The organism is Massilia sp. MS-15 (assembly GCF_020176695.1).
Taxonomy (GTDB): domain Bacteria; phylum Pseudomonadota; class Gammaproteobacteria; order Burkholderiales; family Burkholderiaceae_D; genus Telluria; species Telluria hydrophila.
The window spans coordinates 1-47,783 of the sequence record NZ_JAIWIA010000050.1; the positions used below are offsets into that span (position 1 = coordinate 1).

Annotated in this window: 44 protein-coding genes and 1 pseudogene; 14 read left to right on the forward strand and 31 right to left on the reverse strand. The window is 66.7% G+C overall.

Annotated elements, in window-relative coordinates; all coding sequences use genetic code 11:
* From LCI23_RS17900 to LCI23_RS17960, 13 genes are all read right to left on the reverse strand, one after another.
* On the reverse strand, positions 1-976 hold a 976-nt coding region (locus LCI23_RS17900; protein ID WP_374041189.1), incomplete at its 3' end, for a sensor histidine kinase.
* The gene (locus LCI23_RS17905; protein ID WP_224947810.1) at positions 969-1,628 is read right to left on the reverse strand and encodes a response regulator; all 660 of its coding nucleotides are present in this window, start codon (positions 1,626-1,628) and stop codon (positions 969-971) included. The genes LCI23_RS17905 and LCI23_RS17900, both read right to left, overlap by 8 nt.
* Positions 1,629-1,634: 6 nt before the next feature.
* Positions 1,635-2,402, reverse strand: a complete 768-nt coding sequence (locus LCI23_RS17910) for a type II secretion system protein (protein ID WP_224947811.1) — start codon at positions 2,400-2,402, stop codon at positions 1,635-1,637.
* Positions 2,403-2,411: 9 nt separating this feature from the next.
* Positions 2,412-3,461, reverse strand: coding sequence for a hypothetical protein (locus LCI23_RS17915; protein ID WP_224947812.1), 1,050 nt, complete (start codon positions 3,459-3,461; stop codon positions 2,412-2,414).
* 7 nt (positions 3,462-3,468) lie between these two features.
* On the reverse strand, positions 3,469-3,894 hold the full coding sequence (locus tag LCI23_RS17920; protein ID WP_224947813.1) for a hypothetical protein: 426 nt from the start codon (positions 3,892-3,894) through the stop codon (positions 3,469-3,471).
* 3 nt (positions 3,895-3,897) lie between these two features.
* Positions 3,898-4,599 (reverse strand): hypothetical protein, encoded by a 702-nt coding sequence (locus LCI23_RS17925; RefSeq protein ID WP_224947814.1) that lies wholly within the window; start codon positions 4,597-4,599, stop codon positions 3,898-3,900.
* Positions 4,596-6,140: a hypothetical protein gene (locus LCI23_RS17930; protein ID WP_224947815.1), complete on the reverse strand. Its 1,545-nt coding sequence runs from the start codon at positions 6,138-6,140 to the stop codon at positions 4,596-4,598. The genes LCI23_RS17925 and LCI23_RS17930 overlap by 4 nt, the downstream gene beginning before the upstream one ends.
* A 19-nt stretch (positions 6,141-6,159) precedes the next feature.
* Positions 6,160-7,365, reverse strand: coding sequence for a type II secretion system F family protein (locus LCI23_RS17935; protein WP_224947816.1), 1,206 nt, complete (start codon positions 7,363-7,365; stop codon positions 6,160-6,162).
* On the reverse strand, positions 7,365-9,068 hold the full coding sequence (locus LCI23_RS17940) for a GspE/PulE family protein (protein WP_224947817.1): 1,704 nt from the start codon (positions 9,066-9,068) through the stop codon (positions 7,365-7,367). Before LCI23_RS17940 ends, LCI23_RS17935 begins: the two co-directional genes overlap by 1 nt.
* A 35-nt stretch (positions 9,069-9,103) precedes the next feature.
* Positions 9,104-10,696 (reverse strand): lipopolysaccharide assembly protein LapB, encoded by a 1,593-nt coding sequence (locus LCI23_RS17945; protein WP_224947818.1) that lies wholly within the window; start codon positions 10,694-10,696, stop codon positions 9,104-9,106.
* Positions 10,693-12,489, reverse strand: coding sequence for a pilus (MSHA type) biogenesis protein MshL (gene mshL / locus LCI23_RS17950; protein ID WP_224947819.1), 1,797 nt, complete (start codon positions 12,487-12,489; stop codon positions 10,693-10,695). Before mshL ends, LCI23_RS17945 begins: the two co-directional genes overlap by 4 nt.
* Positions 12,490-12,753: 264 nt before the next feature.
* Positions 12,754-13,857: an alanine racemase gene (alr, locus tag LCI23_RS17955; RefSeq protein WP_224947820.1), complete on the reverse strand. Its 1,104-nt coding sequence runs from the start codon at positions 13,855-13,857 to the stop codon at positions 12,754-12,756.
* A gap of 14 nt (positions 13,858-13,871) precedes the next feature.
* On the reverse strand, positions 13,872-15,161 hold the full coding sequence (locus LCI23_RS17960) for a D-amino acid dehydrogenase (RefSeq protein ID WP_224947821.1): 1,290 nt from the start codon (positions 15,159-15,161) through the stop codon (positions 13,872-13,874).
* A 115-nt stretch (positions 15,162-15,276) separates the two neighbouring features.
* Here LCI23_RS17960 and LCI23_RS17965 point away from each other — a divergent pair, with 115 nt between their 5' ends.
* From LCI23_RS17965 to LCI23_RS17980, 4 genes are all read left to right on the forward strand, one after another.
* The gene (locus LCI23_RS17965) at positions 15,277-15,762 is read left to right on the forward strand and encodes a winged helix-turn-helix transcriptional regulator (RefSeq protein ID WP_224947822.1); all 486 of its coding nucleotides are present in this window, start codon (positions 15,277-15,279) and stop codon (positions 15,760-15,762) included.
* Positions 15,763-15,831: 69 nt separating this feature from the next.
* On the forward strand, positions 15,832-17,070 hold the full coding sequence (gene argJ, locus LCI23_RS17970) for a bifunctional glutamate N-acetyltransferase/amino-acid acetyltransferase ArgJ (protein ID WP_224947823.1): 1,239 nt from the start codon (positions 15,832-15,834) through the stop codon (positions 17,068-17,070).
* 17 nt (positions 17,071-17,087) lie between these two features.
* Entirely contained in the window at positions 17,088-17,984 is an 897-nt protein-coding gene (locus LCI23_RS17975) for an ATP-binding protein (protein ID WP_224947824.1), read from the forward strand.
* The gene (locus tag LCI23_RS17980; protein ID WP_224947825.1) at positions 17,977-18,390 is read left to right on the forward strand and encodes an NUDIX domain-containing protein; all 414 of its coding nucleotides are present in this window, start codon (positions 17,977-17,979) and stop codon (positions 18,388-18,390) included. Before LCI23_RS17975 ends, LCI23_RS17980 begins: the two co-directional genes overlap by 8 nt.
* A gap of 251 nt (positions 18,391-18,641) precedes the next feature.
* On the opposite strand, the pseudogene yidD reads toward LCI23_RS17980, so the two are convergent.
* The 5 genes and pseudogenes from yidD to LCI23_RS18005 form a co-directional block, all read right to left on the reverse strand.
* A pseudogene (yidD, locus tag LCI23_RS20715) lies at positions 18,642-18,845 on the reverse strand (membrane protein insertion efficiency factor YidD); the annotation flags it as partial.
* Between the two features lie 4 nt (positions 18,846-18,849).
* Entirely contained in the window at positions 18,850-19,032 is a 183-nt protein-coding gene (yacG, locus tag LCI23_RS17990; RefSeq protein ID WP_224947827.1) for a DNA gyrase inhibitor YacG, read from the reverse strand.
* Positions 19,033-19,043: 11 nt separating this feature from the next.
* On the reverse strand, positions 19,044-19,799 hold the full coding sequence (zapD, locus tag LCI23_RS17995; protein WP_224947828.1) for a cell division protein ZapD: 756 nt from the start codon (positions 19,797-19,799) through the stop codon (positions 19,044-19,046).
* Positions 19,800-19,898: 99 nt separating this feature from the next.
* Positions 19,899-20,522, reverse strand: a complete 624-nt coding sequence (coaE, locus tag LCI23_RS18000; protein ID WP_224947829.1) for a dephospho-CoA kinase — start codon at positions 20,520-20,522, stop codon at positions 19,899-19,901.
* Between the two features lies 1 nt (position 20,523).
* On the reverse strand, positions 20,524-21,396 hold the full coding sequence (locus LCI23_RS18005) for an A24 family peptidase (RefSeq protein ID WP_224947830.1): 873 nt from the start codon (positions 21,394-21,396) through the stop codon (positions 20,524-20,526).
* A gap of 199 nt (positions 21,397-21,595) precedes the next feature.
* On the opposite strand from LCI23_RS18005, the gene LCI23_RS18010 reads away from it, so the two are divergent.
* Positions 21,596-22,975 carry an MBL fold metallo-hydrolase gene (locus LCI23_RS18010; protein ID WP_224947831.1) on the forward strand — a complete coding sequence of 460 codons (1,380 nt, stop codon included), beginning with the start codon at positions 21,596-21,598 and terminating at the stop codon, positions 22,973-22,975.
* A gap of 29 nt (positions 22,976-23,004) precedes the next feature.
* Here LCI23_RS18010 and LCI23_RS18015 read toward each other — a convergent pair whose 3' ends face one another.
* Positions 23,005-23,991 (reverse strand): TerC family protein, encoded by a 987-nt coding sequence (locus LCI23_RS18015; RefSeq protein ID WP_224947832.1) that lies wholly within the window; start codon positions 23,989-23,991, stop codon positions 23,005-23,007.
* 77 nt (positions 23,992-24,068) lie between these two features.
* Positions 24,069-24,497, reverse strand: a complete 429-nt coding sequence (locus LCI23_RS18020) for a TerB family tellurite resistance protein (RefSeq protein ID WP_224947833.1) — start codon at positions 24,495-24,497, stop codon at positions 24,069-24,071.
* 100 nt (positions 24,498-24,597) lie between these two features.
* Between LCI23_RS18020 and LCI23_RS18025 the strand changes: the two genes are divergently transcribed.
* The 3 genes from LCI23_RS18025 to LCI23_RS18035 all read left to right on the forward strand — a co-directional run bounded on the left by LCI23_RS18025 (position 24,598) and on the right by LCI23_RS18035 (position 27,641).
* On the forward strand, positions 24,598-25,497 hold the full coding sequence (locus LCI23_RS18025; protein ID WP_224947834.1) for a LysR family transcriptional regulator: 900 nt from the start codon (positions 24,598-24,600) through the stop codon (positions 25,495-25,497).
* A gap of 71 nt (positions 25,498-25,568) precedes the next feature.
* Entirely contained in the window at positions 25,569-25,901 is a 333-nt protein-coding gene (locus LCI23_RS18030) for a hypothetical protein (RefSeq protein WP_224947835.1), read from the forward strand.
* Between the two features lie 171 nt (positions 25,902-26,072).
* Positions 26,073-27,641, forward strand: coding sequence for a TerC family protein (locus LCI23_RS18035; RefSeq protein ID WP_224947836.1), 1,569 nt, complete (start codon positions 26,073-26,075; stop codon positions 27,639-27,641).
* Between the two features lie 99 nt (positions 27,642-27,740).
* On the opposite strand, the gene LCI23_RS18040 is transcribed toward LCI23_RS18035, so the two are convergent.
* The 10 genes from LCI23_RS18040 to uraH form a co-directional block, all read right to left on the reverse strand.
* Positions 27,741-28,976: a type II secretion system F family protein gene (locus LCI23_RS18040; protein WP_224947837.1), complete on the reverse strand. Its 1,236-nt coding sequence runs from the start codon at positions 28,974-28,976 to the stop codon at positions 27,741-27,743.
* Between the two features lie 14 nt (positions 28,977-28,990).
* Entirely contained in the window at positions 28,991-30,718 is a 1,728-nt protein-coding gene (gene pilB, locus LCI23_RS18045; RefSeq protein WP_224947838.1) for a type IV-A pilus assembly ATPase PilB, read from the reverse strand.
* Between the two features lie 293 nt (positions 30,719-31,011).
* Entirely contained in the window at positions 31,012-31,530 is a 519-nt protein-coding gene (locus tag LCI23_RS18050) for a hypothetical protein (protein ID WP_224947839.1), read from the reverse strand.
* Positions 31,531-31,532: 2 nt separating this feature from the next.
* On the reverse strand, positions 31,533-31,778 hold the full coding sequence (locus tag LCI23_RS18055; RefSeq protein ID WP_224947840.1) for a helix-turn-helix transcriptional regulator: 246 nt from the start codon (positions 31,776-31,778) through the stop codon (positions 31,533-31,535).
* Positions 31,779-32,005: 227 nt separating this feature from the next.
* A complete protein-coding gene (locus tag LCI23_RS18060; protein WP_224947841.1) occupies positions 32,006-33,565 on the reverse strand; it encodes a methyl-accepting chemotaxis protein in 1,560 nt (519 codons plus the stop codon).
* A gap of 74 nt (positions 33,566-33,639) precedes the next feature.
* The gene (locus LCI23_RS18065) at positions 33,640-34,047 is read right to left on the reverse strand and encodes a hypothetical protein (RefSeq protein WP_224947842.1); all 408 of its coding nucleotides are present in this window, start codon (positions 34,045-34,047) and stop codon (positions 33,640-33,642) included.
* Positions 34,048-34,057: 10 nt separating this feature from the next.
* Complete coding sequence (locus tag LCI23_RS18070) at positions 34,058-35,302, reverse strand: hypothetical protein (RefSeq protein WP_374041190.1); 1,245 nt, start codon at positions 35,300-35,302, stop codon at positions 34,058-34,060.
* A 202-nt stretch (positions 35,303-35,504) separates the two neighbouring features.
* The gene (locus LCI23_RS18075) at positions 35,505-36,062 is read right to left on the reverse strand and encodes an ATP-dependent Clp protease proteolytic subunit (protein ID WP_224947843.1); all 558 of its coding nucleotides are present in this window, start codon (positions 36,060-36,062) and stop codon (positions 35,505-35,507) included.
* 38 nt (positions 36,063-36,100) lie between these two features.
* The gene (locus LCI23_RS18080) at positions 36,101-37,942 is read right to left on the reverse strand and encodes a DUF4153 domain-containing protein (RefSeq protein WP_224947844.1); all 1,842 of its coding nucleotides are present in this window, start codon (positions 37,940-37,942) and stop codon (positions 36,101-36,103) included.
* A gap of 1 nt (position 37,943) precedes the next feature.
* Entirely contained in the window at positions 37,944-38,297 is a 354-nt protein-coding gene (uraH, locus tag LCI23_RS18085) for a hydroxyisourate hydrolase (RefSeq protein WP_224947845.1), read from the reverse strand.
* A 103-nt stretch (positions 38,298-38,400) separates the two neighbouring features.
* Between uraH and puuE the strand changes: the two genes are divergently transcribed.
* From puuE to LCI23_RS18115, 6 genes are all read left to right on the forward strand, one after another.
* Positions 38,401-39,339, forward strand: a complete 939-nt coding sequence (puuE, locus tag LCI23_RS18090) for an allantoinase PuuE (protein ID WP_224947846.1) — start codon at positions 38,401-38,403, stop codon at positions 39,337-39,339.
* 129 nt (positions 39,340-39,468) lie between these two features.
* Complete coding sequence (gene xdhA / locus LCI23_RS18095; protein WP_224947847.1) at positions 39,469-40,932, forward strand: xanthine dehydrogenase small subunit; 1,464 nt, start codon at positions 39,469-39,471, stop codon at positions 40,930-40,932.
* An 11-nt stretch (positions 40,933-40,943) separates the two neighbouring features.
* A complete protein-coding gene (gene xdhB / locus LCI23_RS18100) occupies positions 40,944-43,295 on the forward strand; it encodes a xanthine dehydrogenase molybdopterin binding subunit (protein ID WP_224947848.1) in 2,352 nt (783 codons plus the stop codon).
* Positions 43,295-44,383 carry a xanthine dehydrogenase accessory protein XdhC gene (xdhC, locus tag LCI23_RS18105; RefSeq protein ID WP_224947849.1) on the forward strand — a complete coding sequence of 363 codons (1,089 nt, stop codon included), beginning with the start codon at positions 43,295-43,297 and terminating at the stop codon, positions 44,381-44,383. The genes xdhB and xdhC overlap by 1 nt, the downstream gene beginning before the upstream one ends.
* Positions 44,383-45,693, forward strand: coding sequence for a guanine deaminase (gene guaD / locus LCI23_RS18110; protein ID WP_224947850.1), 1,311 nt, complete (start codon positions 44,383-44,385; stop codon positions 45,691-45,693). Before xdhC ends, guaD begins: the two co-directional genes overlap by 1 nt.
* A 197-nt stretch (positions 45,694-45,890) precedes the next feature.
* On the forward strand, positions 45,891-47,396 hold the full coding sequence (locus tag LCI23_RS18115) for an adenosine deaminase (RefSeq protein WP_224947851.1): 1,506 nt from the start codon (positions 45,891-45,893) through the stop codon (positions 47,394-47,396).
* A gap of 188 nt (positions 47,397-47,584) precedes the next feature.
* Here LCI23_RS18115 and LCI23_RS18120 read toward each other — a convergent pair.
* A partial coding sequence (locus tag LCI23_RS18120; protein WP_224947852.1) for a hypothetical protein occupies positions 47,585-47,783 on the reverse strand: 199 nt, incomplete at its 5' end.

The following is a 47,783-nucleotide window of genomic DNA, read 5'->3' on the forward strand; positions in this document are numbered from 1 at the left end:
CTATACGCTCGAGCAACTGCTTGGACTGATAAAGCCCAATACCAAGTCCATTTGGATCGGTACTCCAGAAGGGCTCGAACAAGCGTTCCAGTTTGATCGCTGCCAACGTTTGATTAGAAGCAATTGTTACCGTCGCCATCCGTTCGTCCTTCGCGATGCGCACCTCGAGTGGTGGTCTTGTCGTATGGTCGCGGTAGTTCTTCAGGATGTTGTCGAGCGCCGTGATCAGGTCCTGGCTGGGGGATCGCAAGACTGCGTCGCCCGCGACCGTACAGGGAAGCCGGTGCAGCTGGCACAAGGCCAGGATTTCGTCACGGATGCTGCAGGTCGAGGCTGAATCGCGTCCTGCGGAGTGTGTAAGGAGGTGAACAATGCGATCGGCCCGCCTGCGAATGAGCGGCACCGTCGCACACAGATAGTCGAGCACCTGCTGTTCCTGGCCGGTACGTACGTGCTCCAGCTGGTCTCCCATCAGCTGGATGAACTGTGCGATGTTCTTCATGTCGTGCTGGAGGAACAGGGTCAGCTTCGCCATCTGGCTGAACGCTTTATCCGTAGCCCCGGCCTTGATCCACATGTCGGCGCGCAACATCAACAGGAAAGTCTCTGTTACGCACCGATCAAAGTAGCGTCCTTCACCCCAGTTATGCCGGCTGTACACGCTGACGTCGAGCCGCATCTCGCCGATGCTTAACACCCGCGTGACGCAATGCTTGCTGGTCCTGCCGTGCCGTTCGGAGACAGCGACGCCGAACCAGTCCAGCTGCCACGCCAGCCCGGCCAGACCGGCATTGCGCAGCAGGGGCCAGGCCTTGCGCAGGAAGTCGGGGGTGTCGAAGCCGAGCTCTTCATTCAAGCGTATCAACGCCAGGCTGCTGCGGTTGACGCCCACTGCGCGGCGCCATAGGTAAAACAGCACCATGGCAATGGTCGTGCCAGCCACGATCAGGTAGGCGGGATAGCTCGGCTCAATCATCACGCGCGAGACCGTATTTCTTCATCAAGTAATAAACGTTCTCGCGCTTCACGCCGAGCCGTTTCGCGCTCTGATAGACGTTGAAGCCGGTTTCGCGGAGCACTTGCCGGACCAGCCGTCCTTCGGCACTGTCGCGCACGCCCTTGAGACCCTCGCCCAGCTGCGCGTTGATCGCAATCCGCGTGACGCCCTGCTGTTCGAGCCTTTGCTCCTTGCGCAGGAACAGTAGGCAGCGATCGATGGCATCGAGGATCTTCCCCGCGGGAGCCGGCTTGGCCAGGAAATCGAACGCTCCCTCGCGGATCGCTTCCAGGGCGGCTTCTTCTTCGTTCTGGCCGGTTAGCACGATCACCTTGACTGGCAGGGTTTCGGAATGAATCGTCTTGAGCGTGCCGATCCCTTCCGAGATCTGGTAAGGAAATGGCGGCAGCCCGAGGTCGAGCAGAACGACTTCGATTGCCGGGTTCGCGTGCAGGAGATTGAGGCTGTCGGCGCCATTGTAGGCATGCATCACGGTGAGGCCGTGCAATGCGAGCACGCCACGGAGCAAGCCGGCCAGGGCAGGATCATCCTCGACCAGCAGGATCGAGGCCGGCCGGTCCGCAGCGCTCGCGCACGCGGTCGAGTCAGGCTTGGCGGCGCAAGGTATCATGGGATATCAGGGCAGGTTGCCTGCGGCCAGCATGCGGCTGAACAGCGTGTGGGGGGATTCCCAGGCAAGCTGATCGTCAAACACATTGCCCTGGGTACGGTTCACAGGGGCGGCCACGAATACGTGGTCGCTGTTCAGGTTCGAGCCTTCAGCAGCGCTGGCACCGCCCGGGTTGGAACTCGCATTCCCCCCGAGGGAAAACACGACGAACGGCGCCATATCGGTGAGACTGCTGCCGGTGCAGCTGGAGGCACCGCTCGCGCTGACGGCGGCGCATACCACCAGCAGGCGCGTTGCCGATGCCACACTGGCCATGGTGGCGCTCCTCAGGCCATCGGTCCTGGTGAAGGGATTGGACACCCCGTTGATCGTCCCGCCGTAGACGGCGTACCTGATGCGGTTATGCGTCGTTCCCCACGCGTCCAGCGCAAACCCGGCCGCATCGGCCGGCATCACACCGAGCGTTGCCGCCGGCAGGAAACCCGCGAAGCTGTTGCAGTTGCCATTGACGGCCGAGCCACCGCTGGCAAAACTTTCCTTTCCAGCAGAAGTCGCGCTGGCCGGGCAGGGCAGGCGCCGGTTGGCTGCCACGTAGCCGAGCAGCGCTTCCTTGATCTGCTTTAGCTGCTTGTCTGTTTCGACGATGTTGTAGCGCTCGATCTCGCTCGACAGCGGGCGCAGCATGCCACCGATCGCAAGTGTCATGAGGATGAATACGATGGCCAGCTCGATCAATGAAAAGCCCTGTTGTTTTCTCATGTCGCGCTCGTCCATTGTCTATGGTTATTGCAGGGTATAAGGAAGGCGATTGGGGGTTGCGATACTTGCCTTGACTGCTGCATTGCTTCCCACGGTAAGCCGGCCAGTGCCACCGCAGTCCGCCACGCCATCCGTCCCCGCCGTGCCCGGTGTGGATTGCACGCAGCCGGCAGCAACCTGGTAGCTGATGTGGGCGGTCCAGTTGTTGGCGCCAAACCAGAGGGGGAAGGCAGGAAGCGCAGCGGGCAGGGTGGCGGGAAACGCCGGATGGGTACAGTTGCCGGCATCGAGGGGCAGCCGGCCGCTGGCCAGGCGGTCCTTGCATGCGCCGTCGTCCGCAGCCGCGGCATACGGGAAATAGAAATTCTGCTGGAAGTAGGCCCGCAAGCGCAGTCCAATTTCGTTATGCACCCTTGCCTCGACGGTTCGCATGAGGTCCCGTCCTGTCAGCAGCAACAGGATGTCGTTGAACGAACCGGTTGCGCGCGTAGTGAAGGCGTCGGTGCCCGAGCTGTTCAGCGCTTCCAGGTAATTGGCAATCATCGGGATGCCGCCAGGGCGTGCCTGTCCGGGCAGCGCTGCACCAGGAGAAAGCACGATGGCCACCGCGCTGTTCGGGACGCCGTCCACGGACAGCCGGGCCTGGGTTGCGCTATTGATGGGCGCACTGCGAAAGCCGGGCGACAGCGCGTACCAGAGTTTGTCCCGGTTGGCGTCGCGCAAGTCCGGCAAGCCCAGGGTGCGCCACGGCAGCCTGCCGATCGCTGGCAGCGTGCACGTGTCCATCGCCGTTCCTTCCTCGGCCGTGCCAATCAGCGACAGGTCTTCCGGGCAAGGCAATTGTCCTGGCAAAGTGTCGTTGCTGACCGCCCAGTCGAGCAGCGCTTGCTTCGCCTGGGCCAGGACGCGCATGGTCTCGTCGCTGCGCGCGGCTGCAGGATGGGCGCCATGCAACATACTGATCAGCACCGTCATCGCGGCAAGGGAGACCAATGCCAGCAGTGTCAGGAACGCGGCGCCGCGCTCGCGTTTGACGCGTGATCGAGAGAATGCTGGGCGCGGCACCATGTTCATGGTTGGCTCAACGGTTACTTACAGCGTGCTGGGGCACTGCCTGGTAGCTTTCACGAACGGTATTGCTGGTGAGGTCATAGATCTGCCCGACCTTGAGGTGGATGCGATGCCCGTCGCGCAGGAAAGGCACGTGCACAGGCTCGCGCTGGCCTTGGTGAAGGCCCTGCAATGGCGCGGGAACATGGCGTGCGCCGCTGCGCTCCTGGTTGAACCAGGCGGTGGCCTTGCCGCGGCTGTTGCGCACATAGCCGTCGAGCGTAATCTGCTCCAGGGTCTCGGTCTCGGGGCGCTCGATGCTCGCGCCGACTCCCTGTTGCCGGATCCGCTCCAGGTCGTAGCGTTCGGCCGGCGTCAGAAACAGGCGGTCCAGCCCGGTTTGGGCACTGGCCGGGGCAGCGCAGAAGAGCGCGAAGATGAATGGCAGGGTACGCATGGTCTAGCCCCCAATCAGTGGCGTTGAAACGGGGCTGGCGCCGACGCGCCGGCCAATGGTGAGCAGGAAGACCGAACAGTCGGCCTGCAGCCGGGCGGCCATCGGTTCCGAGCGTGCGATCTCACGCCGCGTGAGCCTGCAGGACTCGGGCGCGAAGATGCCGTTTCCTTTCAGTTCACCCAGCAGGCTGAGCAGGTCCCGTTCATGCAGCAGTGGCATTTTCAGGTCCAGCTGGCTCCCGCGCAGCTCCATCGATCCGGTCAAGACAGAGGGGGCGACGGCCAGCGACTTCTGGGGCGACACGGTATAGGTCAGGGACAGCAGTTTTTTCTGGTCCCGGGTCTGCCGTAGTCCTTCCACCAGGTCGAGCCGGGTTTCCTCGCCGATCAGTCCATCGTGTTTCATCTGCTCGAACAGCGGCTGGTAGGTGAGGATTTCGCGCCGTTCCACGATGGCCTCGTCGAGCCTGGCCTGCGCCTCGCGCCGCTCGGATTCTCTGAGTTCTTCCATTTGCTGCCACCGGTTGCACAGCTCCAGGCTCCCATAGACGGCGCCGCCGCCGAGAACAAGGCCGAGCATCAGGGTGATCGTCGCATCCTGGATGATGGGAAAGTCATTGCGGAAAAACGAGCGGGACGAGCGCAGCTTGGCAGCTGGCTTCGGCGCCTCGGGCTTCCTGAGTGTTTGTTTGGCCTCCATGCTCATGGCTTCCAGACAAGTTCGATGGCAAACACTGCCGGTTGATCGGTTGGCGTTGCGCTGGCCTGACCTGCCAGCGTGGCCATTGGCGAGATGTCGATTGGCAGGCGCGTTACCTTGATGTCGTGCCGCGGGTGCTGCTCGAGCAGGTCCACCAGGCGGTCGACTTCCGCCAGCGCGGCGCGGTAGTCGCCTGCGAAGGGCAGGACCTTGCCCTCGATCGTGACTACCTGGTCTGACGGATGCGGCACGCCGAGGGTGGCGGCATTCACCTGCGGCTGGCCGGAAGGGTCAGTGGCGGCAGTCGCATGTGGCGCGCGCAGCTTCCAGTGGAGCTGGTCGATCGTCAAACCGGGGATGGCCGCCAATGCCCGGCTCAGGTGCGTCAGCGCCGGTTCCATCGACGTCACGTTCTGCCTGAGCATTTTGCCGATCTCGACCGCCGCCTTCATGTCGCGTGCGCTCACTTCGGTCCTGGGCATGCTGCGCAGGACGGCGTTGTAGTCCAGGGTGATGCGTGTGGTCTCGGCATTCAGCGCCTCGATCCGGCGGTAATGGTGCCAGCTCGCGTCCGCATTCAGTCCGGCCCAGGCCAGCCCGACCGCGACGGTTCCGCCGGCCAGCGCCTGCAACGCCAGGCGCCAGCGCAGCATGTCGTAGATGCGGTTCTGTTCGAATGTCTCGTAATGCCGGGCAGGAGGCTGACCGGCCAACAGCGCGACAAACAGGGTGTCGCAGACAGTGGGCAGCACCGACTTGCCCAGTCCCAGCGTACCGGCGGCTTCGGCAATGTCGATCAGGCGGTACTGGGCTTCCGTCGTATCCTTGCACCGGGCCTGCAGCGGCGCCAGGCAGGCGCGGGCGGCGACGACGGCCACGTCCAGCCGCTCTTCGCGCGCCAGCAGACGCGCGGTGGCGAGGTATTCGCGGGTCTGCTCGACGTCGTGCAACACGGTGTCGGCAAAGCCCTCCAGGCCGTTGTCGTACCAGGGCGCGAGGCGGCTGAACACCAGGTGGCCGTGCTCGAAGTAGCTCTGGCGGATGCCGCTCGACTGGTGGGTGATCAAGAGCAGCGGGGTCGCAGGCAGGCGCAGTCCCTTGCGCAGCAGCTTGCCCATCAGCGCCAGCGAATACATGCCGGCCAGCGGCACCCGCTTGTCCTGCAGCACGCGCAGCCAGCCGGAGGTGGCGGCCGGATTGGTCAGGGCACTGAACAGGATGTAGTCGTCCTTGCGCCCGTCGGCCTGGCGGCCGGTGACTTCGGCGCGCCGGTAAGGCGTATCGCGGTAGAGCTGGCCAAGGCGGCGTTCGATCATGGCGCGCCGCGCCTTCGGCATCACGTGGGGCAGGGTCTCCTGCTGGAAGTTCTCCTCGCTCAGGTCCACCAGCAGGTAGGTCGGCAGGCCCGCGTGTTCCTCGAGATAGCGGCCGAACGCCGCCCGTCCCGCCGGGCTGTCGTAGAAATCGCGCACGGGCGACAGGCCTTCCTTGTCGTACAGGTAGGCATGCATTTCCCAGTCGCTCAGGTAAAGAAGGTGCTTGGGCACGGTGGCGGCCTCGCGTTGGTCAGGTCTTGATCTTGCTGATGGTGTCGTAGATCGGGCCGAGCACGGACAGCATGATCCAGCCGAGCAGCAGGCCGAGGACCACGGTCATGGCCGGCTCGATGATGGTCTGCAGCTTGCCGATCTGCTCCTTGACTTCCCGGTCGTAGAAATAGGCGGCGTTGCGCAGGGCGCTTTCCAGGGCACCGGTCGATTCGCCGACCTTCAGCATCCGGATCACCAGCGGCGGGAAGATCCGGATCTGGTCGAAGGCATCGGTGATGTTGTTGCCTTCCGAGATCAGCTGGGTCGCGCGGTGCACGCCGGCCCCGACGAAGCTGTTGTTGGCGATCTGCTCCGACAGGCGCAGGCATTCGAGCACCGTGATGCCGGAGCCGTACATGATGGCGAAGAAGGTGGTGAAGCGGGCCAGGATGATCTTGTGCAGGATCGGCCCGATCAGCCATACGCGCAGCAGGTACTGGTCGTAGTGGTAGCGCGCCATCGCGCTGGTCCGGATGGCGACGATGGCGGCGACCAGGGTCCCGATGGGCAGCGCCAGCAGCAGCGGCCAGTAGTTGACGAAGATGGTCGACACGAAGATCAGGAGGCGCGTGTGCAGCGGCAGTTCCTGTCCCATGTTCTGGATGAACACGGTCAGCTGCGGCACCAGGTACATCATCAGGAACACCATCACCCCCAGCACCACGGTGCCGACCATGGCCGGGTACATGATGATCTTCTTGGTGTGCGAGGCCAGCTCGTCCTGCCACTTCAGGGTCTCGGTCAGGTGCCGGAACACCTGGGGCAGGGTACCGCTGTGCTCGCCGGCCCGGATCAGGCTGCTGAAGGTCTGGTTGAAGACGTCGTCATGCTGCTCCAGCGCGGCCGAGAGCTGCATGCCGCCCTCGATCGATTCGATGATGTCGGCCACCGTTTCCTTGAAGCTGGGATTGGTGGCGCCGTCGCGCAGGTCGCCCAGTCCCTCCAGCAGCGGCACGCCGGCGCTGGTGAGCTGCTCGAGGTGGAAGCAGAAGTTGATCAGGTCCTTGCGCTTGACCTTGCCGAAGCCGAGGCTGAACTTGCCGCGCTCCTGGGGCGAGCCGTCGACCAGGTCGAGCTCGATGCGGCGCAGGCGCACTTCGAGGTCGGCCAGGTTGGCCGCGCGCAGCCTGCCGCGCACCAGCTTGCCCTCCGGGTTCATCGACTGGTAGGCGAACAGGGGCATCAGTGCACCCCGCCCGTCATGTCGACCACGCGCGCCACCTCGTCGATCGAAGTGACGCCTTCGCGCACGCGGCGCAGGCCATCGGCCAGCAGCGACTGGAAGCCGGCCGCGAGCGCCGCCCGTTTCAGTTCGCGCGCGGTGGCCCGGCGGCCGATCAGCTCGTCCAGCTCGTCGTTCAGCTTGAGCAGCTCGATGATGGCCAGGCGTCCCTTGTAGCCGCGGTGGCTGCAGTGTTCGCAGCCGCGCGAGCGGTACAGCGTGACCGCCGGCGCGCTGTCGGGCAGGCCGAGCAGGCGGCGCTCGAGGGCGCTGGCGATCACCGGCCGCTTGCAGTGCGGGCACAGCTTGCGCACCAGGCGCTGGGCGATGATCCCGATGATGTTGCCGGCCATGATGTCGGGCAGGATGCCGATGTCGAGCAGGCGCGCCACCGCGCCGATCGCGGAATTCGTGTGCAGCGTGCTGTACACCTGGTGCCCGGTCATGGCGGCCGAGAACGCCATCTCGGCCGTCTCGGCGTCGCGGATCTCGCCCACCAGGATGATGTCCGGGTCCTGCCGCATCATCGAACGGATGCCGTTGGCAAAACCGAGCTTGGCCGATTCGTTGACCGAGGTCTGCCGGATCATCGCCATCGGGTACTCGACCGGATCCTCGAGCGTCATGATGTTGACGCTCTCGTCGTTGATGTGGTTCAGGATCGAGTACAGGGTGGTGGTCTTGCCGCTGCCGGTGGGCCCGGTCACCAGGATCACGCCGTCGGGGCGGGCGATCATCAGCTTGAGCAGGGCCAGCTCCTGTTCACCCAGGCCGAGGCCATCGATCGGGACGATGCCCTTCTGGCGGTCCAGCACGCGCAGCACGATATTCTCGCCGTGGGTGGTGGGCTGGGCGGCGGCGCGGAAGTCGATCTGGCGGCCTGAAAAGCGGATCGAGATGCGTCCATCCTGGGGCGCGCGGTTTTCCGCGATGTTCATGTTGCTCATGATTTTCAGGCGCACCGCCATCGCCGGCCAGTAGCTTTTGTGCAGGCTGCGGATCTGGTGCAGGATGCCGTCGATCCGGTAGCGGATGCGCAGGAAGGACTGTTCCGGCTCGAAGTGGATGTCGGAGGCGTTCTGCTGCACCGCGTCGGCCAGGATCGCATCCATCAGGCGCACCAGCGGCTGGCTGTACTCGTCCGACACGTTCTGCATCTGCCGGTAGTCGACCTCGCCGGTTTCGATCTCGTGCAGGATGCCGTCGATCGACATCTCGAAGCCGTAGTACTGGTCGATCGCGCGCGCGATGTCCGAGTGGCTGGCCAGCACCGGGACCACGCTGCCGTCCTTGCCCAGCATCGCGCGGATGTGGTCGAGCGCGATGATGTTGCTGGTATCGGCCATGGCCAGCGTGAGCGCGCGCTGGGCGCGGTCGTAGACGAGCGGGAAGATGTGGTAGCGCTTGGCGACGTCCTTGCGGATCAGCTTGAGCGCGCCGGCATCGACCACCATGTTGGACAGGTCGGCGCTCTGCTGGCTCAGGTTGGCGCTGAGGGCCTCGCGCACCGTGGCCTCGGTCACGAAGCCGAGCTCGACCAGCAGCTTGCCGAGCGGCTGCGGATTGCGCTTCTGTTCCGTCAGGGCGATGCGCAGCTGGTCCTCGCTGATCATGCCGTTCTTGATCAGGGTCTGGCCCAGCGGCAGTTTGGTCTTGTCCGACATGGTTGCTCGCTACTCCTTGCGGTGGCAGTTGCCCGTCATTGGTCCGCGGCGGCGGCCTGCAGTTCGGTGATGCGCGCGCTGGCCTGTTCGTGCGTGAAGCTGGCGCGGCCGCTTGCGGCCAGTGCGAGCGCGCGCTGGTAGAAGTCGAGCGCGGCGCGGCTCTGGCCCAGCCGGTCCAGGCTGATCGCCAAATTCATCGCGTAGTCCGGATTGCGGGCGTTGTTGTGGAAAGCCCGGAAGTAGGCATCCTGCGCCTCGGCCCAGCGCATCTGCCCGGCATACACGTTACCCAGTGCGAACAGGGCCGGCGCCGACTGCGGGTCGTGCGCCAGCACCCGCTTGAGCCGGCTTTCCGCGCTGCCGGCTTCGTCCTGGCGCAGCCCGCTCAGGGCGGCATGCGCGTCGCCATCGAGCGGATCGAGCGCCAGCAGTTGCCGGTTGAGGGCCAGCGCCTGGGCTTCCTTGCCTTCCGCCAGCGCCAGCGCGGCCAGGCCGAGCAGGGCGTCGCGGTTGTTCTGGTCGCTGCCCAGCACTTTCTGGTACAGCTGCCGGGCATTGGCGTTGTCGCCCTGCTGCCAGGCGCGGTAGGCGGCCTGCAGGTTGGTGCCGGCGCTGCTGGCGCTGCCGCGCCGGATGTCGATGCGTTCGCCGTCCGGCAGTGCTTGCGCCGGCGCCGGTGCCGCCGGCGCGCTGGGAAGCAGGCGCGGATGCTGGTCCGGCGCGCTGGCCTGACTGGGCTGGCTGGCCTGGACGGGCTGGACGGGCGAGGGAGTGGCAGCGACGGGGTCCGCGGTCCGGGCCTCGCCCCCGGCACCCGGTGAAGCGGTGGCACCGGCTGCCGGTTCGCCCGGATTGGCTGCGCCGGCGCCCGGCGGCATCGGCAGCGGCGCCGGCGCCGGCGCCTGGGCCAGTGTGTCGGGGGCGGAAGCATCCGTGCCCAACTGCATGTAGATATAGCCGAACACGCCGGCCAGGGCGAGCGTGACGGCGCCGATGCCCGCCACCAGCACCAGCCGGCGCGACGTCGAGCGCGCCGCGCCGGCCGGACGCGCTGGCGCCTGGAGGTAGGATGGGCTGTCGTCGCCGGACAGGCGGGGCAGGTCGGTGCCGGCCTGCTCCGTGTTCTCCCTCGATGGCGCCAGCCTGGCCGGCTGCTCCAGGTCCGGATCCTGGTCCGGGCCCGGGCGGGCGGCGGCGCTGCCGTAGGTGTCGGGCTCGGCGAGCTCGTCCGGCGCGCTGCGTCCTCCGGAACGCTCCAGGCGCGTGGCGTCGAGCACCAGGTCGTTGCGCGCCACGGGCGGGAGCTGCCACGGGCCGGCCGAGGCCGGCACACTGCCGGGGTGCACGGTCGGCAGCGGGGCATCCGGCACCGACTCGGCGAAGCAGGTATCGTCGCCGCGCTCGGCCGCGCTGGCCACCGGGACCGCTTCCATGAAGTTCAAGGGCTCCAGCGTCATTTCGCGCGCATAATGCGCATTCACCCCGGCATCGGCCCCGGCATCGGCCACGGCGGCGTCGTTCGGTGCGCGCCGCAGGTCCGCGCGGTCCGGATCGGCCGGCGCGCCGCCGCGGCCGGGGTTGCGTGCCTGTTCGGCGTCCTGCAGGGCCTGCATCAGTAAGCTGCTCACGATTCCTCCATCCCGGAAACGGCGGTGCCACGGGCGTCGTCCACGCCGGTGAATGCGTCGCGGTCCGGCCTTGCCCCCTTCGGCAACAGATAACGGTAGTCCTTGTAGTCGCCCTCGATGCTGGCGTCGCGGATCACGACCGGGCGCATGAAGATCACCAGCTCGGACTTGGTGGTGGTCTCGTTCCTGGCCGTGATCAGGTTGCCCAGCAGCGGAATCCGGCTCGCGATGGGGATCTCGTCGCGCAGCTTGTTGACCGTGTCCTGCATCAGGCCGCCCATGACGGCGATCTGGCCGCTGCTTACCTTCATGACCGATTCCATTTCGCGCGTCTGGATCTCGGGAATCCGGTTCTTGACGCCGGAGCCGGCTAGGGCGGGCGCGGGGTCCTCGACGAAGCCGACGATGCGCGAAATGCTGGGCCGGACGTTGAAGGTGACTTCGCCCGCGGCCGAGATCTGGGGCGTCAGGCTCATCACGAAACCGACCGGCACCGTATGCAGCGTCGAGGTGTAGGTGGCCAGGCTGGGGGAGCCGGCGGTGCCGCTCGTGATGGACGAGGCGACGGTAAAGTAGACGTGGTTGTCCACCACCTTCAGCATCGCCGTCTGGTTGTTGAGGACACTGATCTTCGGGCTCGACAGCACCCGGACCTTGCCGAAGGATTCCAGCAGCTTGAGGCTGACGGCGAGGTTGCCGAGGCGCGAAGTCGGATTCAGGTAGTTAATCGCCAGCATCCCGTCCGGGCCGCTCGTCGGGAAGGTGCCGGTCGGCAGGTTGGGCGAGCCGATGAAGACATTGGTCCCTTCCGCGCCGAGGCGCAGGCTGTCCCACTTGATGCCTTGCTGGTAATTGTCGTTCAGCTGGACTTCCACCACCGTGGCTTCGACCAGCACCTGGCGCCTGGCGCTCGAGAGCAGCAGGTCGAGGAATTCCTGCACCCGGTCGTGCTGGCGCGCGGTGGCCCGCACCGCCAGCAGGCCGTTGGCGGGATTGGCGATGACGGCGCTCTGGCGGCCCTTGTCCGCCTTCTCGGCCGCGGGCGGCGGCGTGGAAGCCGGTGCGGCCGCGTTCGGCTCCACGGGCGCGGCGGGACGGGTGGCGGCCCGTGCGCGTTCCGGTTCGTCCAGGATGTCGCGCACGTTCTTTTCGAGCTGCTCCCAGAAGTGGTTGGTCGAGGTGTTGGTGACGGTGGTGGTGGAGTTGTTGTCGCCGCTGCCACCCATGCCCATGCCCGCGCCAGCGCCGGTGCCGCCACCTGCGCCACCGCCACCGCCGGCGCCGCCCATGGCATTGCCGAGCGTGCCCGGGGTGGAGATATTGGTGGCGATGCTCACCTTCGTTTCCGTGCTGCGCGCCACGTTCACGTAGTCGATCCGGTAGGTGCGCAGGAAAGGCGTGTCGGGCATGACGACCAGGTTCTGGCCGTTGAGGGAATAGCGCAGGTCGACCTGCTTGCTGATGCGCTCCAGGATCTGGGGCAGGGTCTGGTCGAGCGCGTTGAGGGTGACCTCGCCCTCGATGCCGGGATGGACGTCGATGTTGATCCTGGCGTCGCGCGCCAGGGCGAACAGCAGCGACTGGACCGGCAGACGGTACACGGTCACGCTGTAGGTTTCCGCTTTCTTGATGGGCGCGGGCGGGGGCAAGACCCGGCTTTGCCGCACCGGCTCGGGGATCGCTCCCTGCGGATGCGCGGGACGATTGACATGCGTGGGAGAGATGGCGGCCGGCTGGGTTCCACAGCCGGCCAAGACCGCACTACAGGCAAGTACGACGGCGCGTTTGAGCATGTGCTTTCCGTTTCTAAACTGTGACTGTTTCCAACCAGAAGGTGTTTCAAAGTAGCATTTTGGTTTTGTGCAATTGTTGATGTGGTTCAATTGCCTGCGAGACAGGAAGGCAAGCGTTGCAGAACCGCCTGCGCGGGCGGCGGGCGGTGTCGGAGGTGGCTCGTTGCGAGCGGGGAAAGGGCGCTACGGGAGGGAGGAGGAAATGCGTGCAGGTGCACCAGCGCGCGCGGCCGGCACAGCCGGCCACTCTGCCAGGCGTGGCGCCTAGCGGTAGCGGCGGTGGAAGCGGCTGCCCAGGCGGGTCAGCACTTCGTACGCAATGGTGCCGGCGGCGGCGGCGACGTCGTCCACCGTCAGCGTGGGGCCGAGCAGCTCGACTTCGGCCCCGGGCTGGACCAGGCTGTCCGGCACGCCAGTCACGTCGAGGCCCATGCTGTCCATCGATACCCGGCCGACCACCGGCACCACCTGGCCGCCGATGCGGGCCTGGCCGCGGCCGGACAGGGAGCGCAGCCAGCCGTCGGCGTAGCCGATCGACACCGTCGCGATGCGGCGCGCGCCCGCGACCACGTGGTGGCAGCCATAGCCAACGACGTCGCCGTCGCCCGCCGTGCGCACCTGCACCACGCGCGCATGCAGGGCCACCGCCTGGCGCAGCGGGTTCGGATTGCCCGGCTGCGGGTTGATGCCGTACAGCGCGGCGCCGGGGCGCAGCAGGTCGTAGCGGTAGTCCGGGCCGAGGAAGATGCCCGAGGAATTCGCCAGGCTGGCCGGCACGCCGGGCAGGACGGCGCGCAGGCGGTCGAAGCGCTGGCGCTGCGCCACGTTCATCGGATGCGCCGGCTCGTCGGCGCAGGCCAGGTGGCTCATCACGAGTACCGGGCGCAGGCCGTCCAGCCAGCCGGGGTCCGCGCTCAGGGCCGCCAGGTCGGCCGGAGCGATGCCCATGCGCGACATGCCGGTATCGAGCTGGATCGCCGCCTGCAGTTCACGTCCGAGCGCGCGCGCCAGCGCGCGCCATTCGTGCAGCTGGCCGGGGTCGTTCAGTACCGGGATCAGGCCATGCGCGGCGCAGTCGCCGGCGGTGCCCGGCGGCGGGCCATGCAGCACGTAGATGGCGCAGCCGGGCCCAAGCAGGGGACGCAGGCGGATGCCTTCGTCCAGGTGCGCGGTGAAGAACACCGTGCAGCCTTCCTGCGCCAGCGCGGGCGCCACCTGTTCCATGCCGAGCCCGTAGGCATCGGCCTTCATCACGGCCGCGCAGCGCGCGCGTGCCATGCCGGCCAGCTGGCGGTAGTTGGCGCGCACCGCGCCCAGGTCGACCGTCAGCACGGCCCCGGCGCGGGCCGCCTCCACCGAATGCAGCATCGGCTGGCGGACGTTCAGGCTTCGGCCAGTTCCGGCGCCGGCGCGCGGCGCGGCGTGCCGGCATAGCGGAACACGGCCAGGTCGTCGGCGCGGATGGCCGGCTTCCTGCCGCTCACCAGGTCGGCGATGACGCTGGCCGAGCCGCAGGCCATGGTCCAGCCCAGCGTGCCATGGCCGGTGTTCAGGAACAGGTTGCGCAGCGGGGTGGCGCCCACCACCGGGGTGCTGTCCGGCGTCATCGGGCGCAGGCCGGTCCAGAAGGCGGCCTGGCGGGTGTCGCCGGCGCCCGGGAACAGGTCGTTGACGACCATTTCCAGCGTCGCGCGGCGCGCCGGGTTCAGGGTCTTGCTGTAGCCCGCGATCTCGGCCATGCCGCCGACGCGGATGCGGTCTTCGAAGCGGGTCACGGCGATCTTGTAGGTCTCGTCCAGGATGGTCGACACCGGCGCGCGCTGCGCATCGGTGATCGGCACCGTGATCGAGTAGCCCTTGAGCGGATACACGGGCAGCGCGAACTGCTCCTTCAGCAGCAGGCGCGAATAGCTGCCCAGCGCCAGCACGTAGCGCTCGGCGGTCAGCAGGCCCTTGTCGGTGCGCACGCCGGTGATCTGGCCGTTGCCGATGTCGAGCGCACGGATCTCGGTGTCGAACTCGAAACGCACGCCGAGGTCGCGCGCCATCGCGGTCAGGCGGGTGGTGAACAGCTGGCAGTCGCCGGTTTCGTCGTTCGGCAGGCGCAGGCCGCCCACCAGGCCGGCGTGCTCGCCCAGCGCCGGCTCGGCCTGGCCCAGCTCGCGGCCCTGCAGCAGCTCGTAGTCGACGCCGGCCTCGCGCAGGATCTCGATATCCTTGGCCGCGCCCTCCAGCTGCTGCTGGGTGCGGAACAGCTGGATCGTGCCGAGGGCGCGGCCCTCGTACTCGATGCCGGTATCAAGACGCAGTTCCCGGATGCAGTCGCGGCTGTACTCGGCCAGGCGCACCATGCGTTCCTTGTTGACGGCGTAGCGGTCGGCCGTGCAGTTGCGGAACATCTGCCACATCCACTGGAGCTGGAACAGCGAGCCGTCCGGACGGATCGCCAGCGGCGCGTGTTCCTGGAACAGCCATTTCGCAGCCTTCAGCGGAATGCCCGGCGCCGCCCAGGGCGAGGCGTAGCCCGGCGAGATCTGGCCGGCATTCGCGAAACTCGTTTCCAGGGCGGGGCCAGCCTGGCGGTCGATGACAGTGACGTCGTGGCCTGCCTTGGCCAGATAGTAAGCGGTGGTCACGCCGACCACGCCGCTGCCCAGTACGAGAACGCGCATGATGTGCCTAGGTCCTGTAATAAAGTAATGAAGCCAGATTTAGAAAAGATTGCCATCATACCGCCCATGATGGAATAATGGTTTCTGTTATTACACAGGTTTTCAGTGAAAGTTCATGCGCGTCCAAAAGACTTCCAACCGCATCCTCGACAAGATCGACCTCCACATCCTGGCGGTGCTGCAGGACGACGCCCGGATCGCCATGAAGGAACTGGCCGAACAGGTGGGCCTGTCGCTCACGCCCTGCATCGAGCGGGTGCGGCGGATGGAGCGCGATGGCGTGATCACTGGCTACCATGCGCGCGTGAGCCCGCAGGCGATGGGCCTGCAGATCCTGGTGTTCGTCGAGATCACGCTGCACCAGAAGTCCGAGAAGGCCTTCGACCGCTTCCGGCGCGCCATGCTCGGCATTCCCGAAGTGATGGAATGCCATCTCGTGTCGGGCGACTTCGACTACCTGATCAAGGCGCGCATCCCGGAAATGTCGGAATACCGGCGCCTGCTGGGCGAGATCCTGCACGTGGCCGACGCCGGGCAGTCGAAGAGCTACGTGGTGATGGAAGAGTTGAAGGAAACGCTGGCGCTGTCGATTCCGCGCTGAAGCGCCGCCGCATCCGCATGGCGCTGACGGTACAATCATGCATTCGACAATTTTTCCAGCGAGATTACCATGGCCGTCAATTCCCCCCTGCCAGTCGCAGCCGACCTGAAACCCGTCAAGGGCATCGAGATCGGCTTTGCCGAAGCCGGCATCAAGAAGCCCAACCGCAAGGACCTGCTGGTCATGAAGCTGGCCGAAGGCGCGACCGTGTCCGGCGTGTTTACCACCAACCGCTTCTGCGCCGCGCCAGTCCAGGTGAGCAAGGCCAACCTGGCGGCGATGGCCAATGGCGGCAAGCCGGTCCGCGCGCTGGTGGTCAACACCGGCAACGCCAACGCCGCCACGGGCGAGCAGGGCCTGGCCAATGCGCAGGCCACCTGCGCCGAGGTGGCCAGGCTGCTCGGCCTGGACGCGCAGCAGGTGCTGCCGTTTTCCACCGGCGTGATCCTGGAACAGCTGCCGATCGAAAAGATCATCGCCGGCCTGCCTGCCGCGGTGGCGAACCTGAAGCTGGATAACTGGTTCAACGCCGCCGAGGCGATCATGACCACCGACACCCAGCCGAAGGCGGCGTCCCGCACCGTCACGATCGGCGGCCACAGCGTCACCATGACCGGCATCAGCAAGGGCGCCGGCATGATCAAGCCGAACATGGCCACCATGCTGGGCTACCTCGCGATCGACGCGAAGGTGGCGCAGCCGGTGCTGGACGAGCTGGTGAAGCACGCGGCCGACCACTCCTTCAACAGCATCACGATCGACGGCGACACCTCGACCAACGACTCCTTCATCGTCGTGGCTACCGGCGCCGGCAGCCTGGCGGTCGATGCCGCCACCGGTGCCGAATACGAGGCGCTGAAGGAAGCCGTGACCGATATCTCGCGCAACCTGGCGCAGCAGATCATCCGTGACGGCGAAGGCGCGACCAAGTTCATGACCATCACGATCGAGCAGGGCAGGAACGTGGAAGAGTGCCGGAGAATCGCCTATGCGATCGCGCACTCGCCGCTGGTTAAAACCGCCTTCTTCGCCTCGGACCCGAACCTGGGCCGCATCCTGGCCGCGATCGGCTATGCCGGCGTCGACGACCTCGACACCAGCAAACTCGACCTCTACCTGGACGACGTGTGGGTGGCCAAGGCGGGCGGGCGCAACCCGGACTACCGCGAAGAGGACGGCCAGCGCGTGATGAAGCAGGCCGAGATCACCGTGCGCGCCACGCTGGGCCGCGGCGAAGCCAGCGCCACCGTCTGGACCTGCGACCTGTCGCACGACTACGTCTCGATCAACGCGGACTACCGCTCCTGATTGGCGGTCCAGGCCCGATGAGCTCCCTGGAACAGTTCTTGCGCCGCGCCGAAACCCTGCTGGCGCGGGTGGAGGCGCTGCTGCCCGCTGGCGTGCCGCGCGAGCCGGACTGGAAGCGCGGCTTCGCCTTCCGCTGGCGCAGGCGCCCGGGCGGCACCGGCGCCGGCAACTACCTGGCGCCGGTGCTGCATGCCTCGACCATCCGGCTCGAGGATTTGCAGCACGTCGACGCCCAGAAACGCGCGATCGAGCAGAATACCAGGCAGTTCGTGCTGCGCCGCCCGGCCAACAACGTGCTGCTGACCGGCGCGCGCGGCACCGGCAAGTCCTCCCTGATCAAGGCCTGCCTGAACGGCTTCGCCGCCCAGGGCCTGCGCCTGATCGAGGTCGACAAGGCCGACCTGGCCGACCTGCCCGACATCGTCGACCTGGTGGCCGGCAGGCCGGAGCGCTTCGTGATCTTCTGCGACGACCTGTCCTTCGAAGAGGGCGAGGCGGGCTACAAGGCGCTCAAGGTGGCGCTGGACGGCAGCATCGCGGCGCCATCGGACAATGTGCTGATCTACGCGACCTCGAACCGGCGCCACCTGATGCCCGAGAAGATGTCGGATAACGCCGGCTACACGCACGGCGAGGATGGCGACCTGCATCCGGGCGAGACGGTGGAGGAGCGCATTTCCCTGTCCGAGCGCTTCGGGCTGTGGCTGTCCTTCTATCCCTTCAAGCAGGATGACTACCTGGACATCGTGGCGCACTGGCTGGCCGGCTTCGGCTGCACGCCGCAGCAGATCGATGCGGCGTGCACCGAAGCCCTGCAATGGGCCCTGCAGCGCGGCTCGCGCTCGGGGCGGGTGGCCTGGCAGTTTGCGAAGGACCATGCCGGCAGGCTGCCGGATGGGGCAAGCAATGCGTGAATCGACAGCGAAACCGGTCGACGTGGCGGTCGGTATCCTGATGCGCCCGAACGGCGACGTGCTGCTGGGCCAGCGTCCGGACGGCAAGCCGTATGCCGGCTACTGGGAATTCCCGGGCGGGAAGGTCGAACCGGGCGAAGACATCTTCCAAGCGCTGCAGCGCGAGTTCGTCGAGGAACTGGGGATCAAGGTGCTCAGCGGCGCAGCCTGGTGCTGCGTCGAGCACGTGTACGAGCACGCCCACGTGCGCCTGTATTTCTACATCTGCCGGGAGTGGGAAGGGGAACCGCAAAGCCTGGAAGGACAGGCCTTTGCCTGGCAGGGCGGCTATAGCGTCAGTCCGCTGCTGCCGGCCACCATCCCGCTGCTGGAGTGGCTCGACCTGGTACGCTATCCGCGCGCCTGACGCGGCTCCCGACTCCGCTCCTGGCGGCGCCGGCGCCGCTCTTCCTTCCCGCAATCGAACAGGCCGGCCACCAGGTCGGCCAGGCCGCAGGCGCAGTCGCCGCTGCCGCTGCCCAGGCAGCGTCCCAGCGTGCGCGGGGACGGCAGGTCGCAGCCGTTGCAAGCATCACAGGGCAGCATGTCGCAGTCGCCGCGCTGGTGATGCAGGAGCGGGTTGCGCGGCGCGGCCGCTGTGCGCCATGCCGTGGCACAGCGCCGCAGCCGGCGCCGCAGCAGGGACAGTCCGCGCAGCAGGCCGTGGCGCGCGATGACGCGGTAGCCGTAGGCCGAGCAGCTGTCGGCGCCGGTCGCTGCCCGCAGCGCGCAGGAATAGCCCTTGATGGGAGAGAGGTGGCGCTGGTACAGGCGGATCGCCCACAGCGCCAGGCGCGACACGACGGAGACCGGGCCGCGCATGCGCCTATTCGTCGGACGGCTTCTCGCCCTGCGGCTGGCCCTGGGGGGCGCCGGGGATCGTGTATTTCTCGTCGGCCCAGGCGCCCAGGTCGATCTGCTTGCAGCGCTCGGAGCAGAACGGGCGGTAGGCGTTGGCCGGGGTCCATTCGACCTTCTTGCCGCAGGTCGGGCAGGCGACGACAGTCATCTTAAAACCAGTCAAAAATTACAGAGGGTCAGGTTGAAGGGCACGTCTTCTTCCAGCGCCTTGGGCTTGCAGTCGCCGCCCTGCGTAGTGAAGCGTACCCACAGCATATACTTGTTGGCCGAAATCTCGGGGATCGCATCGAGCGCGCCGTCGATCGACAGGCGCAGCATCTGGTACACCTTACCCTGCAACATCTGCTGGTAGCTGCCCCCGGAGGCGATCATCTTGACCGGGCCGCCCGAATCGCGCAGCAGGCGCAGCACCAGCGCCAGCGCCTCGAACAGCGGGGCCAGCGGGGCGAACCAGCCCATCACGTCGGCCTGGCGCTGCGCGGCCGGGCGGTGCTGCCAGGCGTAATAGGAGGGCAGGTCGAATTCGCAGGCGCCGCCGGGAATGATGGTGCGGCCGCGGATGCTCATCAGCCATTCATTCTCGCGCACGTTCTGCCCGGTCTTGCCCTGCGAGGCGACCAGGGCGCCGCTCACCGCGTCCAGCTCGGCCAGCACCGCGTCGAGCGTCTCGGCGGCCACGTTCGGATTGCTGCGCCAGGACAGCAGGCTCTGCTTCTGGCGTTCGAGTTCCTGCAGCAGGTCCGACTTCAAATCGGCGCGGCCGGCCACTTCCAGCATGTCGAAGATCGTGGCAAGGGCCACGTGGTGCTGCATCGGATGCTCTTGTTGTACAAAAAACTTGAACTTCTCGTACAGGTCTTCCAGCCGCAACAACGTGCGAATCCGCTCGTTGAAAGGATATTCGTAGACGATCAAAATGACATTCCTCTGAATGTAGGGCTGGCGAGCAACTCCGTGATTCTGAACCATGCTGCGCAAAATTACAAATGTCACATTAACGCAGTCAAGGACGTCTCACATCACTTTGCTGTGGGACAGGTATAGCGCATGCAGCGCCTCGACCTGGGGCCGCAGCGTCTCCAGGCCGTCGTCGTTCAGGATGATGTCGTCGGCCGCCGCGCGCCGCTGCGCGCGCGTGACCTGGGCCGCCATGATGGCGCGTACCTGGTCCTCGGACAGCCCGTTCCTGGCCATCACGCGCGCCACCTGCACCTGTTCCGGGCAGTCGATCGCCAGCACCCGCGTGACGCGCTCGCGCCAGCTGCCCGATTCGATCAAGAGCGGCACCACGAAGATCACATAGTCGCCGGTGGCGATGGCCGCGGCGGCCGCGGTGGCCGCGCGGATGCGCGGATGCAGGATGGCTTCCAGCCTGGCGCGCGCGCCGGCATCGGCGAACACCAGGGCGCGCATCTTCGCCCGGTCCAGCGCGCCTTCCGGGGTGGCGAAGTCCGGCCCGAACTCGGCCAGCAGGGCCGGCATGGCGGCGCCCTGCGGGGCGGTCAGCGCATGCGCGATCTCGTCGGTGTCGATGACGGCGGCGCCGAGCGCGGCGAACATATTGGCCACGGTGGTCTTGCCGCAGCCGATGCCGCCGGTCAGGCCGACGCTGAACGCGGGCGGGCGGGGGGCGTCCATGTCAGCCGGCCAGGACGGACTGCAAGCCGGCGCTGATGGTGCTGCCGTAGAGCATGGCGATCAGGCCGGCCGCCGCCAGGTAGGGGCCAAAGGGAATCGGCTTGTCGCGGCCGCGCTTGGCGACGACGATCAGGCCGATGCCGACCAGTGCCCCCACCACCGAGGACAGCAGGATGATGGCCGGCAGCATCTGCCAGCCGAGCCAGGCGCCGAGGGCCGCCAGCAGCTTGAAGTCGCCATAGCCCATGCCTTCCTTGCCGGTGGCCAGCTTGAATAGCCAGTACACGGCCCACAGTACCAGGTAGCCGGCGGCGGCGCCGATCACGGCGTCGGCCAGCGGCACGAAGGTGGCGTCCAGGTTCACCAGGAGGCCGGCCCACAGCAGCGGATAGGTCAGGTCGTCGGGCAGCAGTTGGGTATCGATGTCGATGAAGGTCATCGCCACCAGCAGGAACAGGAACAGCAGCGCCGCCAGGCCGGCCAGGCCGCTGCCGAAGGTCCAGACCAGCACGCCCGCCAGGAAACCGGTCAGCAGTTCGACGGCCGGGTAGCGTGCCGAGATCGGCGCCTTGCAACTGCGGCACTTGCCGCGCAGCGCCAGCCAGCTGATGACCGGGATGTTTTCCATGGCCGTGATCCCGTGCCCGCAGTGCGGGCAGCGCGAGCGCGGCACCATCAGGTTGTAGCGGTCGGTATGCGGCGGCTCCCTGCCGCTTTCCTGGGCCACGTAGTTGTCCGATTCGCGCTGCATCATCTTCGGGATGCGGTGGATGACCACGTTCAGGAAGCTGCCGACGAGCAGCCCGAACAGGGCGGCCACCAGGGTGGCGGCCAGCGTGGCGGGCGGGGCGAACAGGAAGGAGTCCAGGGGCATGGGGGCGGGGTCCGGTGGTTGACGGTGAAGCGAAAATAATTCTTCGTATCAACCTATTGTAGAGCTTTCCTGCGATTTGGCGAAGCCTGGGCGCCTGCCTGTTGCTGTCCTGCGCCGCCATGGCGCCCGATTGTGGCTGATCATGCGCACAGCGCGGCGCGCGGCTACGCTGGGTCGGTCGATGACCCGGTGAACAGCGATGCCCCGCGCCAGTTTTACTTTCCTGAACCATGCCTGCTTCATGCTCCGCACCGACGGCGCCGTGCTGGTGGCCGACCCCTGGCTCGAAGGAACGATCCTGGACGGCGCCTGGCGCCTGGTCGACGAGTCGAGCAGCAACGCGGCCCTGGTCGAGCTCCTGAACGGCGCCGGGGTGCCGGTCTATATCTGGTGTTCGCGCGCCACGCCGGACCGTTTTTCGTCTGCCTTCATGCGCCTGTTCCATACGCAATTTCGCGGCATCGCCACCTTCCTCTACCGTCCGGGGCGCGACCTGCGCATCGGCGAGGAACTGCGGCGCCACCGGCTGCCGCTGGCGGAATGCCCCGACGGCGCCACGGTGGCGCTGGCCGGCGACCTGCGCCTGACCGCGCTGGCCAGCGGCGACGGCGACAGTGCCTGCCTGATCAGCTGCGGCGGGCGCCACATCCTGAACCTGGGCGAGCGCGCCTTGCCGACGGCCGCCGCCTGCCAGGCCGCGGCGGCGCGCATCCGGCAGGCGGCGCCGCGCATCGACCTGCTGCTCAGCGGATTTGGCGGCCTGGGCTGGTGCGGCAACTCGGAACACTCCGCGCTGCGCGAGGCGGCCGCCGGCGCCGCGGCCGAGCGCCTGGCGGCCCAGGCCGAATGTTTCCGCCCCCAGCTGGTCGTGCCGATCGCCTCGTTCGCGCGTCCCGCACGGGCCGACAACGCCTGGCTGCGTGGGGGCCGCCTGGCGCCTGCCGAACTGCTCGAACTTCCTCGGCTGGAAGCGCTGCGCGGCGTACTACGCTTCCTCATGCCTGGCGTGACGGTCGACCTGCAGCGCGATACGCCCGCCCGGCTGGCTTGCGCCCATGCGCTGGCGCTGGACCACTGGAGCGCCTGCTGGCAGGCCCGTCCACCACCCCTGCCGCGTCCGCCACGGGCCTCGCCGGGCGAACTGAAGGCGGCCTTTGCGCGCTACCGCGAGCGCGCTGGCGCGGCGCTGCATGCGCTGCCATGGCTGCTCGAGACGGCCGGGCTGCTGCGTCCGCTCCTGGTCTACCTGCCGGACCTGCGCCAGAACGTGGCGCTGTCCTACCGCCATGGATTCCGGCTGCGGCCGGCGGGAGGAGGGAGCGCATCGACTGCGCACGTGGCGCTGTTTTCCGGCACCCTGTTGCAGCTGCTGCGCACGGACGATGGCTTCGACAAGGTCTATGCCGGCGGCTGCTTCCAGACCCTGCGCCGGAGCGGGCTGTCGGTGTTCGGACGCTTTTTCCTGCCGCAGCGCATGGCAGGGCGTGGGATAGACCAGCGCCGTCCGCTGGCCATGGCGGCCTACCTGTGGCACGCCCTGAAGTCGCGGACGGCGCGCCGGCTGCAGGCGGCGCGCTGAGCCGCTCCCGCGCCGCCGCAGCGTCGCCCTTAGCCCTTGTTCGCCACCGGCGGCGCGGCGCGGGTGCGCCACAGCGAGTACAGGATGCCGGCGCCGATCAGCACGCCAGTGACCGCCAGCGACAGTTCCGCCGGCACCTTGCCGCCAAACACGAAGTCGCCCAGGAAGATCTTCGAGCCGATGAAGACCAGCACCGCGGCCAGCGAGTACTTCAGGTAGTGGAAGCGTTCCACCATCGCCGCCAGCGCGAAGTACAGGGCGCGCAGGCCCAGCACCGCGAAGATGTTCGAGGTGTACACGATGAAGGGGTCGCTCGTGATCGCGAAGATGGCCGGCACGCTGTCGACCGCGAACACCACGTCGGTCAGCTCGACCATGCACAGCGCCAGGAACAGCGGGGTCGCCCACAGCAGCGGCTTGCCGCCCGCCGGGTTGGGCTGGCGCACGAGGAAATGGTTGCCGTGCAGTTCAGGCGTGACACGCAAGTGGCGCTTCAGCCAGGACAGCAGCTTGCTCTCGCGGATGTCGTCGCTGTCGGTCGAGACGAAGAACATGCGGATACCGGTGATGACCAGGAAGGCGCCGAACAGGTACAGCGTCCAGTAATAGCTCTGCACCAGGGCCGAGCCGGCGCCGATCATGATGCCGCGGGTCACGATCACCCCCACGATGCCCCAGAATAGCACCCGGTGCTGGTACAGCGGCGGGATGGCCAGGGTCGCGAAGATCAGCGAGATCACGAAGATGTTATCGAGCGACAGGCTCTTCTCGATCAGGAAGCCGGTATAGAAATGCAGGCCTTTCTCGCTGCCGAGTTCATGCCAGACCCACAGGCCGAACAGCAGCCCTGCCGCCAGGTAGAGGCTTGAGAGCTTGAGGCTCTCCTTGACCCCGATGACGTGGTCTTTCTTGTTGAGGACGCCGAGATCGAAGGCGAGCAAGATCACGACGATCGACAGGAACACCAGCCAGGTCCAGGCCGGTGTGCCAAGCCAGAGTGCGTTCAGCAGGTCCATGTGGGTCTCCAGTCAACAGGGCGCCGCCAGGCGCCGTTACAGGGATGCATGCGAGATCAGTGCAGGCCGCGACAGGGTCAGGAAGCGAGCGCCGCCGTGCTGAAGGCGTCGCTGGCGTGGGCCTGGCCGAACCAGGCACGCGCCGCGCGCCGCACCAGCGTCGTCTCGCGCTCGTCCAGGTGGCCGTCGGCATGAACGATATCGACCATGGTCTTCCACAAGCAGATCTGCAGGAGCGGATCGCGGATGTCGAGCATCAGCGCGTCCAGCAATGCCGGGTCGATCTCGACCACGCCGGCGCGCCGGTTGGCGGCCGCATCGAGCAGGTCTTCGCACAGTTCGCGCAGGGTGCGGTCGAATACATCGTCGTCCACCTTGAACTGTTCCAGGAAGGGTGCCCCGTGCATGATGCGCAGTTCGGACGGGCTGACATGGCCGTCGACGATCATGCTCAGCGCCAGGATACGGCTGACTGCTTCGGGACTGTTGGGAATATAAGCGTGCATGCTGACCTCGTAAAAAGAATGTGAGATCACTATAAGAGCCGGAAAAACCAAAGTAAAATCGATTAATCTTTCTAAATACGTAAATTAAATTTAAGTATTTATGCTCAACTACAAACACCTGCATTATTTTCATGCGGTCGCCACGCATGGCAGCGTGGCGCGCGCCGCCGAGCAGCTGCACGTGACGGCCCAGGCGATCAGCATGCAACTGCAGGTACTCGAGGAGCAGCTGGGCGAAGCGCTGTTCCAGAAGAAGGGGCGAGGCCTGGAACTGACGGAGGCTGGCAAGACGGTGCTGCGCTATGCCGAGCAGATCTTTGACCTGGGCAACGAACTGGAGCAGGCCGTGCGGCGCGGCGTGTTCACCGGCGAGGAAACGCTGCGGGTCGGGATCTGCGACGTGATCGCCAAGACGCTCGCCTTCCGCCTGCTGCAGCCGGCGCGCGAAGCGGGCCTCGCGATGCGCCTGATCTGCCGCGAGGGCCGCTTCGAGGACCTGGTGCTCGACCTGACCGCCCACAAGCTCGACCTGGTGATCGCCGACCAGGGGCTGGCGACCGGCGGCGCGGTGCGCGGCTACACCCAGCTGCTGGGATCGAGCACCCTGACCGTGTTCGGCCACCCCACGCTGTGCCAGGCCTGGCCGGGCGCCTTCCCGCAGCGCCTGAGGAACGCGCCTTTCCTGCTGCCTGGCCAGGAGGCGGCGGTCCACACCCAGTTGATGAGCTGGTTCGAACGCCATGACCTGCGCCCGATCACGGTCGGCGAATTCGACGATGGCGCGCTGCTCAAGTCCTTCGCCTGTGCCGGCACCGGCTTCATGGTGGCGCCGAGCGCGCTGTCCGACATCGTCCAGGCCGAGAATGGCCTGGAACCGGTGGGCGTCATCGACAGCATCGTCGAGCATTTCTATGCGGTGTCGGTGGAGCGGCGCGAACGCCACCCGGCGGTGCGCCGCATCCTCGAAGGGGCGGGGCGGGTGTTCGCGCGCGGCGACTGAGGCTGTCCGCCGGAGGCGGCAGCCGGAAAGCCGCATGCTATACTGGCCAGGTCCCGTTCCACGACATCCTTATGAGACGAGTACTCGTCATCTTCCTGATTCTGCTGTTTCCCCTGAATGTCCTTGCCTTGTCCATGCCTGCATCGTCGCTGCAGCAGGCTGGTGCGAGCGAACACTTCGAACCATCCGAACCATCATGCGCGGTGGCCGACGATTCCCGTCACGGCAGCGCATTCGACGACGATCCCGATGAGGCGCCTGCCGGGCTCGACTTCCATGATGTCGTGCATGGAGAGGCAGGACTGCAACTTGCGCTGGTCCCTGGCAGGGCGCCCTCGGCGCACCGCGCAGCGTGGCGCAGCCATCCCCCATTCCCGTCAAAAGAGCCGCCCCGGGTGCGCTGAGCGCTCATCCGGCGTTGCGCTGGCGGCGCAAAGCCATCGTCACGCGCTCCGGGCCGAGCCTGGATCAGGCAGTTTTCCTGCTGGGTTCCTGTGCCTGGACGCCGCGCCGGTGTACAAGCACGCACGGCCACGGACAAACAATCATCGTTACTACATCAAGAAGGAAATGCCATGGAATGGCTATTTGACCCCACGATATGGGTGGGCTTGCTGACACTGGTGATCCTGGAAATCGTTCTGGGCATCGACAACCTGATCTTCATCGCCATCCTGGCCGACAAGCTGCCGCCCCATCAGCGCGACAAGGCGCGCCTGATCGGACTGTCCCTGGCGATGGTCATGCGGCTCGGTCTGCTCACCATCGTGTCGTGGCTGGTGACACTCACCACGCCCTTGTTCTCGGTGGGACCGATCAGCTTTTCCGGGCGCGGGCTGATCCTCCTGGGCGGCGGCGTATTCCTGCTTTTCAAGGCGACCGTCGAGCTGCATGAGCGGCTGGAAGGCGTCGTGCACAAGCACTCCGAGTCGAAGGCCTATGCCGGCTTTTCCGCCGTCGTGGCCCAGATCGTGGTACTGGACGCCGTGTTCTCGCTCGATGCGGTCATCACGGCGGTGGGCATGGTCGACCAGCTCGGCGTGATGATGGCGGCCGTGATCATTTCGATCGGCGTGATGATCCTGGCGTCCAAGCCGCTGACCAGCTTCGTGAATGCGCATCCGACCGTCGTGGTGCTGTGCCTGAGTTTCCTGCTGATGATCGGCCTGAGCCTGGTGGCCGAAGGCCTGGGCTTCCACATTCCCAAGGGCTACCTGTACGCGGCGATCGGCTTCTCGATCCTCATCGAAACCCTGAACCAGTTTGCACGCCGCAACTTGCTCAAGAGCGAGGCCCGCATGCCCTTCCGCGACCGGACCGCGGAAGCCGTGCTGCGCCTGCTGGGCAGCCGGAACGCCGGCGAGACCGCATCCGATGCGCAAGCGCCCCAGGCCATGGACGAAGGCGCGTTCGCGCTCGAGGAGCGCAACATGGTCAGTGGCGTGCTGACGCTGGCCGACCGGTCGATCCGTTCGATCATGACGCCACGCTCGGCAATGTCCTGGGTCGATCTCGAGGACAGCGCCGACGATATCCTCGCGCAGCTGCAGGAAACGCCGCACAGCCTGATGCCGGTGTGCCGGGGCGATGTCGACAACATCATCGGTATCGCGCGCACCAAGGACCTGATCAGCAACCTGCTCCTGCTCCAGCGTGTCGACGATTCCGCCGACAACGGGTCCTTGCGCAAGCCCATCGTCCTGCCGGATACCGCCGGCGTGCTCAAGGCCATGGAAACGCTCAAGCGCTCGCACGGACAGCTGGTCCTGGTGGCGGATGAATTCGGCAGTATCCAGGGCCTGCTGACGCCGGTCGACCTGCTCGAGGCGATTGCCGGCGAGTTCCCGGACGAGGACGAGCAACTCGCCGTCCAGCCGAAGGGACCTGGACTGTGGGAAGTCGATGGCGCGGCCGACCTGCACCAGCTCGAGCAGGTGCTGGACACCACGGGACTGGTCAGCGAGGACGATGACTACACGTCGCTGGCGGGCTTCCTGCTGGCGCGCTTCGAGACGCTGCCGGAAGCGGGGCAGTTCGTCGAAGTCGATGGCTTGCGCTACGAGATCCTGGTGGTCGAAGACCGGCGCATCGCCAAGGTATCGATCCGCCGCGTCGACAGTGCCGGCCCGGACGAAAGGCATTGATGCGGCGCCCGCAGCTGCCGGCACGGACGCAGGCGGGCGCTGCCTGGAGACATCCTGAAGACCGGATCGCGGCCCTGCAAGCATGCGGGGCCGCGGCCCTTACACCACCGAACCCAGCTTGAAGATCGGCAGGTACATCGCAATCACCAGGCCGCCAATCAGCACGCCCAGCACCGCCATGATGAGCGGCTCCATCAGCGAGGACAGCGAGGCCACCGCCTCGTCGACTTCCTCTTCGAAGAAATCTGCCACCTTGCCCAGCATGGCGTCGAGCGAGCCGGATTCCTCGCCGATCTGCACCATCTGGATCACCATGTTCGGGAACACGTTGGCGTTCTGCATCGACAGCGTCAGGCTGGTACCGGTGCTGACTTCGTTCTGGATCTTGCGCGTCGCTTCCAGGTAGACGTCGTTGCCGGAAGCGCCGCCCACCGAGTCGAGCGCCTCGACCAGCGGCACGCCGGCCGCGAACATGGTCGACAGGGTACGGGTCCAGCGCGCGATGGTCGCCTTGCGGATCACGGCGCCGAAGATCGGCAGGCGCAGCAGGATGCGGTCCATGGCCTGCTGCACCTTGCGCGAGCGGCGCCAGGCCTGGAAAAAGAAGTACAGGCCGGCGAAGATGGAACCGAAGATCACGTGCCACCAGGCCACGACGAATTCCGAGATCCCCATCACGACCAGGGTCGGCGCCGGCAGGTCGGCACCGAAGCTCTTGAACACTTCCTTGAAGGCCGGCACCACCCAGATCATGATCACGGCCGTGACCACGAAGGCGATCGCGATGATCGCGATCGGGTAGGTCAGGGCCGACTTGATCTTGGCCTTGATGGCGAGCGTCTTTTCCTTGTAGATCGCCAGGCGCGTCAACAGGTCTTCCAGGATGCCGGCCTGCTCGCCCGCGCCCACCAGGTTGCAGAACAGCGGGTCAAAATAGAGCGGATACTTGCGGAAGGCATTGTTCAGGCTGGTGCCGGTCTCGACGTCGTTGCGCAGGTCCATGATCAGCTTGCCCATCGAGGGATTGCCGTGGCCCTTGCCGACGATGTCGAAGGCCTGCAGCAGCGGTACGCCGGCCTTCATCATGGTGGCCAGCTGGCGCGTGAACAGGCTCAAATCCTTGTCGGTGATCTTCTTGCCGCTGCGGTAGGCCTTTTTCTTGACCTTGGTGACCAGGATGCCCTGGCGGCGCAGGGTGACGTTGACGATCGCCTCGCCGCCCGCGCGCAACTCGCCGCGCACGGTCTTGCCGGAACGGTCCTTGCCTTCCCAGGCATAGACCTTTTCCTTGACCGGGGCGCCGCCGCGGCTCTTGGTGGGGAGGAGGCTAGCCATGTCGTCAGAGTTTCCTATTCATTGGTGCAGCCGAGCACTTCTTCGAGGCTCGTGAGGCCTTGTTTCACCTTCATCAGGCCAGAGCGGCGCAGCGAGTTCACGCCTTCCTTCTCGGCCTGGGCCGCGATCTGCATCGAGTTGCCGCTGGCCAGAATCAGGGCTTCGATCGCGGGCGAGATCGGCATGATCTGGTAGATGCCGACCCGGCCCTTGTAGCCGGAGCCGAGGCAGCGGTCGCAGCCGACCGGGCCGTAGGGTTTCCAGTCGCCGTCCAGGTCGGATTCGCGGTAGCCGGCCGCCAGCAGCACCTCGCGCCCCGTCTCGAGCGGCTGCTTGCAGGCGCACAGGCGGCGCGCCAGGCGCTGGGCCGTGATCAGGATCACCGAGGACGCGATGTTGAAGGGCGCCACGCCCATGTTCATCAGGCGCGTCAGGGTCGAGGGCGCGTCGTTGGTGTGCAGGGTCGAGAACACCATGTGCCCGGTCTGGGCCGCCTTGATCGCGATGTCGGCCGTTTCCAGGTCGCGGATCTCGCCGACCATGATGATGTCCGGATCCTGGCGGAGAAACGACTTCAGCGCCACCGGGAAGGTGAGGCCGGCCTTGTCGTTGACGTTGACCTGGTTCACGCCGGGCAGGTTGATCTCGGCCGGGTCTTCCGCGGTCGAGATGTTGATCCCGGGCTTGTTCAGCAGATTCAGGCAGGTGTACAGCGACACCGTCTTGCCGGAACCGGTCGGGCCAGTGACCAGCACCATGCCGTAGGGGCGCGTGATCGCGTCCAGCAGCAGGGCCTTCTGGTCCGGATCGTAGCCGAGCGCGTCGATGCCCATCTGGGCCTGGGTCGCGTCCAGGATACGCATGACCGTCTTTTCGCCGAACAGCGTGGGCAGGGTCGAGACGCGCAGGTCGATGGTGCGGGTCGGGCCCAGGATCAGGCGCATGCGGCCGTCCTGCGGCACGCGCTTTTCCGAGATGTCGAGCTTGGCCAGCACCTTGATGCGCGAGACCAGCTTTTCGCGGATCGACAGCGGCGGGTTGGCATGGTCGCGCAGCACCCCGTCCACGCGCATGCGGATCCGGTAGTACTTTTCGTAGGGCTCGAAGTGGATGTCGGAAGCGCCCAGCGACACCGCGTCCATCAGGATCTTGTTCAAGAAGCGCACGATCGGCGCATCCTCGACGTCGTTGCTGGCGTCGGGCGGCGCGGCCGTCTGTGCTTCTTCTTCGGCGAACTCGATCTCGTCTTCTTCGCCGGCCAGCTCGTTCAGGCTCTGCTCGGCGCTCTTGGCCAGGCTGCCCAGCAGCTTGAGCAGGGCGTCGTGGGCCACGATCACTGGCTCCACCGAGGCTTCGCTCTGGAACTTGATCTGGTCCAGGGCCTGGCTATTGGTCGGGTCGGACAGGGCCACCGACATCTTGTTGCCGCGCTTGGCCAGGGCGATCACGCGCTGGGCCTGCATCAGCCTGGCGTCGATGGCGGCCAGGGGGATCGCTTCGGGCGAAAAGCTGGACAGGTCGAGCAGCGGATAGCCGAAGGTCTCGGCGCAGAAGCTGGCCAGTGCGCCGGCATCGATGATGCCGCTCTCGAGCAGGGCGTCGATGAAGGCGGTCTTGTCGGCCGCCGCTTTCTTTTGCAGCAGGTCGGCCTGGTTCGTGCTCAGCCGGTTCGCCTGCACGAGCGCGCGCGCCAGTCCCGCGAGGGAAGCGCCGGTGGTCGTGTTGGGAAGGACTGCTGCCATAGGAAACGAGGCTGTGGAATAGGAGAAATGACCCGGGAAGGATACGCTCGATGATGCCTACAGGCATCAACTTTGTAAAGGATTCCGTCCCGGACAGATGCGTGCGCGCCACGTGGACAGGGTGGCATCGGGCGTTTTCATGGCCCGTCCGACAACGCCTGTGATCGGGGTGACAAGCAGTATGGTGCAAGCGACAAGGAAAGGCCTTGACGGTCGCGGCGCAGCAGCTTGACGCGCTTCAGGGCCCGCCGCCCGGCCTGCGCCACCGGTCGACGACGGCTTGACGTGGCGCGTCAGGCTTCCGGGTCGGCCAGTCGGGGCAGCTTCCAGCTCGCATACAGGGTGGGCAGGCTAGTGAACCAGGTCATGTTCCCCAGGAACAGGGCGAAGGCGAGGCCATACAGGCGCTCCGCGCCCCAGTCCTGCAGGCCGGCCGTGAACAGCAGCAGCGGGCCGCCTACGATGTTGGCGAAGGCCAGGATGGCCAGGCAGAAGAAGAAGGCATCCTTGCGCAGCACGGCTTCGCGCTCGTCGTCGTCGAAGGCGCGCTTGCCGAGCGGGCCGGCGACGGCAATGCCGGCCGCGAACGCCATGGCCGGGGCGGCGGCGCCAACCGCCAGCGGCGGCAGCGGGAAGGCGAGCGCGGCGCCCACCAGGCCGGCGCCGACGGCCATCGGCAGCAGCGGCAGCCAGCGCTTCGGGGCGTGCCGCCGTGCGCTGGCGTCGTCCGCCATGTCCTGGCCCACCTGGCCGGCGGCGCCCGACCACCAGACCAGGGCATCCATCTTCTGCAGCACCGTTTTCTGTTTCATGTTTATTCCTCGTCTCCTGCCCGTTTCAGGCTCATGGCGATCGGTTCGAAGCGCTGGAAAGAGAACAGCATCTCGACGCTGACGCCGAAGTGCCGGGCGATCTTCATCGCCAGTTCCAGGCTGGGCTTGTAGTCGCCCCGCTCCAGATACCCGATGGTCTGGTTGTTGACGCCGACGGCTTCGGCCAGCTCCTTGCGCGACATGCCGCGCTCGGCGCGAAACAGCGCAATCCTGTTGTGTAAGGTCATAAGAAACCGTGCCATCTCAACGATATATTGTGATTACACAACAATGGAATGTGTGCGTCAAGCAATAACCGTTACGCATGAAATTGCGGGGACCTGGATGGTTTGTAGGGTGGGCAGGTTTCTGCCCACGCGTTCCGCTGGCAGCGAGAAGCCGGCTGCGTGGCTTCCCGGCCGGCCTCGACCGCGTGGGCGGGGAGACCCGCCCACTCTACAATGATTTCGACGGACTAGCGCAGCGCGAGTCGCTGTTTGTTCCCGGCCTGGGGCGCCTGGGTTTCGAGCTTGAACACGGACAGGGCCTCCGTCAACTGGCCGGTCTGGCCGGTGAGCGACTCCGCCGCCGCCGAGGCTTCCTCGACCAGTGCCGCGTTCTGCTGGGTCATCTCGTCGATGCTGCCGATGGCGCGGCCGATGTCGTCGATGCCGGCGCTCTGGCGCGCACCGGCGGCGCTGATCTCGGCCATGATGGCCTGCACCTTGCGCACCGAGTCCACGATCTGGCCCATGGTCACGCCGGCTTCGTCCACCAGCGCGCTGCCGGCGCTGACCTTGGCTACCGAGTCGCCGATCAGCTCCTTGATTTCCTTGGCCGCCGCCGCCGAACGCTGGGCCAGGTTGCGCACTTCGCCCGCCACGACCGCGAAGCCGCGGCCCTGTTCGCCGGCACGCGCCGCTTCGACTGCGGCGTTCAGCGCCAGGATGTTGGTCTGGAAGGCGATGCCGTCGATGACGGAAATGATCTCGACGATCTTGTTGGCCGAGCTGTTGATGTCGCCCATCGTGCTGACCACGCCGCCCACCACCTCGCCGCCGCGGGTGGCGATGCTGCTGGCGGTCTCCACCAGCGCATTGGCCTGGCTGGCGGCGCTGGCGTTTTCGCGCACGGCGCCGGTCAGTTCTTCCATCGAACGGGTGGTGCGGTCGAGGTTGGCGGCCTGCGATTCGGTACGGCGCGCCAGGTCGGCATTGCCGCTCGCGATCTCCGAGCTGGCCATGGCGATGGTGTCGGCCGAGGCCTTGATCTCGGCCACCAGGGTGGCCAGTCGTCCGCGCATTTCCTTCAGCGCCGCCAGCATGCTGGCGTTGTCGCCGGCCTCGGTGCGGATCTCGGTGGACAGGTCGCCGCCGGCCACTGCCTGCGCGATCTGGCGCGCGTATTCCGGCTCGCCGCCCAGCTGCTGCCAGATGGCGCGCACCACGAACCACGACACCACGGCCAGCGCGGCGATCACGACCAGGGCGGTGGCGATCATCGAGATCACCACCTGGTTGACGCTGTCCTTGCTGCCCGCGATGCCGGCCGCGAACTGGCGTTCGGCCGCGGCGTTGACCTTGGCCAGGTCGCCCTTCAGGACGGCCAGCGTCGACTGCATCTTGCCGACCACGGCCTGCGGGTCGCCCTGTTCCATCTCGAGCATGATGCGGGCGGCCGACAGGGCCGGCGCGTAATAGGCCTCGAATTCCTTGCCCAGGCGGGCGCCGGTCTCGCCCTGGCCCGGGATCCGCTTGAACTGCTCCAGACGGGCGCGCAGGCGATTCGCCTGTTCGCCGACCTGGCCGACCTTGTCCTTGTCGCCTTCCGCGACCGCGTCCTGCAGGCCGTCGGTGATGGCCGCGACCTCGAGCATCAGCGCCTTGGAGGCATCCAGCACCGGATAGTCCACGCTCGCGGTGGTGGTGATCGAATCCAGCGCGCCGTTCGCGATCCACGCGCTGGCGCCGGCACCGAGGCCGAAGATGATGGCGGAAATGACGGGCAGTGCCCAGATCCTGCGCTTGATGCTCATTGTCGTTGTCTCCAGAATGCAGAAACCGCCGCCGGCATCGGGCCGGCGGCGGGTGCTGGCTCGCAGCGGTTTGCTTACTGCGCCGAGTAGACCACCTTGACGCTGCCGTCCACGGCGCTCTTGTCGATGTAGCCGATGGCCTTCGGGTTGGCGGCGACGGCGGCCTTGACGGCGGCGTTGTCGGCGACTTCCTTCGGCATCGTGGCCTTGCCAGTGAACACCAGCTTGGACCACAGGGCCTTGGCCTGGGCCGCGTCCTTGTCGGCGACTTTCTTGTAGAACTCGGCGCGCACCGGGTTGGCCTCGACCTGGTCGATCGGCGTCATGCTCGAGGACTTACCGAGGAAGAACTGGGCGACCTGTTCCTTGGTCATGCTGCTTTCCGCGGACTTGGCGCCGACCACCACGACCACTTCGGCCAGCGCGGGGGCGCTGGCGGCGAAGGCGGCGGCGGCGATCAGGGTAGCGATCTTGTTGTTCATGGCCGTCTCCTCAGAACACGAAATCGAGGGCGACAGCGCCGACCGTCACGCTGTCCCGGAAGCCGGGCTGGGCGTTCACGAACAGGCCGGTGCCGTTCTTCGGCGTGACGCGGTCGACCTGCGCCTTCAGGGCCACCGAGCTGGCGAAGTCCCAGCGCACGCCGAGGGTAGTGGTCGACTGTTCGCCCTGGCCCACGCCGGTGTTCGGCAGGCGGCGCACGCCGGCGCCGAGCTGCTGCATGGTCGGGGTGCAGGCCGCCGGATAGCCGGCCGGGCAGGCTGCCGGCACGGTGTTGACGATGGCGCCGTCGATCTTCAGCACGCTGTGGCTGGCGTAGGGCATGAACTTGCCCATGCGGTAGCCGGCCATCGCGTACCAGGCGCTGGTGTCGTTGATGTAGGTCTTGGTCTTGCGCTTGGCGTACTCGGCCTGGAGCACGATGTTGTTCCAGTCCATCGCCAGGCCCAGCGAGCTGAAGCTGGCGCGCTTGTCGTGCGCTTCGATCTCGTTGGCCAGCGTGACGAGCTGGTTGAAGCGGTAGCCGGCGCCGGCTGCGCGCAGGCCGCCGACCAGGGTGTTGAGCGAGACCGAATCCTCGACGCTCACCTTGGTGGTCGCATGGCCGGCACGCAGGGTGAAGGGACCGTGCTCGGCGCTGATGTTCAGCGCGGCCACGTTCTTGCCCTTGGCGTGGATGTTGCCCGACAGCGGAGCCTTCACGCCGCCGTAGGCCAGCTGCGCGGTGAGGCTGGTGTCGCCGAAGCCGTGCTGCCAGGTGAGGTCCAGGCCGTCGATGCTGTTGAACGGCACCTGCGAATACACTTCCGCCGGCGGACGCAGCATGTGGTTGGCGTAGCCGACGTTGCGGTAGTCCGAGATCATGAATACCGGCAGGCCGACGCGGCCGACGCGCACGCTCAGTTCGTCCGAGATGCGGGCCTTGGCGAAGGCCCAGCTCAGTTCGGCGCCATAGCCTTCTTCGGCGTCACGGCGCACCAGGCCCTGGGCGGTCAGCGACAGCCAGCTGTTGACCACCATGTCGGCCTGCAGGCCAAGGTTCGAATCGATGCCGGTGCGGAAGTCCTTGGACGAACCCGCAGCCTGGTTCGGGCGCACGAATTCGGCGCCCTCGCTGTTGGCATAGGTCAGGGCGGCGGTACCGAAGCCGCTGATCTTGATTGGAGGGAAGCCGGCGCTGTCCTGCGCCTGGGCCGTCGAAGCTGCCAGCGGGAGCGCCAGCAAGGTAGCAATCACACGTTTCTTCATCATCATTCTTATTACGAGCTGCTGAAAAAAGCGGTGCTGGCGTAAGCAGCAAGCAGGACAGCACCGTTAGACCCTGGCAATGATTCTATCCATCTGGTAATTTTTTATGCAACTTAAATGAAAGAATTGGTGATGTTTAGTTGTTGGAGTGCGCTAACCGTTGCGAATTTGAAACAGCTTCTTGTCAGAATTAGTTCCACCAGTGACAAGTTGCTCCTGCGGCAGGGAGACGGGCCTGGACGGCGTCGTGGATGATACCGGCCGCGCGTGCCTGGCCGGCATCGAACAGGCGGGCATTGCCGGTGAGGTGGCTGCGGATATCGGTCGGTTGGCCCGCCGCCGTGGTCGCCTCGAGGAAGATGCTGGCGTAGCGCTCGGCATCGAAGTCGAGGCAGTCGCGCCATTCCGAGACGCGCGCATGGTCGGCCGCGACCAGGCTGCCGAAGCCCCAATGTAGCGGATGGACCAGGAAGCGCGTACCGGGACAGGCATAGCGCTGCTGGCCGGCCAGGAAGATCACCACGGCCACCGATTCGACACTACCGATGTTGTGCGTGGTGAGCGGCACCGGCAGCGACTTCAGGAAAAAGTAGAGGGCGAAGCCGGCGGTCATGTTGCCGCCTTCACTGGACATGTGCAGGGCGATCTCGGTGGCGCCGTTCTGCAGCGCCTGCAGGCAATTGTTGCGGATGGCGCTGGCGGAACTGTGGTTAATCGGTCCGATGAAATGAACGATGTGCAAGGCCATGGGCTCTCCCGACGGGGTAGGCCCAAGCATAGCAAGATTTACCTGGGCGCAGCGTCCGGCAGCGGGGGAGTGGCGGGCGGGCAACCATCTGTCCACAGCGGCGTGGCATCGACCGGCAGCCGCCGTCCCGCCACTTCCAGGTCGTTCCAGGCCGGCGCCAGGGTGCGGACCTGTCCATCCCGCACCGCCTGCACCAGTTCCCGGCACCCCAGGCCAGGCAAGGCGCCGACGATCCGCCAGCGGCCGCCATCTTCTTCGGTGGCAAAGGCCGTCTGCCACGCGCTGCCGCCAAACAGCAGGACTTCGGGACGCGCATCGCCACCCATGTCGAGCAGGATCGCATCGCAAGATACACCGCGCCGCAGCAGGCAGGCAGGCGTGCGGTGGGCGTCGTGCTGGCCGGCCGTGGCAAGCCAGTCCATGTTCAGGAAGCTGTCTGGCAGGCGGCTTCCCTTCGGCCAGACACGCAGGTTGTCGGACAGCCTGGCCGGGACATCCAGCTGGTCCAGTTCGTACGGGAAGCGCAGCTTGCGCACCGCCGCGATCCGGCTGCGCAGGGCGGCCGCGTCCGGCCGGTCACTGGACGCATCCAGCTGTGCCAGCGCCGCGCGGCCGTAGCGGGCTGCCCCGAAGTGGAGGTAGCCGACGTCGAGCTGCGCCGCCGTCACGCGTCCGGCCGCCAGCCGCGCCAGCTGGTCCCTGGTGGCAAGCCGGGCCGGATCGGCCAGCGGCGTGAGCAGTGCCATCAGCACGGCCAGCACCACGAATGCGGCCGCGATGTTGACGCCCGCCAGCGTCGGCAGCCAGCCGCGGCGAAGTGCCGCCGCCGCATAGCCGCCCGCATAGCAGGCCGCCACCAGCATGCACGCCGCCGCAACGATCCGGTCGTCGGTCCAGCCGTGCTCGCCGACCCGCAGTGCGAGCGCGTAGATGGCGAGCGCGGTGACCGGCACCAGCAGCAAGGCGGCGATGCGCGCCGCCACGCCCACTGGTCGCGCGGCTGGCGTCTCGCCGCTCTGCCATGCCGCGTTGATCAGGACCACGAAGGCGGCCGCCGCGCCGAGCAGGACGGAGGCGGCGCTGCGCGTGCCCCACAGCGCGTCTAGTCCGGTGAAGGGCAGGCTGGCCAGGAAGCCGCCCACCAGGAGCGTCAGCACCGGCAGGATCCAGGACAGCAGTACCAGCAGCAGGTTGCGGATGCCGCGTACGATGCCCGGCCGCACGTCGGTCAGGTGCAGTGCGCTCGCAAAGGCGAAGGTGGTAACGGGAATCGCGAACCATGGTTCCCGGATGGCGTCTTGCAGGAAGCTCAGCTTGACCAGCAGGAACAGCTGCGCGCCCAGGTGCAGCACCAGCCAGCCGGTGCCGACGAACAGGGCGCTGAAGGCCAGCTGCACGCCCAGCTTCCAGGCGGTTTCGAAATAGCTGGCATAGCCAGCGATGCGGCGGCGCTCATGCGCGCCTGCCAGCACGAGCACGTGGGCGATGAATAAGCCGGCCACGAGCGACAGGCACAGATGCGGCGAGGGCGACGCCGCGCGCGGCCGGGGGCCTTCCGGCGGCCGGTAGGCGCCTTCCATGCGCCGGACGTCGTGCAGCGCGAGGACGGCAAGCACGGCCGCTGCCGCCAAGCACCACAGCAACAGGCGCCGCCGCGACAGCTGGCCCAGCCCGCTGATCGCGATGACCGGCACCAGTGCGCACACCAGCAGCAGGGGCACGAACAGGCGCGGCGCGGTGGCGGGCCAGTGCAGTGCGGTTCCGGCGCGGTACAGCAGGAACAGCAGCAATCCCTGCACCAGCCCGATCCCGATCCGGGCGGCGGCAAGGCCAGGGCGCGCATCGGCCGGCTCGGCAGTGGCATGCACGACGGCTCCCATGCTAGCTGCCGCGGTAGGTGGAGTAGGACCAGGGCGTCATTACCAGCGGCACGTGGTAGTTCTGCGTGGCATCGGCGATGCCGAAGGCGATGACGATGCGGTCCAGGAAGCGCGGGGAGGGCAGGTCCACCCCTATGCCAGCGAAATAGTCGCCCGCGAAGAACGCCAGTTCGTACTGGCCCGGCTGCAGCGCGTCGCCCTCGAGCAGCGGCGCATCGCAGCGGCCGTCCGCGTTGGTGTGCGCCGTCTTCAGCAGCGACCGTTCGTCCCCATGCACGGCGTACAGCGCCAGCTTGAGGCCGGCCCCCGGGCGGCCGTGCGCGGTGTCGAGGACGTGGGTGCTCAGTTTGCCCATGCGGTTCCCATATGCGAAGAATGAGTTGGAGTATCTGGGCAATCATATACCCTTGTGCTTCCTGCAATATATGATCGCCGATATACCTGCTTTCGATCATGCCATGGACACCTACTCCGACTACCCGCGCGACCTGGCCGGCTACGGCCGCAACCCGCCCCACGCCCGCTGGCCGGGCGGGGCCCGCATCGCCCTGCAGTTCGTGCTGAACTACGAAGAGGGCGCCGAGAACTGCGTGCTGCATGGCGACCCGGCCTCGGAAACCTTCCTGTCCGAGATCATCGGCGCCCAGGCCTTCCCGATGCGCCACATGAGCATGGAGTCGCTGTACGAATACGGCGCGCGCGCCGGCCTGTGGCGGGTACTGCGCCTGTTCGAGGAACGCGGCCTGCCATTGACGGTGTTCGGCGTGGCGATGGCGCTCAAGCGCAACCCCGATGCGGTCAGCGCCTTCCGCGAGCTGGGCCACGAGATCGCCTGCCACGGCCTGCGCTGGATTTCTTATCAAAACATGGACGAAGCCCTTGAGCGTGCCCACATGATTGAGGCGGTGCACATCATGCGCGAACTGACCGGAGAAGCGCCGCTCGGCTGGTACACGGGACGCGACTCGCCCAATACCCGCCGCCTGCTGGTCGAGCACGGCGGTTTCGCCTACGACGCCGACCACTATGGCGACGACCTGCCGTTCTGGCAGGAGGTAGACGTGGGCGGACGGCAGGTGCCGCACCTGGTCGTGCCCTATACGCTCGACAGCAACGACATGCGCTTCGCCGCCATGCAGGGTTTCAATTCCGGCACCCAGTTCTTCGACTACCTGAAGGATGCCTTCGACCTGCTGTATGCCGAGGGCGACCCGGATGGCCTGGACCGGCCGAAGATGCTGTCGATCGGCCTGCACTGCCGCCTGGTCGGGCGCCCGGGACGGGCGCAGGCGCTGGCGCGCTTCCTCGATTACGTGCTAGGCCACGAGCGGGTCTGGGTCGCGCGCCGCATCGATATCGCACAGCACTGGAAAACCGTGCATCCTTTCATAAAATGAATGGATGGCGGGATCCATAAGATATGCTTATTTATAGATAAGCAATATAAGAATTTTCTTATAAGTCCGTTGACGCCGGGTGGTAGCCTTCCGCCCTTGCTCGACCGAGAGGCAAACTGAGAGGCAACGATGCCAGACCCGATCCGATTCTATTACCGCGGCGCCCTGCGCGAAGTACGCGATGCGCGCCCGACCCAGACCATCCTGCAGCACCTGCGCGAAGACCTGCACTGCACCGGTACCAAGGAAGGCTGTGCCGAGGGCGACTGCGGCGCCTGCACGGTGGTGATCGGTTCGCTGGAAGACGGCCAGCTCGCGCTCAAGGCGGTCAATGCCTGCATTCAGTTCACCCCCACGCTCGACGGCAAGGCCCTGTTCACGGTGGAAGACCTGCAGGCGCCAGGCGGCGCACTGCATCCGGTGCAGCAGGCGCTGGTCGAGTGCCATGGCTCGCAGTGCGGCTTCTGCACGCCCGGCTTCGCCATGTCGCTGTGGGGCATGTACCTGAAGCAGGAAGGACGTGCTCCCTCGCGCTGCCAGATCGACGACGCGCTCTCGGGCAACCTGTGCCGCTGCACCGGCTACCGCCCGATCATCGACGCCGCCCGCTGCATGACCGAGCTGGCACCGGTGGCTTTCGACCGCGCCGCGCTGGCCGGCCGCCTGCAGGCCCTGCAGCGCGCCCACGGGTTTACATATGAAGCGCAGGGCGGGCGCTTCCACGTGCCGCGCACGTTGGACGAACTGGTGCGCCTGCGCAGCGCGTTCCCCGATGCGCTGGTGCTGGCCGGTTCGACCGACGTCGGCCTGTGGGTCACCAAGCACATGCGCGAGCTGAACGACATCATCTATATCGGCCAGGTCGATGCGCTCAGGCGCGTCGCGGAAGGCGCGGACAGCCTGGAGATCGGCGCCGGCGTCACGCTGGAAGACGCCTACAACGCCGTCTGCCGCCACTATCCGCGCGAACTGGGCGAATTGCGCCAGCGCTTCGCCTCGCTCCCGATCCGCCAGGCCGGCACCCTGGGCGGCAACGTCGCCAACGGTTCGCCGATCGGCGACTCGATGCCCTGGCTGATCGCGCTCGGCGCGCGTGTCCTGCTGTGCGGCCCCGACGGCGAACGCGCGCTGGCACTGGAAGACTTCTACCTCGGCTACCAGAAGAAGGACCTGCACCCGGGCGAGTTCGTGCGCGCCGTGCAGGTGCCGCTGCCCAGGGCAGGCCTGCGCTTGCGTACCTACAAACTGGCCAAGCGCTTCGACCAGGACATCTCGGCCGTGTGCGCCGCCTTTGCCGTGACGCTCGATGGCGCCACCGTGCTCGATGTCCGCATCGCCTACGGCGGCATGGCCGCCACCCCGAAGCGCGCGGCCGCGGCCGAAGCCGCGCTGCGCGGGGAGCGCTTCGACGAGGCGGCGCTGCGCGCCGCGATGGCCGCGCTGGCCCAGGACTACGCGCCGCTGAGCGACATGCGCGCCTCCAGCGCCTACCGCATGCGGGCGGCGCAGAACCTGCTGCGCCGCTTCTGGCTCGAGACCCGGGTCGACGATCCGCTGCCGGCCAGCGCCGTCAACGCCTTCGCGGCCGGCTGAAAGGACACACCATGAACGACGCAGGCACCCCCATCCTCGCCGGGCAGGCCGCTGCCCAGGGCAGCGAAGCGTGGAGCGAAGTCGGCCGTGCGCGCCCGCACGAATCGGCCGTGCTGCACGTGCTCGGCCAGGCCACCTATACCGACGATATCCCGGAACTGGCCGGCACCCTGCACGCCGCGCTCGGGCTGTCGAGCCGTCCGCATGCACGCATCCGCGGCATCGAGCTCGCCGCGGTCGCCGCCAGCCGCGGCGTGCTGGCGGTGCTCACGGCGCAAGACATCCCCGGCCTGAACGACTGCGGCCCGATCATCCACGACGACCCGATCCTGGCCGACGGCCTGGTCCAGTACGTGGGCCAGCCGATCTTCGTCGTCATCGCCGACAGCCACGACAACGCGCGCCGCGCGGCGCGGCTGGCGAACATCGACTACGAAGACCTGCCCGCCATCCTGACGCCGCAGGCGGCGCGCGCCGCCCGGTCCTTCGTGCTGCCGCCGATGCGCCTGGCGCGCGGCGACGCCGAGGCAGCGTTTGCCGGCGCCCCGCACCACGTGCGCGGCGAGCTGCACGTGGGCGGGCAGGAACAGTTCTACCTCGAAGGCCAGATCGCCTATGCGATTCCGGGCGAGGACCGCGGCATGCACGTGTACTGCTCGACCCAGCACCCGAGCGAGATGCAGCACGTGGTGGCGCACGCGCTCGGCCTGCATTCGCACCACGTGACGGTGGAATGCCGTCGCATGGGCGGGGGCTTCGGCGGCAAGGAATCGCAGTCGGCCCTGTGGGCGGCGGCGGCGGCGATCGCAGCAAGCGCAATGCGCCGCCCGGTCAAGCTGCGCGCCGACCGCGACGACGACATGCTGGTCACCGGCAAGCGCCACTGCTTCCACTACGCATACGAAGTCGGCTACGATGCGCAGGGGCGCATCCTGGCCGCGAAGGTGGACATGGTCAGCCGCGCCGGCTATTCGGCCGACCTGTCCGGCCCGGTGGCCACGCGCGCCGTCTGCCACTTCGACAATGCCTATTACCTGTCGGACGTCGAGATCCGCGCCGCCTGCGGCAAGACCAATACCCAGTCGAACACCGCCTTCCGCGGCTTCGGCGGGCCGCAGGGCGCGATCGCGATCGAGTACGTGATCGACGAGATCGCGCGTCACCTCGGCCGCGACCCGCTCGACATCCGCCGCCTGAATTTCTACGGCAAGCAGGAGCGCAACCTCACGCCCTACGGCCAGGAGATCGTCGACAACGTGATCCACGAACTGGTGGACGAGCTGGAAGGCAGCAGCGACTACCGCGCCCGCCGCGCCGCCATCGAGGCCTTCAACAAGACCAGCCCGGTGCTGAAGAAGGGCCTGGCGCTGACGCCGGTGAAATTCGGCATCGCCTTCAACGTCACCCACCTGAACCAGGCCGGCGCCCTGGTCCATGTCTACGTGGACGGTTCGATCCTGGTGAACCACGGCGGCACCGAGATGGGGCAGGGCATCAACACCAAGGTGATGCAGGTGGTGGCGCACGAGCTGGGCGTGAACCTGGAACGGGTGCGCGCCACCGCCACCAACACCAGCAAGGTGGCCAACACCTCGGCCACCGCGGCATCCACCGGCGCCGACCTGAACGGCAAGGCCGCGCAGGACGCGGCGCGCACCATCCGCGACCGGCTGGCAGCCTTCGTGGCATCGCAGTTCGGCGGCGATCCATCGGAAGTGCGTTTTGCCGACGACACCGTGTTCGTGAACGGAGAAGCGCTGCGCTTCGGCGAAGTGGTGGCCAAGGCCTACCTGGCGCGGGTGCAATTGTGGTCGGACGGCTTCTACGCCACCCCCGGCCTGCACTGGGACCCGAAGACCATGAACGGCCGTCCGTTCTCCTACTACGCCTATGGCGCGGCGGTGTCGGAAGTCGTGGTCGATACCCTCACCGGCGAATGGAAGCTGGTGCGCGCCGATGCGCTCTACGACGCCGGCAATTCGCTCAACCCGGCAATCGACATCGGCCAGGTCGAAGGCGCCTTCATCCAGGGCATGGGCTGGCTCACCACCGAGGAATTGTGGTGGAACGGCGACGGCAAACTGATGACGCATGCGCCTTCGACCTACAAGATCCCGGGCGTGTCCGACTGCCCGCAGGACTTCCGGGTGCGCCTGTTCAAGAACCGCAACGTGGAGGACAGCATCCACCGCTCCAAGGCCGTGGGCGAGCCGCCGCTGCTGCTGCCGTTCTCGGTGTTCTTCGCGATCCGCGACGCGGTGTCCAGCGTCGGCGGGCACCGGGTGCAGCCGCCGCTGAATGCGCCGGCGACCTGCGAGGAAATCCTCAAGGCGGTGGCCTTCGTGGAAGCGGCGCTCGCCTGATGGACGACTGGCTGCCCGGGGAGCTGCGCGCGCCGGCCGTCCTGGTGACGGTCGCGCGCGTCGAGGGTTCCGTGCCGCGCGAGCCGGGCGCGCGCATGCTGGTCGACGCGGCAGGCTTTCGCGGCACCATCGGCGGCGGGCACCTGGAGCACCGGGCGCTGGAGATCGCGCGCGCGCTGCTGGCCGCAGGAGGGCAGGCGCGGCTGGAGCGCTTCCCGCTGGGGCCGAAGCTGGGGCAGTGCTGCGGCGGGATCGCGTGGCTGGCGTTTGAAATCGCGGATGCCGGGCAGCTCGCGCTGCTCGACAGGCGCCGCAACGAAGACACCTGGCGCATGGTATCCGTAGGGTGGGCGGGTCTCCCGCCCACGCGTTCATCGAAAGATGGCATTGCGGCTGCGCTGCCGCCAGTTGAACGCGTAGGCGGCGAAGCCGCCCACGCGACGTCCCTGATCGACGGCAGCGGGCGCATCCTCGCCGGCGCGGCTGTTCCCGCATTCGACCGCAGCGCCGGCACCCACATGTTCCAGGACGACACTGGCCGCCTGTGGCTGGTCGACGCGGTACTGGCCCCGCGCGCCCACCTGATGCTGTTCGGCGCCGGCCACGTTGGCGCCGCCATCGTGCGCGCCCTGGCCGGCTTGCCCTGCCGCGTCACCTGGGTCGACGAGCGCGACGACCTGTTCCCGGCCGGGCTGCCGGGCAACGTGACGGTCGAGGCCACCGACACGCCGCGGGCCCTTGTTGAAAAAGCGCCACAGGGAACCACCTTCCTGGTCATGACCCACAGCCACGCCCTTGACCTGGACCTGTCGCACGCGATACTGTCGCGCCCCGGCGCGCCTGATCACGACATTGCGGCGGACTGGTTCGGCCTGATCGGATCGTGCACCAAGCGCCGCCAGTTCGAGCACCGCCTGCGCGAGCGCGGCATCGCCGCCGCGCGCATCGCTGCGATGGTCTGCCCGGTCGGCATCCCCGGCATCGAGGGCAAGGCCCCGGCCGTGATCGCGGCCTCCGTGGCGGCCCAGCTGCTGACCGTATGGGAAGCGGCGGCCCGCCAACCTGACGTTTCAACGGAATCACACTAATGTCCACCGCACCACAAAACGTGCAAGCCTACCGTGCGAGCTTGCTGCACTTCCACGCCGACCCGGCCTTCGACGGCGACGCCCATGCCTGGCATGAAGATGGCCTGCTGGTGGTCGAGGACGGCCGCGTCAAGGCCGCCGGCGACCATGCGACGCTGGCCGGCACGCTGCCGGCCGGCCTGGTGCCGCACGACTACCGTGGCCACCTGATCACCCCGGGCTTCATCGACACCCACCTGCACTACCCACAGACCGACATGATCGCCTCGCCCAGCGAGGGCCTGCTGCCCTGGCTGGAGACCTATACCTTCCCAACCGAGCGGCGCTTTTCCGACCCGGTCCATGCGCGCGCGACCGCCGAGTTCTTCCTCGACGAGCTGCTGCGCTGTGGCACCACCACCGCGGTCGTGTACTGCACCGTGCATCCGGAATCGGTCGAGGCCTTTTTCGAGGCCAGCGAAGCGCGCAACCTGCGCATGGTGGCCGGCAAGGTGCTGATGGACCGCCACTGCCCGGACTTCCTGCGCGACCTCGAAGGCGGGGTGGGCGCGAGCGCCGCCCTGATCGAGAAGTGGCACAAGCGCGGCCGCCAGCTGTACGCGATCACGCCGCGCTTCGCGCCGACCTCGAGCGACGCCCAGCTGCAGGCGACGGCCGAGCTGGCGCGCAGCTATCCCGACACCTTCATCCAGACCCACGTCTCGGAAAACAAGGACGAATGCAAGTGGGTGGGCGAACTGCACCCGCAGGCGCGCAGCTACCTCGACGTGTACGAGCGCTTCGGCCTGATGCGTCCGCGCGCGCTGTTCGGCCACTGCATCTGGCTGGACGACGAGGACTTCGCGCGCATGGCGGCCACCGGCTCGGCGGCGTCGGTGTGCCCGACCTCCAACCTGTTCCTGGGCAGCGGCCTGTTCGACTTCGAGCGCGCCGACGGGGCGCGCACCCTGCTGTCGCTCGGCACCGACGTCGGCGCCGGCACCTCGTTCTCGATGCTGCAGACCATGAACGAAGCCTACACGGGGGCGCGCCTGAAAGGCAGCCACCTGCCGGCCCTGCGCATGTTCTACCTCGCCACCCTGGGCGCGGCGCGCGCCATGGACCTGGAAGGCACGATCGGCAGTTTCAAGCCGGGCGCGGAAGCGGACTTCGTCGTGCTCGACCCGAAGTCGACCCCGCTCCTGGCGCGCCGCACGGCGCAGCTGGAGTCGCTCGAGGAGCTGCTGTTCGCGCTGGCGCTGCTGGGGGACGACCGGGCGATCCGGGCGACGTATTCCGGTGGGGCGCTGGTGCATGTCCGTCGCGCCTGAGCTTGTAGGGTGGGCGGGTCTTCCCGCCCACGCGTCCAAGCAGCGCTGGCACTGACTGAACGCGTGGGCAAGGAACTTGCCCACCCTACGCCATGCGTACGACCTGCGATATTGCCAACGCTAACCCAAGCGTATAGAGTTGCGCGGTTCCCGCCGACACTTGCCGGCGCTCAACCCGCACCAGAAAGTCCCGATCCATGACCAATACACCGAGTGGCAGCCTGCTGCCGCGCCTTGCCCTGGCCCTGGCTGTCGCAGCCAGCCCGCAGGCCCTGGCCAAGGGCCCGGCCAAGGCCAATGCCAACGAAGCCGCCACTGCCCGTCACTACGCGGGCCTGATCGCCAGCGAGCCGAAACTGTCCGAGCTGACCCTGTTCTTCACCCGCATGCCCAAGGGCGGCGACCTGCACCACCACTATTCGGGTTCGGTATACGCCGAGTCCTATGTCGACTTCCTCGACAAGCAGGGCTACTGCGTCAACCGGCAGACCTACCGCATCGAAACGAAGCGGGAAGTGGTCGAGGCCGAGCGCGCCAAGCCGGCCGCCGAGCGCAGCTGCCTGTCCACGGCCGAGGTCCATGCCGACGACCACAGCTACCGCGAGCTGCTGCAGCGCTGGTCCACCAAGGATTTTTATAACCACGGGGCGCTGCAGCCGCCGCCCGACCGCGCCTTCTTCCAGACCTTCGGCTACTTCGGCCCGGTCTCGAACGCGAACTTCCGCGAGGGCCTGCAGGAGCTCAAGCAGCGCGCGATCCTGGAAAACGTCAGCTACATCGAAACGATGTTCAAGATGTCGCCCTTCGTCGTGAACAAGGAATTCGACGCCCAGGCCTGGCAGAACGCGCAGGACGACAAGGCCTTCGATGCCCAGATGGGGGCCTGGCTGGCGGTGCTGGAGCAGGATGCGGGCTTCCGCAAGTCCACCGAGGACTTCGTCAACAAGATCCATGAAGCGGCCGAAGGCATCGACGACGAGCGCTTCACCATGCGCTACCAGACCTATGTGGTGCGCCTGATGAATCCCTCGCAGGTGTTCTCCTCGATGGTGTCGGGCTTCAAGGCCGCCGCCATGAGCGACAAGATCGTGGGCGTGAACATCGTTGGCCAGGAGAGCACCATGGTCGCGATGCGCGACTATGCGCTGCACATGAAGATGTTCCGCTTCCTGAAGTCGCGCTTCCCGGAAGTGAAGGTGGCCCTGCACGCCGGCGAGCTGGCGCTGGGCGACGTGCCGCCGGAAGGCCTGAAGTTCCACATCGACCAGGCCCTGGTGGTGGCTGGCGCCAACCGCATCGGCCACGGCATCGACCTGGCGCACGAGACCAACGCGCCGGCCATCATGGCGAAGATGCGCAAGGACGACGTGCCGGTCGAGATCAACCTGACCTCGAACGCCTTCATCAGCGGCATCGAAGGCGCCAACCATCCGGTCACCCTGTACCGCAAGTACGGCGTGCCCTATGTGATCTCGACCGACGACGCCGGCGTGACCCGCCACACGCTGACCAACGAGTACGTCCTGTTTGCCAGCCGCTACAAGCCGGACTATGCCGAAGTGAAGAGGGCGTCCTACAACAGCATCCGGTATGCTTTCCTCCCGGCAGCAGAAAAAGCGCGACTGAGCCGCCAGCTCGACGAACGCTTCGCCCGCTTCGAGCACGAGGTGGCCAGCATGGCCAAGCAAGGCGCCGCCAGGTAGGGACGCGCTTGCCCACCAGGGTGCCTTGGCGAAAGGTCCATCCGTTGACGCGGCGGATGGGCCATCCTGCTCCGCACGCGCCAGTCAAAAATTAATATTGGTACATTTTTTGTGGTCTGCTCGCCACAGATCACCAAGCTCTCTCCGTGCTTTGGCGAAAAAACTTATCTAAATATTTCATAAAAGTATCACTTCCGTATAATCGCGCCTTGTGATTTGCCCGGAAACATCGTCCCCCACCCCAAATTCCCCCCTTTTTCGATGTATTTATAGGCTGTTCCTATAAATTTGCTTGGAAAAACGTATTTGTAGGATGGTGGAAGCTCATGCATATTTATTGCTGTTAACAAATATGCTTGAAGTTTTGGTAAGGGCGTGCGGGTGCAT

Bases quoted from the DNA above. Each gene is read 5' to 3' on its own strand.
- yacG (WP_224947827.1), bottom strand. From the start codon at position 19,032: ATGACTGTCGTCGCCTGCCCGACCTGCGGCAAGAAGGTCGAATGGACC.
- LCI23_RS18035 (WP_224947836.1), top strand. From the start codon at position 26,073: ATGGAATGGCTATTTGACCCCACGATATGGGTGGGCTTGCTGACACTG.
- LCI23_RS18030 (WP_224947835.1), top strand. From the start codon at position 25,569: ATGAGACGAGTACTCGTCATCTTCCTGATTCTGCTGTTTCCCCTGAAT.
- pilB (WP_224947838.1), bottom strand. From the start codon at position 30,718: ATGGCAGCAGTCCTTCCCAACACGACCACCGGCGCTTCCCTCGCGGGA.
- LCI23_RS17910 (WP_224947811.1), bottom strand. From the start codon at position 2,402: ATGGACGAGCGCGACATGAGAAAACAACAGGGCTTTTCATTGATCGAG.
- LCI23_RS17940 (WP_224947817.1), bottom strand. From the start codon at position 9,068: ATGTCGGACAAGACCAAACTGCCGCTGGGCCAGACCCTGATCAAGAAC.
- LCI23_RS17925 (WP_224947814.1), bottom strand. From the start codon at position 4,599: ATGAGCATGGAGGCCAAACAAACACTCAGGAAGCCCGAGGCGCCGAAG.
- LCI23_RS18075 (WP_224947843.1), bottom strand. From the start codon at position 36,062: ATGGCCTTGCACATCGTTCATTTCATCGGACCGATTAACCACAGTTCC.
- alr (WP_224947820.1), bottom strand. From the start codon at position 13,857: ATGCTGCATTCGGTGGAGGCGGCCCGCGCCGGGGCCGTGCTGACGGTC.
- mshL (WP_224947819.1), bottom strand. From the start codon at position 12,489: ATGCTCAAACGCGCCGTCGTACTTGCCTGTAGTGCGGTCTTGGCCGGC.
- xdhA (WP_224947847.1), top strand. From the start codon at position 39,469: ATGCCAGACCCGATCCGATTCTATTACCGCGGCGCCCTGCGCGAAGTA.
- LCI23_RS18010 (WP_224947831.1), top strand. From the start codon at position 21,596: ATGCCCCGCGCCAGTTTTACTTTCCTGAACCATGCCTGCTTCATGCTC.
- puuE (WP_224947846.1), top strand. From the start codon at position 38,401: ATGGACACCTACTCCGACTACCCGCGCGACCTGGCCGGCTACGGCCGC.
- LCI23_RS17915 (WP_224947812.1), bottom strand. From the start codon at position 3,461: ATGAACATGGTGCCGCGCCCAGCATTCTCTCGATCACGCGTCAAACGC.
- xdhC (WP_224947849.1), top strand. From the start codon at position 43,295: ATGGACGACTGGCTGCCCGGGGAGCTGCGCGCGCCGGCCGTCCTGGTG.
- uraH (WP_224947845.1), bottom strand. From the start codon at position 38,297: ATGGGCAAACTGAGCACCCACGTCCTCGACACCGCGCACGGCCGCCCG.
- LCI23_RS17960 (WP_224947821.1), bottom strand. From the start codon at position 15,161: ATGCGCGTTCTCGTACTGGGCAGCGGCGTGGTCGGCGTGACCACCGCT.
- LCI23_RS18060 (WP_224947841.1), bottom strand. From the start codon at position 33,565: ATGAGCATCAAGCGCAGGATCTGGGCACTGCCCGTCATTTCCGCCATC.
- LCI23_RS18040 (WP_224947837.1), bottom strand. From the start codon at position 28,976: ATGGCTAGCCTCCTCCCCACCAAGAGCCGCGGCGGCGCCCCGGTCAAG.
- LCI23_RS17920 (WP_224947813.1), bottom strand. From the start codon at position 3,894: ATGCGTACCCTGCCATTCATCTTCGCGCTCTTCTGCGCTGCCCCGGCC.
- LCI23_RS17935 (WP_224947816.1), bottom strand. From the start codon at position 7,365: ATGCCCCTGTTCGCCTACCAGTCGATGAACCCGGAGGGCAAGCTGGTG.
- LCI23_RS18015 (WP_224947832.1), bottom strand. From the start codon at position 23,991: ATGGACCTGCTGAACGCACTCTGGCTTGGCACACCGGCCTGGACCTGG.
- LCI23_RS17975 (WP_224947824.1), top strand. From the start codon at position 17,088: ATGAGCTCCCTGGAACAGTTCTTGCGCCGCGCCGAAACCCTGCTGGCG.
- argJ (WP_224947823.1), top strand. From the start codon at position 15,832: ATGGCCGTCAATTCCCCCCTGCCAGTCGCAGCCGACCTGAAACCCGTC.
- xdhB (WP_224947848.1), top strand. From the start codon at position 40,944: ATGAACGACGCAGGCACCCCCATCCTCGCCGGGCAGGCCGCTGCCCAG.
- LCI23_RS17980 (WP_224947825.1), top strand. From the start codon at position 17,977: ATGCGTGAATCGACAGCGAAACCGGTCGACGTGGCGGTCGGTATCCTG.
- LCI23_RS18065 (WP_224947842.1), bottom strand. From the start codon at position 34,047: ATGAACAACAAGATCGCTACCCTGATCGCCGCCGCCGCCTTCGCCGCC.
- LCI23_RS18020 (WP_224947833.1), bottom strand. From the start codon at position 24,497: ATGCACGCTTATATTCCCAACAGTCCCGAAGCAGTCAGCCGTATCCTG.
- LCI23_RS18050 (WP_224947839.1), bottom strand. From the start codon at position 31,530: ATGAAACAGAAAACGGTGCTGCAGAAGATGGATGCCCTGGTCTGGTGG.
- LCI23_RS17905 (WP_224947810.1), bottom strand. From the start codon at position 1,628: ATGATACCTTGCGCCGCCAAGCCTGACTCGACCGCGTGCGCGAGCGCT.
- LCI23_RS18005 (WP_224947830.1), bottom strand. From the start codon at position 21,396: ATGCCCCTGGACTCCTTCCTGTTCGCCCCGCCCGCCACGCTGGCCGCC.
- LCI23_RS18025 (WP_224947834.1), top strand. From the start codon at position 24,598: ATGCTCAACTACAAACACCTGCATTATTTTCATGCGGTCGCCACGCAT.
- guaD (WP_224947850.1), top strand. From the start codon at position 44,383: ATGTCCACCGCACCACAAAACGTGCAAGCCTACCGTGCGAGCTTGCTG.
- LCI23_RS17965 (WP_224947822.1), top strand. From the start codon at position 15,277: ATGCGCGTCCAAAAGACTTCCAACCGCATCCTCGACAAGATCGACCTC.
- LCI23_RS18055 (WP_224947840.1), bottom strand. From the start codon at position 31,778: ATGACCTTACACAACAGGATTGCGCTGTTTCGCGCCGAGCGCGGCATG.
- coaE (WP_224947829.1), bottom strand. From the start codon at position 20,522: ATGGACGCCCCCCGCCCGCCCGCGTTCAGCGTCGGCCTGACCGGCGGC.
- LCI23_RS18080 (WP_224947844.1), bottom strand. From the start codon at position 37,942: ATGGGAGCCGTCGTGCATGCCACTGCCGAGCCGGCCGATGCGCGCCCT.
- LCI23_RS18115 (WP_224947851.1), top strand. From the start codon at position 45,891: ATGACCAATACACCGAGTGGCAGCCTGCTGCCGCGCCTTGCCCTGGCC.